The 57,671-nt window shown below is 40.3% G+C and carries 49 protein-coding genes and 1 pseudogene (1 of these 50 running past the window's edge); 20 read left to right on the top strand and 30 right to left on the bottom strand.

From position 1 onward, the window contains the following. Nucleotides 1-261: 261 nt before the first annotated feature. The 12 genes from atpC to AC5JMK_RS27430 form a co-directional block, all read right to left on the bottom strand. On the bottom strand, nucleotides 262-675 hold the full coding sequence (gene atpC, locus AC5JMK_RS27375) for an ATP synthase F1 subunit epsilon (RefSeq protein WP_096677508.1): 414 nt from the start codon (nucleotides 673-675) through the stop codon (nucleotides 262-264). Between the two features lie 106 nt (nucleotides 676-781). Beyond that, nucleotides 782-2,230 (bottom strand): F0F1 ATP synthase subunit beta, encoded by a 1,449-nt coding sequence (gene atpD, locus AC5JMK_RS27380; protein ID WP_096677509.1) that lies wholly within the window; start codon nucleotides 2,228-2,230, stop codon nucleotides 782-784. Nucleotides 2,231-2,532: 302 nt separating this feature from the next. Beyond that, nucleotides 2,533-3,306 (bottom strand): LemA family protein, encoded by a 774-nt coding sequence (locus AC5JMK_RS27385; protein ID WP_495911423.1) that lies wholly within the window; start codon nucleotides 3,304-3,306, stop codon nucleotides 2,533-2,535. A 5-nt stretch (nucleotides 3,307-3,311) separates the two neighbouring features. Then, entirely contained in the window at nucleotides 3,312-4,538 is a 1,227-nt protein-coding gene (locus tag AC5JMK_RS27390; protein WP_495911424.1) for a TPM domain-containing protein, read from the bottom strand. Nucleotides 4,539-4,759: 221 nt separating this feature from the next. After that, nucleotides 4,760-5,704: an NAD(P)-dependent alcohol dehydrogenase gene (locus tag AC5JMK_RS27395; protein ID WP_096677512.1), complete on the bottom strand. Its 945-nt coding sequence runs from the start codon at nucleotides 5,702-5,704 to the stop codon at nucleotides 4,760-4,762. Nucleotides 5,705-6,038: 334 nt separating this feature from the next. Beyond that, a complete protein-coding gene (locus tag AC5JMK_RS27400) occupies nucleotides 6,039-7,163 on the bottom strand; it encodes a mechanosensitive ion channel family protein (protein ID WP_495911425.1) in 1,125 nt (374 codons plus the stop codon). 10 nt (nucleotides 7,164-7,173) lie between these two features. Then, nucleotides 7,174-8,328 (bottom strand): mechanosensitive ion channel family protein, encoded by a 1,155-nt coding sequence (locus AC5JMK_RS27405; RefSeq protein ID WP_495911426.1) that lies wholly within the window; start codon nucleotides 8,326-8,328, stop codon nucleotides 7,174-7,176. A 59-nt stretch (nucleotides 8,329-8,387) separates the two neighbouring features. Next, nucleotides 8,388-8,738 carry an FtsK/SpoIIIE domain-containing protein gene (locus AC5JMK_RS27410; RefSeq protein WP_096679189.1) on the bottom strand — a complete coding sequence of 117 codons (351 nt, stop codon included), beginning with the start codon at nucleotides 8,736-8,738 and terminating at the stop codon, nucleotides 8,388-8,390. Between the two features lie 370 nt (nucleotides 8,739-9,108). Further along, nucleotides 9,109-9,984 (bottom strand): DUF8173 domain-containing protein, encoded by an 876-nt coding sequence (locus AC5JMK_RS27415; protein ID WP_495911427.1) that lies wholly within the window; start codon nucleotides 9,982-9,984, stop codon nucleotides 9,109-9,111. Nucleotides 9,985-9,987: 3 nt separating this feature from the next. Then, on the bottom strand, nucleotides 9,988-11,277 hold the full coding sequence (locus AC5JMK_RS27420) for a DUF389 domain-containing protein (protein ID WP_495911428.1): 1,290 nt from the start codon (nucleotides 11,275-11,277) through the stop codon (nucleotides 9,988-9,990). Between the two features lie 222 nt (nucleotides 11,278-11,499). After that, on the bottom strand, nucleotides 11,500-11,889 hold the full coding sequence (locus AC5JMK_RS27425; protein WP_096677515.1) for an alr0857 family protein: 390 nt from the start codon (nucleotides 11,887-11,889) through the stop codon (nucleotides 11,500-11,502). 16 nt (nucleotides 11,890-11,905) lie between these two features. Then, nucleotides 11,906-12,439: an HNH endonuclease gene (locus AC5JMK_RS27430; RefSeq protein ID WP_495911429.1), complete on the bottom strand. Its 534-nt coding sequence runs from the start codon at nucleotides 12,437-12,439 to the stop codon at nucleotides 11,906-11,908. 386 nt (nucleotides 12,440-12,825) lie between these two features. On the opposite strand from AC5JMK_RS27430, the gene AC5JMK_RS27435 reads away from it, so the two are divergent. Continuing rightward, nucleotides 12,826-13,161, top strand: a complete 336-nt coding sequence (locus AC5JMK_RS27435) for a ribbon-helix-helix domain-containing protein (protein WP_096677517.1) — start codon at nucleotides 12,826-12,828, stop codon at nucleotides 13,159-13,161. 109 nt (nucleotides 13,162-13,270) lie between these two features. Here AC5JMK_RS27435 and AC5JMK_RS27440 read toward each other — a convergent pair whose 3' ends face one another. After that, on the bottom strand, nucleotides 13,271-14,563 hold the full coding sequence (locus AC5JMK_RS27440) for an APC family permease (RefSeq protein WP_096677518.1): 1,293 nt from the start codon (nucleotides 14,561-14,563) through the stop codon (nucleotides 13,271-13,273). A gap of 569 nt (nucleotides 14,564-15,132) precedes the next feature. Between AC5JMK_RS27440 and AC5JMK_RS27445 the strand changes: the two genes are divergently transcribed. The 5 genes from AC5JMK_RS27445 (at nucleotide 15,133) to AC5JMK_RS27465 (ending at nucleotide 18,838) form a co-directional block, all read left to right on the top strand. After that, complete coding sequence (locus tag AC5JMK_RS27445; protein WP_096677519.1) at nucleotides 15,133-15,999, top strand: glycosyltransferase family 2 protein; 867 nt, start codon at nucleotides 15,133-15,135, stop codon at nucleotides 15,997-15,999. Nucleotides 16,000-16,402: 403 nt separating this feature from the next. Next, a complete protein-coding gene (locus AC5JMK_RS27450; RefSeq protein WP_096677520.1) occupies nucleotides 16,403-17,269 on the top strand; it encodes a glycosyltransferase family 2 protein in 867 nt (288 codons plus the stop codon). A gap of 138 nt (nucleotides 17,270-17,407) precedes the next feature. After that, complete coding sequence (locus tag AC5JMK_RS27455; RefSeq protein ID WP_495911430.1) at nucleotides 17,408-18,166, top strand: PIG-L deacetylase family protein; 759 nt, start codon at nucleotides 17,408-17,410, stop codon at nucleotides 18,164-18,166. Between the two features lie 24 nt (nucleotides 18,167-18,190). Further along, nucleotides 18,191-18,349 (top strand): hypothetical protein, encoded by a 159-nt coding sequence (locus tag AC5JMK_RS27460; RefSeq protein WP_495911431.1) that lies wholly within the window; start codon nucleotides 18,191-18,193, stop codon nucleotides 18,347-18,349. A 24-nt stretch (nucleotides 18,350-18,373) separates the two neighbouring features. Continuing rightward, nucleotides 18,374-18,838 (top strand): GNAT family N-acetyltransferase, encoded by a 465-nt coding sequence (locus tag AC5JMK_RS27465; RefSeq protein ID WP_096677522.1) that lies wholly within the window; start codon nucleotides 18,374-18,376, stop codon nucleotides 18,836-18,838. A 479-nt stretch (nucleotides 18,839-19,317) separates the two neighbouring features. On the opposite strand, the gene AC5JMK_RS27470 is transcribed toward AC5JMK_RS27465, so the two are convergent. Continuing rightward, the gene (locus AC5JMK_RS27470; protein ID WP_495911432.1) at nucleotides 19,318-19,479 is read right to left on the bottom strand and encodes a hypothetical protein; all 162 of its coding nucleotides are present in this window, start codon (nucleotides 19,477-19,479) and stop codon (nucleotides 19,318-19,320) included. Nucleotides 19,480-19,785: 306 nt separating this feature from the next. Continuing rightward, entirely contained in the window at nucleotides 19,786-22,137 is a 2,352-nt protein-coding gene (gene pbpC, locus AC5JMK_RS27475) for a penicillin-binding protein 1C (RefSeq protein ID WP_495911433.1), read from the bottom strand. 280 nt (nucleotides 22,138-22,417) lie between these two features. Between pbpC and AC5JMK_RS27480 the strand changes: the two genes are divergently transcribed. Continuing rightward, nucleotides 22,418-28,237 (top strand): alpha-2-macroglobulin family protein, encoded by a 5,820-nt coding sequence (locus AC5JMK_RS27480; protein ID WP_495911434.1) that lies wholly within the window; start codon nucleotides 22,418-22,420, stop codon nucleotides 28,235-28,237. Nucleotides 28,238-28,337: 100 nt separating this feature from the next. Here AC5JMK_RS27480 and AC5JMK_RS27485 read toward each other — a convergent pair whose 3' ends face one another. Together AC5JMK_RS27485 and AC5JMK_RS27490 are read right to left on the bottom strand one after the other, a co-directional pair. Then, nucleotides 28,338-29,093 (bottom strand): RpnC/YadD family protein, encoded by a 756-nt coding sequence (locus AC5JMK_RS27485; RefSeq protein WP_495911435.1) that lies wholly within the window; start codon nucleotides 29,091-29,093, stop codon nucleotides 28,338-28,340. Nucleotides 29,094-29,248: 155 nt separating this feature from the next. After that, the gene (locus AC5JMK_RS27490) at nucleotides 29,249-29,683 is read right to left on the bottom strand and encodes a TM2 domain-containing protein (protein ID WP_096677528.1); all 435 of its coding nucleotides are present in this window, start codon (nucleotides 29,681-29,683) and stop codon (nucleotides 29,249-29,251) included. A 582-nt stretch (nucleotides 29,684-30,265) separates the two neighbouring features. Here AC5JMK_RS27490 and thrS point away from each other — a divergent pair. Both thrS and AC5JMK_RS27500 read left to right on the top strand, forming a co-directional pair. Then, on the top strand, nucleotides 30,266-31,462 hold the full coding sequence (gene thrS / locus AC5JMK_RS27495; RefSeq protein ID WP_495911436.1) for a threonine--tRNA ligase: 1,197 nt from the start codon (nucleotides 30,266-30,268) through the stop codon (nucleotides 31,460-31,462). 739 nt (nucleotides 31,463-32,201) lie between these two features. Further along, a complete protein-coding gene (locus AC5JMK_RS27500) occupies nucleotides 32,202-32,528 on the top strand; it encodes a hypothetical protein (RefSeq protein ID WP_096677530.1) in 327 nt (108 codons plus the stop codon). A gap of 28 nt (nucleotides 32,529-32,556) precedes the next feature. Here the strand turns inward: AC5JMK_RS27500 and trmFO are convergent, their stop codons facing one another. Continuing rightward, nucleotides 32,557-33,879 carry an FADH(2)-oxidizing methylenetetrahydrofolate--tRNA-(uracil(54)-C(5))-methyltransferase TrmFO gene (gene trmFO, locus AC5JMK_RS27505; protein WP_495911437.1) on the bottom strand — a complete coding sequence of 441 codons (1,323 nt, stop codon included), beginning with the start codon at nucleotides 33,877-33,879 and terminating at the stop codon, nucleotides 32,557-32,559. Nucleotides 33,880-34,225: 346 nt separating this feature from the next. Between trmFO and AC5JMK_RS27510 the strand changes: the two genes are divergently transcribed. Together AC5JMK_RS27510 and AC5JMK_RS27515 are read left to right on the top strand one after the other, a co-directional pair. After that, complete coding sequence (locus tag AC5JMK_RS27510) at nucleotides 34,226-34,576, top strand: type II toxin-antitoxin system Phd/YefM family antitoxin (RefSeq protein WP_096677532.1); 351 nt, start codon at nucleotides 34,226-34,228, stop codon at nucleotides 34,574-34,576. Beyond that, nucleotides 34,573-34,863: a type II toxin-antitoxin system RelE/ParE family toxin gene (locus AC5JMK_RS27515; protein WP_096677533.1), complete on the top strand. Its 291-nt coding sequence runs from the start codon at nucleotides 34,573-34,575 to the stop codon at nucleotides 34,861-34,863. The genes AC5JMK_RS27510 and AC5JMK_RS27515 overlap by 4 nt, the downstream gene beginning before the upstream one ends. A gap of 32 nt (nucleotides 34,864-34,895) precedes the next feature. On the opposite strand, the gene AC5JMK_RS27520 is transcribed toward AC5JMK_RS27515, so the two are convergent. Together AC5JMK_RS27520 and AC5JMK_RS27525 are read right to left on the bottom strand one after the other, a co-directional pair. After that, on the bottom strand, nucleotides 34,896-35,561 hold the full coding sequence (locus AC5JMK_RS27520) for a glutathione S-transferase family protein (RefSeq protein ID WP_495911438.1): 666 nt from the start codon (nucleotides 35,559-35,561) through the stop codon (nucleotides 34,896-34,898). A gap of 94 nt (nucleotides 35,562-35,655) precedes the next feature. Then, nucleotides 35,656-36,249: a TetR/AcrR family transcriptional regulator gene (locus AC5JMK_RS27525; RefSeq protein WP_096677535.1), complete on the bottom strand. Its 594-nt coding sequence runs from the start codon at nucleotides 36,247-36,249 to the stop codon at nucleotides 35,656-35,658. A gap of 165 nt (nucleotides 36,250-36,414) precedes the next feature. On the opposite strand from AC5JMK_RS27525, the gene AC5JMK_RS27530 reads away from it, so the two are divergent. The 4 genes from AC5JMK_RS27530 (at nucleotide 36,415) to AC5JMK_RS27545 (ending at nucleotide 40,269) form a co-directional block, all read left to right on the top strand. Beyond that, nucleotides 36,415-36,642 carry a helix-turn-helix domain-containing protein gene (locus tag AC5JMK_RS27530; RefSeq protein WP_096677536.1) on the top strand — a complete coding sequence of 76 codons (228 nt, stop codon included), beginning with the start codon at nucleotides 36,415-36,417 and terminating at the stop codon, nucleotides 36,640-36,642. A 668-nt stretch (nucleotides 36,643-37,310) separates the two neighbouring features. Then, nucleotides 37,311-37,595: an HU family DNA-binding protein gene (locus tag AC5JMK_RS27535; protein WP_096677537.1), complete on the top strand. Its 285-nt coding sequence runs from the start codon at nucleotides 37,311-37,313 to the stop codon at nucleotides 37,593-37,595. Nucleotides 37,596-37,627: 32 nt separating this feature from the next. After that, nucleotides 37,628-38,722: a threonine-phosphate decarboxylase CobD gene (cobD, locus tag AC5JMK_RS27540; RefSeq protein WP_096677538.1), complete on the top strand. Its 1,095-nt coding sequence runs from the start codon at nucleotides 37,628-37,630 to the stop codon at nucleotides 38,720-38,722. Beyond that, nucleotides 38,719-40,269, top strand: coding sequence for a dihydrolipoyl dehydrogenase family protein (locus AC5JMK_RS27545; protein WP_495911439.1), 1,551 nt, complete (start codon nucleotides 38,719-38,721; stop codon nucleotides 40,267-40,269). The genes cobD and AC5JMK_RS27545 overlap by 4 nt, the downstream gene beginning before the upstream one ends. A gap of 225 nt (nucleotides 40,270-40,494) precedes the next feature. Here the strand turns inward: AC5JMK_RS27545 and AC5JMK_RS27550 are convergent, their stop codons facing one another. From AC5JMK_RS27550 to crtH, 4 genes are all read right to left on the bottom strand, one after another. Further along, nucleotides 40,495-42,258 (bottom strand): DUF3685 domain-containing protein, encoded by a 1,764-nt coding sequence (locus AC5JMK_RS27550; protein WP_495911440.1) that lies wholly within the window; start codon nucleotides 42,256-42,258, stop codon nucleotides 40,495-40,497. Between the two features lie 195 nt (nucleotides 42,259-42,453). After that, nucleotides 42,454-43,959 (bottom strand): FAD-dependent oxidoreductase, encoded by a 1,506-nt coding sequence (locus AC5JMK_RS27555; protein WP_096677541.1) that lies wholly within the window; start codon nucleotides 43,957-43,959, stop codon nucleotides 42,454-42,456. A 311-nt stretch (nucleotides 43,960-44,270) separates the two neighbouring features. Then, the gene (locus AC5JMK_RS27560) at nucleotides 44,271-44,708 is read right to left on the bottom strand and encodes a Fur family transcriptional regulator (protein WP_096677542.1); all 438 of its coding nucleotides are present in this window, start codon (nucleotides 44,706-44,708) and stop codon (nucleotides 44,271-44,273) included. Between the two features lie 287 nt (nucleotides 44,709-44,995). Beyond that, nucleotides 44,996-46,585: a carotenoid isomerase gene (crtH, locus tag AC5JMK_RS27565; RefSeq protein WP_495911441.1), complete on the bottom strand. Its 1,590-nt coding sequence runs from the start codon at nucleotides 46,583-46,585 to the stop codon at nucleotides 44,996-44,998. 653 nt (nucleotides 46,586-47,238) lie between these two features. On the opposite strand from crtH, the gene upp reads away from it, so the two are divergent. The 3 genes from upp (at nucleotide 47,239) to AC5JMK_RS27580 (ending at nucleotide 48,808) form a co-directional block, all read left to right on the top strand. Beyond that, complete coding sequence (gene upp, locus AC5JMK_RS27570) at nucleotides 47,239-47,889, top strand: uracil phosphoribosyltransferase (RefSeq protein ID WP_096677543.1); 651 nt, start codon at nucleotides 47,239-47,241, stop codon at nucleotides 47,887-47,889. A gap of 74 nt (nucleotides 47,890-47,963) precedes the next feature. Next, nucleotides 47,964-48,317: a ssl2009 family thylakoid membrane protein gene (locus AC5JMK_RS27575; protein WP_096677544.1), complete on the top strand. Its 354-nt coding sequence runs from the start codon at nucleotides 47,964-47,966 to the stop codon at nucleotides 48,315-48,317. Nucleotides 48,318-48,535: 218 nt separating this feature from the next. Continuing rightward, nucleotides 48,536-48,808, top strand: a complete 273-nt coding sequence (locus AC5JMK_RS27580; RefSeq protein WP_096677545.1) for a YggT family protein — start codon at nucleotides 48,536-48,538, stop codon at nucleotides 48,806-48,808. A 134-nt stretch (nucleotides 48,809-48,942) separates the two neighbouring features. Here AC5JMK_RS27580 and AC5JMK_RS27585 read toward each other — a convergent pair. The 3 genes and pseudogenes from AC5JMK_RS27585 to AC5JMK_RS27595 form a co-directional block, all read right to left on the bottom strand. Continuing rightward, nucleotides 48,943-49,561 (bottom strand): annotated as a pseudogene (locus tag AC5JMK_RS27585) (DUF3611 family protein). Between the two features lie 314 nt (nucleotides 49,562-49,875). Then, the gene (ylqF, locus tag AC5JMK_RS27590; RefSeq protein ID WP_096677546.1) at nucleotides 49,876-50,757 is read right to left on the bottom strand and encodes a ribosome biogenesis GTPase YlqF; all 882 of its coding nucleotides are present in this window, start codon (nucleotides 50,755-50,757) and stop codon (nucleotides 49,876-49,878) included. A gap of 165 nt (nucleotides 50,758-50,922) precedes the next feature. Beyond that, nucleotides 50,923-51,345: a VOC family protein gene (locus AC5JMK_RS27595; RefSeq protein WP_495911442.1), complete on the bottom strand. Its 423-nt coding sequence runs from the start codon at nucleotides 51,343-51,345 to the stop codon at nucleotides 50,923-50,925. A 123-nt stretch (nucleotides 51,346-51,468) separates the two neighbouring features. On the opposite strand from AC5JMK_RS27595, the gene AC5JMK_RS27600 reads away from it, so the two are divergent. Beyond that, entirely contained in the window at nucleotides 51,469-52,146 is a 678-nt protein-coding gene (locus AC5JMK_RS27600) for an ATP-dependent Zn protease (protein ID WP_096677547.1), read from the top strand. Between the two features lie 7 nt (nucleotides 52,147-52,153). Here the strand turns inward: AC5JMK_RS27600 and AC5JMK_RS27605 are convergent, their stop codons facing one another. Further along, nucleotides 52,154-53,161 carry a GGDEF domain-containing response regulator gene (locus AC5JMK_RS27605; RefSeq protein ID WP_096677548.1) on the bottom strand — a complete coding sequence of 336 codons (1,008 nt, stop codon included), beginning with the start codon at nucleotides 53,159-53,161 and terminating at the stop codon, nucleotides 52,154-52,156. Nucleotides 53,162-54,226: 1,065 nt separating this feature from the next. Then, on the bottom strand, nucleotides 54,227-54,430 hold the full coding sequence (locus AC5JMK_RS27610; protein ID WP_096677549.1) for a heavy-metal-associated domain-containing protein: 204 nt from the start codon (nucleotides 54,428-54,430) through the stop codon (nucleotides 54,227-54,229). 330 nt (nucleotides 54,431-54,760) lie between these two features. Between AC5JMK_RS27610 and alaS the strand changes: the two genes are divergently transcribed. Beyond that, nucleotides 54,761-57,424, top strand: a complete 2,664-nt coding sequence (gene alaS / locus AC5JMK_RS27615; protein WP_096677550.1) for an alanine--tRNA ligase — start codon at nucleotides 54,761-54,763, stop codon at nucleotides 57,422-57,424. 177 nt (nucleotides 57,425-57,601) lie between these two features. Here alaS and AC5JMK_RS27620 read toward each other — a convergent pair whose 3' ends face one another. Beyond that, nucleotides 57,602-57,671, bottom strand: the 3' end of a protein-coding gene (locus AC5JMK_RS27620; RefSeq protein WP_096677551.1) for a M20 family metallopeptidase. It continues 1,115 nt past the right edge of the window; only the last 70 of its 1,185 coding nucleotides appear in the window; its start codon lies off the right edge, out of view; its stop codon occupies nucleotides 57,602-57,604.

Below are 57,671 nucleotides of genomic sequence, written 5' to 3' on the forward strand. Positions count from 1 at the left end.
ACTGGTCTCAAATCCTTGCATGTATTGGCTTGTGAGTTTTCGGATGGGTCTAATGTTTCAGTGTCAATCTGACGATCTAGAAAGGCTGCTTGGTAATCTTCCATACTCAAATAAAAATGGCTTTGATTCTTATAGGTATTATGAAATAAGAACCACAGCCATTTAGAATCAGAGTAAAAATTTTACATTGAGCTTACATTAATTATTATAAAATTTAATACTTACTAAAAACCCGGTCTCTTCTAGAAACCGGGTTTTTAATTATACCATACCACCAGCAGCTTGAAAACGAGCGCGGGCGCGTTTAAAGGCTTGGTTAGCTTGGATTTGAGCTTGGCGATCGCCTTCTTTAACTTGACCTAAGCGGGTTTGTGCATCGTTAAAAGCAGCACGAGCTTCCTCAAGGTCAATTTTGTCGCCACGTTCTGCACCATTGACCAGAATGGTCACTTCATCTTCTTCAACTTCGGCAAATCCACCGAGAAGAGCAATGGGTGTCCAGCCTTGATTTTTACTAGGACGTACTCGCATTACACCAGTATCCAAGGCAGTTAATAATGGTGCGTGTCCGGTGAGGATACCTAGCTGACCAGTGGTGCTGGGCAAAATTACTTCTTCAGCAGGAGCATCCCAGATTGTTTTGTCTGGGGAAATTACACGAACGGTTAATGGCATATGTTCAGTTATCAGTTATCAGTTATCAGTTATCTGTCATGAACTATCAGCGAACAGTTATCAAGATGAGAGTGACAACTGTTCACTGATAACTGTTCACTGAAGATTAGCCTTTAAGTTTTTCAGCTTTAGCAACGGCTTCGTCAATGCTACCGACCATGTAGAATGCTTGTTCTGGTAGTTCATCCAACTCACCAGACAGAATCATGTTGAAGCCTTTGATCGTGTCTTCCAACTTCACATATTTACCAGGAGAACCGGTGAATACTTCGGCGACGAAGAACGGCTGAGACAAGAAGCGCTCGATTTTGCGAGCTCGTGCAACAATCAGACGGTCATCTTCAGACAATTCATCCAAACCAAGGATGGCAATAATGTCTTGCAGTTCTTTGTAACGTTGTAGGGTTGATTGGACAGCACGAGCGGTGTTGTAGTGTTCATCACCAACTACATTGGGCTGCAACATGGTGGAAGTGGAACCCAGAGGATCTACCGCCGGATAAATTCCCTTAGCTGCTAAACCACGAGACAATACAGTGGTTCCATCCAAGTGAGCAAAGGTAGTGGCAGGTGCGGGGTCAGTCAAGTCATCCGCAGGTACGTACACAGCTTGGATAGAGGTGATAGAACCTTCGTTGGTGGAGGTGATGCGCTCTTGCAGTTCACCCACATCTGTACCCAATGTCGGCTGATATCCTACCGCAGACGGCATCCGTCCTAACAGCGCTGATACTTCGGAACCAGCTTGTACGAAACGGAAGATATTATCGATAAACAACAGTACGTCTTGCTTGTTCACATCTCGGAAGTATTCTGCCATGGTCAAACCAGACAGACCGACACGCATTCTTGCTCCGGGTGGTTCGTTCATCTGACCGTAAACGAGAGCAATTTTAGATTCGTTGAGGTTTTCTTTGTTGATCACCCCAGATTCGATCATTTCATTGTAGAGGTCATTGCCCTCACGAGTGCGTTCACCCACACCGGCGAATACAGATACACCACCGTGTTGAGTCGCGATGTTGTTAATCAACTCCATCATGATCACGGTTTTGCCGACGCCTGCACCACCGAACAGACCAATCTTACCGCCACGACGGTAGGGAGTCAGCAGGTCAACAACTTTAATCCCAGTTTCAAACACGGAAGGTTTGGTTTCCAGTTCGGTGAGTTTGGGAGCAGCGCGGTGGATGGGTAACTTCTCTTCGCTGTTGACAGGCCCTTGATTATCTACAGGTTCGCCCAGGACGTTGAATATCCGACCCAGGGTGGCTTTACCAACGGGTACACTAATGGGAGCGCCAGTATCAACAGCTTCCATACCACGTACTAAGCCGTCGGTGGAAGTCATCGCCACAGCCCGCACCTGGTTGTCACCAAGCAGTTGCTGTACTTCGCAAGTAATTGCGATTTTCTGTCCAGCCTCGTTAGTACCAGAGACTTGCAAAGCGTTGTAGATTGGTGGCATTTTTCCGCTAGGGAATTTTACGTCTACAACCGGCCCAATGATTTGGGTAATGTAACCAATGTTTGTTTTTTCTGCTGTGGTGACCATGCTGAGTCTATGATTGAAGCTATATTTCAGATCGGGTCGTAAGAGACTTAAAAATTAAGCTATGTCATTTTCAAGAGTAGCACTGAACGACGCCAGAATTTGGCATAAATTCATTATTAAGCTTGGGCTGATCAGTGAGTTAGTCAGGCTAGGATCACAGCAGGGGGGCTTAGGTTAGGGATAAGAGACTAAAATTGGGTATGGGGGTGTAAGGGTATAGGGGTATAGGACGAGTCCTATTTTCATGTTTGGCGGTAAAATTTTTTCACTGGGACTGCCTGATGAAGCTCGTGTATGACGATTTATTCGGTGAGAACGTTGGGAACCTCGGTATTTGTGGCTTGAAAAAATTCTTTTTTCTCAAAACCAAAAGTATTAGCAACCAGTGAGTTGGGAAAACTTTGAACTTTTTGATTATATGTTTGCACCGCTTGGTTGTAGCGCATCCGCTCGACAGCGAGGCGATTTTCAGTACCCGTTAACTCGTACTGAAGATTGGTAAATAATTGGCTTGATTGCAATTGGGGATTAGCAACTGCATAATCACCGAAACGATCAATTGCTTGATTGATTTGTACTGTTGCAGCAGCTTTTTGATTAGGAGTAGTTGCTTGTAAATAAGCCTGACGCGATCGCACCAATAAAGAGACTAACTCTTTTTCCTGTTTAGCATAGGCTTTTGTCACATTCACAAGGTTGGGAATTAGATCAGCACGTCGTTGAAGTTGATTTTCGACTTGCGCCCAAGCTGCATCAACTTTAGTGTTACTGCTTTGAAGTGAGTTGTAAGTCCAGCCATACCAAATAGTCAATGCTGCTACTATTCCCGCACCAGCTAGCAATAGTCTTTGGCGCAGATGCACTAATCGCTTTTGTTCTTCTTGCTGCTTTTTATGCTTTGCTTGCACATCTTGGATAGCTTGCTCAATAAACTCGGCGGGAATATCAGCTTCCTTTCCTGCTGCTACCAATTCTGAAACCGAATAAGTTTGGGTGTGATTGGCGTAGTAACGCGAGGCTAACTCTAGCACCTCCGGCGCAATTTCTTCAGGAATTTTCTTCTGTGGATTGTTCATATTATTCACCAGTTACCACCAGCACCACCACCGCCGCTACTTCCACCACCAAAGCTACCACCACCACCGCCACTGTAATTACCACCACCATAATTAGTGGGAGGAGGGGGTGGAGGAGGGGGTGGTAAGCGAGGAATTATTTCCTCTTTTTCGTAGCGATAAGCACAACTATGGCAGTCATCGATAATTAGTCGTTTGCCAGAATTATATTCTGTAGCTGGTCTAACAGTCGTTTGAGTACGGGTGACAGTCAACTCTTGACAATGAGGACATTTCTGAAATCGAGATGAATGAGATTCTTGGGCAACAATATGGAAGCCATTACCAGTTAGTTTATGGCTACAATTGCCACATCTCCAACCTTCAAATTTGACACTACCAAGTTTTTGTGCTGTTTTTTCTGGTTTGCTGAGAAAGGAATCAACTGTAGTTGCGTCTACTTTTGCCATCGGTTGTTGGCAATCAGCACACAAAAAAATGTAATTTCCCTTACTTTTGCGTGTACGTCCTTCTGGTGCAATTAAGATTTTCCGAGGAATTACCAGAAAAACCCCTGTTCCGACTACCAGTACCATCATTCCACCAATGGCAAGTATTCCCCAAGGAGTATTGCCATCAGAATTTGCTTGTGCATTCGGCGAAGTTTTCTGATTGGGAGTTACGATCTGATTTGGAGTTGTTGTCTGATTCTCAGAGGATGTTCGCTCAGAGTTTAAAACGACTAGTAGCGCTTTTGTTCCCGCCAGTGTTCCACCTTGAAAATCCCCCTTTTTAAATTGTGGGATGATTTGGGTATCGATAATATTGCCGACTTTAGCATCAGGCAAAATTGCTTCAATACCATAACCAGTCTCAATTTCCACGCGGCGATCGCCTACTGAAATCAAAAACAAAACACCATTGTCTTGTCCTTTCTTGCCGATTCCCCAATTGTTAAACAGTTCTGTGGCAAATTTTTTGGGAGTACTTGCAGGTGCAGTTTCTTTCACTGTCACCACTGCCATTTCCGTGCCATTTTTCGCCTCTAATTCCGAAATCATCTGATTGATTTGGATTTCTGTGCGATCGCTGAGAATCCCTGCCATATCAGTTACCCAACCACCATTTTTCTGTCGAGGATTAGGGACTTCTTGGACAGTTATAGCCAGACTAGAAAGCGGAGAAACAAGTATGGCAGAGGAAAATAAACTCACCGAGAAAATGCGTTTTGATTTGAGAAAATTTAATTTCATTGCTTTAGTCTCCAGCAGAAAAATTTCTGGAGTAAGTGTAAAATCAACTTCTGTTATGGGTTGGTTCTATTGAACATTCTTTCTGAAAATAATAATTATTAATTATCTGACTAACTAATTAAATAATTTGTTTCAAAATACTTCTACTTCTATTTTACGTCTAAATAGGTGGTGCGTTAGGCGTTCCACCATAACGCACCCTATTGAATAACTGGTCACTTTTAGATTACAGCGATCGCAATTTTCCCTACAGCATGTTCACTTTCGCTATAAGTATGAGCTGCGGCTAATTCTTGGAGGGAATAGGTGCGATCAATCACAATACGGAGTTTACCCGCTTCTATCAATTCTTTCAGATAAATTAAATCTTGAGCTTTGGGCGATTCCAGCACCAATTTGGCTTTTTTCCCAGGAATAATCATTGTCACAATTCCCGGTAGAATATTTTCCGGGGTGGGTAGCGTAGTAAGGTAAATTCCGTTAGGCTTTAGTACTTTTTTGCAATCAAAAAAAGACTGCTTTCCAACTGCATCAAAAATAATATCGTATTGCACTGGATCTTGAGTAAAATCTTGCTGCGTGTAATCAATGACGCGATCTGCTCCTAAAGATTTGACAAACTCTAGATTTTTCGTACTGCAAACACCACTCACTTCTGCACCCAGTATCTTGGCAATTTGTACCGCGAAAATACCCACACCACCAGAAGCACCATTGATTAAAACAGCTTGTCCTGGTTTAATGTTGCCTTGATCTCGCAGTCCTTGTAAAGCAGTCAGTCCAGCGATGGGTACAGAAGCTGCTTCTGCATAGCTGATGTTTGTGGGTTTGAGAGCAGTACAATTTTCTGGAACTGCTACAAACTCTGCGTAAGCACCTCCATTTGGTGGTTTTAGAGTGCCATAGATTGAATCTCCTATTGTGAAGCGTGTGACATTAGAACCAACTTCCACGACTTCACCTGCTAAATCAAATCCCAGAATCATTGGGAATTTATTACCTGTCACAATTTTCAACATTCCCTTGCGAATTTTCCAATCAGCAGGATTAATACAACTGGCGTGAACTTTCACAAGTAATTCGTCAGCCTTGATTGTTGGTGGTGCTACATCTTCATATTGCAACACATCAGCAGAACCATACCGATGAATGACAACTGCTTTCATCCTCTTTCTCCCGGTATGCTAATTATGAATTGACTGAATTCAGTCTAGTTAATTATTTTTCAGTCAAACAACTTCCTTTAGAGAGGGAATGAGAGGGAGCTTTTGGTAATCGGTAATCGGTAATTGGTGATACTTGGTTATTTTTTGACCATGCTCAATACCTAATTACCAAAAAACAAGGCTATTCGATATTGGATGGATGCACCAAAAGAAGCAAAAATTAATCAGATTGCTTTGAATAATTACTCTACAGCACTGCGTAAAGAGTTTAAGTTTGTAGAAGAATCAAGAGTTTCCTGAATCAACTGATAAGTTCATAAACCAAACTGGATTCTTAGAGTGTCACAGGTGATTCTACATAGATAGTGGGTTCTTGCATCGTAAATTTAATTCCATAATTGAGAAGGTATTTAGTAATTTTATTATTCGCTAATTCTAATAACCGCTTTCTGAGTTGAATTGAATTTTCACTCGAACCCAATATAAAAAATGTTACCCTAGCATGAGTTATCTGATTTTCCGAATCATCTGTCAAAGTAATATTAGTACTTCCTGGGTCAATTCCAAATAAGGAATTAGTACTTTCAGTAATAACTTGCTGCACCAATGCTTTTTCTCGCTCTTCTAAAAGCTTCTGAAATTCGATGTACAGCAAGACCATTACTTTCTTGCCTCTAGTAACGTTTTCAATTTCTAAATTCGCCAAAATAGAATTTGGTACAATAAAAAGAGTACTTTTTGCTGCTGTACGAATCTTGGTAGAGCGTAAACCTATCGATTCAACACGACCAAATAAACCTTCTGAAATTTGTTGAGAACGTTGTAAACGAATATATTCTCCGGGAACAAAGGGGCGATCTAAGTACAATACGATAGTTCCCAACAGTTGCTCTAAAGTTTTTTGAGCAGCAAAAGCAAATGCAACCCCTGCAATTCCTAAGCCAGTTACCAAGCCAATTAAATCGAATCTATTTTTAGCAAAAGCTAGCACAGCAAAGAAGCCAATAATTACATTTGCTAAAGTTTCAAATACTAATAGTAGCTCATCAACTTCCCGACCAAACTTGCGGAGTAAATCTATTCCATAAACCAGGATAAATTGGCGAAATAAACGGGAAGCTAACCAAGCAATACTAATAATGACTGCCAAGTCAATAAAAGGTTTAATAAAATTAAATACTAGTTGATACTCTTTAATCCAATTTAATGAAAAAGAGACTAATATGAAGGTTCCTGCAATTTTAACTAAGTTTCTAATCGGATGAATTAATTTTTCATAAATTGTCGTTAATTGTTGCGGGAAGAATTGCCGCAGAAACAACCTGATAAATAAAGGTGTATATCTTCCTACTACAAAAGACAAAAGTATAAAGAATAGAAATATCCCGATTTGAATAAATACAGGTTGAGCGATTTCTCCAAGCTGAATAATACTGTTAACAGTTTCCGAAATTTTCATAGAATAGGTTTTAAATTGTAATAGGAGAATCAACATAAACAGTTGGTTCTTCAATATCAAATTCTATACCATATTCTTGCAATCGTCGGGTAATACTCTGACTAGCAATATCAAGAAGTTGACGTCGTAATCCCATTGAAACTTCACCAGAACCTAAGATAAAAAAGGTAATCTGTGCTTGTGTTCTTTCTGCTGTTTGTAGATTTGATGGTAAATCTCTAAAACTCACATCAGTACTGCGGGTATCAATTCCAAATATATCAACGGTACTTTCAAGGATAACCTGTCGAATCAAAGCTCGTTCTTCATTCTTGACAGCACGATAGAAGTTTAAATAAGTAATTGCCATTACTTTTTTAGCACCCGTAAAATTTTCAATATTAACTTGGGTGAGTGAACTATTAGGAACAATCATCAGTGTTCCTTTACCGGAAGTCCGAATTTTGGTAGAGCGTAAACCCACTGATTCAACTCGACCAAAAGTTCCATCTGGTAAGCCAATATAATCATCAATCACAAACGGACGATCAAGATAAATAACAATACCACCTAATACCTGTTCTAATATCTTCTGAGCAGCAAAAGCTATTGCTAAACCACCAATTCCTAAACTTGCTACTAATCCAAAAAGATTGATTTGATGAGTTTGAGCAAAAAGCAGCGTCGCTACAACTACAATAGTTACATTCGCAAGTAACTTAGTCAGAATTAATAACTCACTATTAACTTTGCGACCGCTTTTGATTGCTGCATCTAACAGATAAAAATCAAAAAATTGCTTGAAAAGTTGAGAAGCTAACCAACTACCAGTAATTGTTAAAGCTAATCCCACTGGAATTTCGAGCAACCTAGACCAATTAGATTCTGGTAATAAAATAGCAAATATATCAGCAGCTAAAAGAGCAAAGATAATCCCTAGCCATTCCTCATAAGGCTTCAAAATTTTTTGATAAGCACTTCTTTCACGTAGAGAAATCAAACGATTCAGTAGCGGTTGTTTCACAATCACGCTATGCAAACCCGACATAGAGAAAAATAAGCCACCAGTGAGAAAAGACAATAGTACAACTGTGCCAATTTGTAATCTACTATCACTATTTAAGACTTCAAGCAAAGAATCTAACACTAGTAAACTCCATTTTTCGGCTGAGATAAACCATAACATCTCACTATAATTGATCTAAATATTCGGGTTTGCGATCGCTCTTTTTTGGGAAATGAACCCTAAATACGCTCTAAAATCAAGTGGATTCCCACAGCTTTCCCCATTGCACATATCCGTTGACAGGTCGATTCAAATAAGGATTTCTGCTCTTTTTCTCCACTCAAATCAGTACTATTACTGAAAACTATAGCAATGCGATGTATTGGTTCAGACCCTATTTGGTTGTAGTTATCAACATTCAAGACATTCGCACTTTTAAGCCTTGTATAACGCTGATTCATTTCATTTTCTAACAGATAAATAGCTGAGAGGGCTGAACCTACATCTCGGAAATTTGGACGCCACAACCAAGGAGCATCTCTCCCAAATTTTGGCAGAGGATTATAATTATTTTGGCTATTTTTTACCATGAGAGCATTTATCATTAAGCTAAAACTGTACACACACCGAAGAAGAATGATTTCTTCCTGAACCATTCATGATCTGCAACAACTAGCAACTAGTACAACAAGACAGGCGGCAGAAGGTTGATACAGTAAGCATTTTGTCTATTTTGTAGATGCGGAGCTACGCAGAGGTGCAGGGTATATTAGTTTAGCTTCCGCCGTTACGTACTGGTTATATTGTGATGTTGAGTTTAAGCTGCTTAATTGCTACTAATTTGAGGATATCTCTAAAAAGTGGAAAACTGGTGGAGTTAATCACTAAATATTGCCAAAATACTTATGTTGCAAAAACAAGTGTAATTTCTTCCAAAATTTGTGGACATTTACAGCACGATTACGCGTAACGCCTTTTTTTGAACAACCACAACAATAATGTACCAAAACCAAAAATATTCACCACTGACAACACCAATCCTCCCAGTACCGGAACCAAACCGATTAAAGCTAAAATCAGCACACCAATGAGAAATTGTTGCGTGGGCGATCGCTCTGTTCTAGTCAAAATTCTTTGTCCAACCCAAAGAGCAACACCGAGAGTTCCCAGTATAACTGTAACGGCAACTACCAATCCAACTAGGGGTAACAACGGTATTCCAATCAAGCTCACTGCTAGCAGAATGATTAGCACAATCACAGCAAACAAGCCGCCTAAACCCCACAATCCACTTTGCAGAGGATATTGATTGACAGTCGCAGCTAAATTGAGCAAAAAATTTGGTCGCCAAAGTAAAATTAAAATACCAATAATAGTTCCTATTAGAACGTTGAGAAGATGAAAAGCGCTATTTAATAGATAGCGAACAAGAAAGCTACTAATTCCCCTTTTCCTACCATACATCCCCCATCTACCATTCTCTAAGATTGTGCTTGAAGCACCGCCAATAGTAGCTCCTGGCTCTGTGATAATTTCTCCTCCCACTGCATAGACATCTCCGTCAACACGAGCATTTTTTTCTAAAATCACATCTCCGTCAATCGCGATCGCAGTTTCGGTGACTCGCGCTCCCTGTTCAATCGTGACATCACCGCCAATAGCGTGAGCATTTTCCACAACCTGATTAGGAGCAATTGTCACATCACCCCCAACCCGGATGATATTAGTATTATTAATGTTGATATTAGTTTGTGCTAAAGCCGTTGTTGAGATCACAATTGCACTTAAAAATGCAACGAATGCCAAAAAAAATGAGTTTTTTTTTATACTTTCCATGTCTCATTCCTCACTTTGCTGTGGAGCCTCAAGTACGCTAACATCAAGCAGAGGTGTCACATTAAAGCCTTGTTGCAGTAAATGAGTTTGTATCGCTTGAGTCAAACGAGAGCGAATTTCTTCTGAGGATACACTCACACCTGCTCGACGTTGGACGTAAACTATACCCAGTAATGTATTTTGACCTTTGATATTGGCACGGGTAAAGCGAACATTCGCCTCTACCAGTTCAGCCAGAGGATTTTTATTAACTACCTTTTGAATTTCTGCATTAGCTCTTTGAGCAAGAGAAGAGCGCTGCAAATTGGGGGGATTGACAAACTGCCAAGTTAGTAGAACAGCCAGTAATATCACAGTTAACACCAACGCCACAGGAAACACCCAAGGTTTACCCCGTGTATAACGTACCCCTTTTGCAGACACACCAAATAGCCGGAACAACACCGCCGCCGTGAGATTAATTCCTGCTAGTTGCAAAAACAGCAGAAACAAAGCATCAATCGCCAAATCCCATCTACCCATTGCACTCGCCATCCCAACAATTCCGGCGGGAGGAGCCAAGGAAGCAGCAACCAGCATTCCGGTTGCTGCTCCAGACACCAAACTACTGCGATCAGATTGAAGCAAATTGAGTGATCCGGCTGCTCCAGCAGCTAAAGGTAGCAAAACAGCCACAGAGGAAACTTGGCTACTGTCAATCATGAGGCTGGTGGCAATATTCTGCCGCATAATTAAACTTAAGACTCCTGCGACTACTATTGTCACTACCAGCGCCGCAAAATAACGAATTATGCTACGCCCAAGTAATTTGCGATCGCCTCTTGCTGTTGCAATTGCTACATTCATGGCGGGGCCTGCAAATGGCGCAATTAGCATTGCTGCTACCAAAAGATAACTTGTGTTTGTATACAAGCCAATCCAGACAACAAAACCTGCTACTGCTGCATATCCCAGAAAACCCTGCCAAGAACCAACACTTTGTAATCCAGAGAGAAATACTTCTACGGGGCTGCGTTCTTCGACATTCTTTACCTGCTGAGGTGCTTCCCTATCTGGAGGATGCAGAGTTATAACTCCAGTCGGTAGCAACGTGATGTGTACGTTCGGTAAATCTTCGAGTTTTGCGAACAGCTGCTCTACTTGCCGATTGGAAACGTGAACCAGCACTAAGTCAGTCAATTCCTCGCTACCTTTTGCCTCAAACTGAGCCAGGTTTACTCCATTCACAGACTTAGCAATGTCAAGAACTTCTTTTCCTTTTCCGCGTGGTATCTGGACAATCAGTTGGCGCATAATATCCTCCTGATGCTAACCATCTTGCATTGCAAAAAGTTTTGTCTCTAGCTAGAGGAAGAAATTTTGAGTTGTTTTTTCAAATTCAGTCAGACAAATCAGAACAACAGGATTGTCTGTGATCGCTGATCGCCTGCAACTAACAACTTCTTAGGGCGTAGAGGCGAGCTGCGCGGCTTCAAGTCAAACAGAGTAGGCCGTTCGCCCCTACTACTAACAGAACTATTCACTGATTACAGAGGTACAGACTTGAGCTGCAACCCAGAGTTTGTGCAGTAAAAACTCAGTGCGATCGCTTATTGTGGTGACAAACACACCTTGTGCGTTTTCAGAACCATCCGATAGCCAAGAACCGCTAAGAGTGACTTCAACATACTCAGAATCAGATGCACATAAAGCGATAATTTTTCTTTCATCCCATCGCACTTGCACCTTGAGTTGTTCTAGTCCTGGTAAATTCATAGGAAGCAAAAAGGAAGCAGTGCTAGGTTCAATTGATAGACTTTGACCGACTCGCAGTGCCAAAATCACTCGTTGCGCTACCCATTCCTCAACAGACAGAGTTAGACGCTCTAGGTGAAAACTCATTTCGGTGTAAGTTAATTTCAGCATTCCTCATGCTCTCCTGTTATTCCAGGTTTATTTGCACGTCCATCCAAAACTGTTCCGCAAAAGCAATTGTTGGATGGACTGGTGCTTTTGGTTTAGTACGCAGGCGCATACCCGTTTCTTGGGGGGTTTTATCTCCTTTTTTGGAGTTGCACCGTTCGCAAGCAGCAACCACGTTATCCCAGGTATGCTGTCCACCACGAGAACGGGGAAGCACGTGATCTAGTGTCAGATGTTTGCTGCTACCGCAATATTGACAACTGTGATGGTCTCGTCGTAAAACTTCTCGTCTATTTACTGGCGGGACTTTCCAAATCCGTTCACGAGAAGCAATTATCAAGCGAATTTGTTTTGGTACATCGATAACTAAGCTAGGAGAGTGAATTTGCCAGCCGCTATTAGTATTAATATGTAGCGGTTCCGCTTTGTTTGTGATTAAAAGTACGATGGCTCGCTTGATGTTTACTCGACACAGTGGTAAGTAATTTTGAGAAAACACCACCACAGATTGATCTAAAACTTGCGTTGCGATCGTCACGGTTTGACTCCTCATTAAAAAACCCCCACTTTTTTCTTTGTGAAAGCGGGGGTTGAGAATTGACCTTAAAAGTCTTTGATTCTTATATCGGTACAGCATCTTGGTGTCTGTACCTCCCGCTTTTGTGTTTTAGTTGTGATGCTCGATTAAGTACACCGATCCTGGCATATTTAGAATCATGATTACCCTCTGTAAATTTGCCCAGTTTCAGGCAAATTAACCCCATAAATAAATACTCCACTCCCATAGGCGCCGATTCCCAACTGATTTGGGACTGGTTAGCACATAAAGAAGTAGAGATGGGGTAAATAGATATCACAGAAAATTTCACCTGTTGAACATTCCTTTAAACATACTACACTTGTATTACTATCCTGTCTATAGTTTTAGGAGAAAAACTGATGCATACGATTACCCGCACCTCTACCACCGATATGGAAGTCACCAGCATCCGTCTTGAGCGCGAATTAAAAGATAAACTTAAAGATCTAGCAGGCAATCAGGGATATCAAGCTCTCATCCGCGATATCCTATGGAATTATGTTCAGCAAAAATCAGGAGAGTGGAAACCTCGATTTTCAAGATCTGACATTCGAGCCAGTATAGCTGCTACAGCTCAACAGGAAGAACGTTGTGTACTCACAGGTCAATTAATTCAGCCACAACAACCGATGTTGTTAGGACTGACGAGAACGGGCGATATGGTTCCTCTAAGTGTCGAAAGTTTAGTCGGTTAAATTTGGATTCAAGTGAATGCAGCTTAGTTAATCTTGTTCAAGCAAAACTAAGCTGTATTCACTATGATCCTAACGAGTTAGCTTTATTTGTACAGACTTACTTGTGCCACTAAGTACTACCAATCCCTCGCCTCACTTGATGCCAAATTAACCCAGCAACAATCAATCCTAAACCTAGTTGCCAGATTGAAGATTCTACCCAAAAAGCTAAGAATAGGCAAGATAAAAGACCCAGAACAGCTATCCATCTGGGATATAGTCGTTCTTGGGGACTCAATTGTAAAGCAGCAAAGTTAGTGATTGCATAGTAAATTAGGACGCTAAAAGCACTAAAAGACCATGTTGTCTTAACATTACCGACTAGTACCAAAAGAGCGATCGCAACTCCTATGATGATTACAGACCAATAGGGAGTAGTTTGTTGTTGATTTAAACGTGCTAAAAATCTGGGTGCGTCGTGGCGACGTCCCATCGCTAGCAATACACGGGATAAGCCCAAAATCAAGTTCAGCAGTACACCTAACATCGCTGTCATCGCCCCAATGGCTAGTACGAAAGCACCGCCAACGCCAGTAATATTTCGGGCTACCACTTCCAAAGGTGCAGCTTTTGTTTGCTGGACAGCATCAGCTAAAACATCTACCCCAGAAGCTCCAATCGTAACTGTCGCTACTGCTATATAAAGCAGCATCGTCAGCAACAAACAAACTATCATGGCTTTGGGAATTGTTTGTCTTGGCGATCGCGCTTCTTCTCCTAAAGTCGCAATCCGACCATAACCTGTATAAGCAACAAACATCAATGCGCTAGCATGAAGAACATCTGCTAAAGAACCTCTAAAAAAAGGTGTAAAGTTCTCAACACTTCCTTGGATAGCACTGGGAAGACAAGCCAGAATCAAAAACACCAAAGACAAAAGAGTCACAGATACGATCGCGATGTTGGCAAAATTTGAGCGACGGATACCATTTAAGACTATCAGTGTCATGACTACTACAGCCAAAATAGCGATCGCAACAACCCAGCGAGAATTTACACTCACAATATTTAATAAGTAGCCAGCAAAACCCAAAGCAGCAGTAGCAGCAGAAGCTGTTTTAGCTACCAAAAACATCCACCCAGCAGTAAAACCAAAAGCTGGAGTCAAATATTTATAACCATATTCATAACTACCACCACTCAAGGGGTGATTCGCAGCTAGTTGGGCGCTGCTGAGTCCATTAAAAGTAGCAACAACCGCCCCGATTGCTACAGCTAAAATTACCGCCGGCCCAGCAATTCCAGCTGCAATCCCAATACTCACAAATACACCTGTACCAACAATCGAACCTAGTCCCATGAGAGTAGCACCAAACACCCCTAACTCTCGTTTTAATTGTGGTTGTGGATTACTTACAGACATAGTTTTTTCTATCCCCTTGTCCAGATCAGGTGACTACAGGAACGCTGGTATTTATTTATATATAACAAGATCCCAGACTTCTTAAAGAAGTTGGGAATCTTGCTCTGCAATTTTTACTTAAATAAATGTCACTCTTAACTAAAACATAATTTTTTACTGTTAGAATTATCAATTTTAATTATGATTTTGAAAAATCGGAAAATTAAAACTATTGATACTCATTAAGAGGATGTTTGAAAACCCCCTTTGTAAGCGGGAAACGGAATCAAAGTCCCCCTTTGCAAGGGGGATCTAGAACGTTTTGCTACCGACAAGAGGACTTTTCAAACATCCTCTAAAACTTCACAGCACAAAATGTACCAAAATTATTTTTACATGTGTAAATTTTTGGTATTGGTTGCTCTAAATTATTTGCCAAAATAATTTATTTACTAGTTCTTGATGTTCAATTAGTTTTTTATAGACTTTGTAAAATTTACCTAGATGACGATTTTTGGTTGATCCGTTACGGGCAATTACTTATATATTTTTAATTAGCGATATTTACTTACATTTGTATTTTTTAATTTATGAAGATAAGCGTAATTATACCGTGTTTAAACGCTGCGGATACTATAGCTGTTCAACTTGAGGCACTGGCTCATCAAACATGGTCACAGTCGTGGGAGGTGATTATTGCTGATAACGGTTCCACTGACAATACGCTATCTATAGTAGAACAGTATCAAGCATCATTACCAAATCTCCGCATCATTGATGCATCTGATCGCAAAGGAGCAGCCAACGCTCGCAACTTAGCCGCAGAAGTTGCCAAAGGTGAATCACTGGTATTTATTGATGCAGACGATGAAGTTGCGCCTGGATGGTTAGCAGCGATGGGTGAAGCACTTTCCCAATACGATTTCGTCACCGGGAGACATGAATACAAAAAGCTGAATGACCTGGAAGTCAGACAATGGTATCAAGTAGAAGACTGGTCATCAGGAATTGTACCAAATCCGTACTTACCATTTGCAGGTGGTGGTAATTTGGGAATTAAGCGTTCACTTCATCATGCGATCAATGGGTTTGATACAACACTGCTGCAAGTAGAAGATGTTGATTACTGTTGGAGAGTGCAACAAGCAGGAGCAAAACTTCATTACGCACCAGAGGCGATCGCTCATATCCGTCTACGCACTAACCTCAAAGCTTTATATAAAAGAGCTTGGACGATGGGTACTTGTGAGGCATTACTATATAAAAAGCATAGAAAATTGGGTATGCCACAATTAATGCCTTGGAAAGTGTTTCTGAAAACTCCAGTGATTTTGGTTTTGCAACTTTTGTCTCTAAAAATCCGTACTAAAGAAAGTTTCGCTAGATGGTTGATGAGTTTTGCTTGGCGTGGAGGACAGCTACGTGGTTGTATCAAGTATAAATATCTGCCTATCTAGGCATTTTTAAACCAAGGCTATTTTCTTCTAGATATAAACCGCTCTGAACTAAAGTTCAGAGCTAATAGTTTAAGTCTGTTAAAACGGACTTAAATACCACAAAACAGTCGATTGAAACCGACTTTTACTCTTAGCCTGTGATTGAAATCGCAGGCATTTTTGAACATTTGTGATACTCCCATTCATATTTTTTAGATTCATTGAAATCTGACTTTAGAAAGATGCATTCCCAAAAAAAGTTTTAGATGACAATGTGCTTATTTGAACCGTATTAATTAGGACTCTTTTATTGTTCACGTCATACATAAATTTATCCGATAAATTGAAACTTTTTTGTTTAACTAGGGAGTATTAATTATATATTTTTATGTATAGATGTGAATTCAAGAGAGCACTACTTGTTATGAAGGTAAGTGTCGTTATACCGTGTTTAAATGCTGAGAAAACTATAGCTGTTCAACTTGAAGCACTTACTCATCAACAATGGTCACAAGCATGGGAAGTGATCATTTCTGATAATGGTTCGAGTGACAGCACATTATCAATTGTAGAAAAATATCAGATGATTATACCTAATTTGCGTATCGTCGATGCATCTGATCGTATAGGTGCATCACATGCTCGCAATGTTGGTGCAAAAGCAGCAGAGGGTGAAGCTATATTATTCATTGATGCTGATGATGAAGTTGCGCCTGGATGGTTAGCAGCAATGGGGGAAGCACTTTCCAAATACGACTTTGTTGCTGGCCATGATGATTACAACAAGTTAAATAATTCCTGGGTAGTAAAGTCTTATCAACTTGAAAATGGTAGTGGAGTGATGGAAAATACATACTACCTACCATTTGCAGGTAGCGGCAATTTAGGCATCAAACGTGCCATTCATGAAAAAATTGGTGGTTTTGATGAAACGCTATATCAAAGCGAAGATGTAGACTATTGCTGGAGAGTAAGTTATGTAGGAACTAAACTTCACTACGTACCAGATGCGATCGCTCATATTCGATTGCGTAATAGTTTAGCCAGCATATATCACCGTAGTTGGATTGTGGGCAAAGGTGGAATCTTAGTGTATAAAAAACATCGACCTCTTGGTATGCCGCAACTGGTGACATGGAAAACTTTGTTAAAAACATCAGTAATACTGACTTTTCAAATGTTATTTTTGCAAATACGTGACAAAGAAAGTTTCACCAAATGGTTAATCAGTTTGGCTTGGCGTGGAGGGCAATTATGGGGTTGTATTAAGTATCAATATTTACCGCTTTAATTGTTTCTGAAAATGTAATATTGCCAAACAGAAATTTTTACTGTCTCAAGCTCGATTGCGGCAATATTGAGTAGAGGTTTAGAGATACTAAACCTCTGCTACGACTTCCTGAATACTAATCTTTTTATAATCTGTAACATGTTAACAAAGATAACTTCTCAAATATTAGGAAAGCTTTCAAATACTTTGCAATTTATTGAAGTAGAAATATTATTTGATTGGATTTTACCGAAAAAAAGTCAAACGCTAACAGTGACTGAGAAATCAACATTAGTGTTTGCTCCTCATCAAGATGATGAAACTTTAGGTTGTGGTGGTTTAATTGCGCTCAAACGTGAACTTGGAGTTCCAGTCAAAGTTGCTTTTCTGACTGATGGACATAAATCCTATTTGCACATCAAACCAGAAGATATTGTTCAAGTTCGCAAACAAGAAGCTCAAGAAGCACTAAATATATTGGGTGTTGCAGCATCAGATGTATATTTTATCGACCAACCTGATGGTGAATTAAAGCAATTGTCTCATGAACAGAAACTGCATACTATCAATCAGTTAATTCAACTATTGCAGTCCTTTCAACCGGAGGAAGTCTATGTTCCCCATCACAAAGATCAGCATCCAGATCATGAAGCTACTTATGATTTAGTGAAAGATGCATTGAGCAAATCTGGAATTAAAGCTCAACTTTTTCAATATCAAGTCTGGTTATTTTGGGGAAGGCCAGTGCTTTTTCAAATAGATCTACAAAAGTTAGGTCAGTCTTATATCTTACCTATAAAGTCTGTGATTGAAAAAAAACGACAAGCTATCCAAGTCTATCGTTCCCAACATCACATCTTTCCTCGTACCTTTATCAAACGATTTTTTAAATCTAAGGAAATATATTTTCAAAGCTAATTTGCAAACTTAAGAGTAAGTTCAATGACACCAGCTTTATTGCTTGGTGTCCTTTATTATACGCCGTTTAAGTTAAATCAGGTTCCACGCCAAGCGATCGCAATTGTGCTATCAACCTTTGTGTTCGTTGTTTTGATACATCGTCAAGCATTGCTGATGATGGGGCTTTTAGTTCTATTATGACGTTGGCTTAGTTAATAAATTTTTATGAATATCAGAAAATTTCATCATCAAGATACGCAAGAAATTATGCAGTTATTTTATGATACTGTCCACAATATTAATATTCGAGATTATACCCCAGAGCAAGTAGATGCATGGGCGCCTCAATACATGGATTATCGAAGATGGAATAAACATTTAAATTCCAAGATGAGTTATGTCGCAGAATTAGATGAAAAAATTATTGGGTTTGCTCAACTAGAACCTGATGGACATATAGATTGTTTTTATTGCCATAAGGATTTTCAACGGATGGGGGTAGGGAGTAAACTTTTAGATACTCTACAAACCCAGGCAGAAGAACTAGGAATAAAAAGACTATTTGCAGAAGTAAGTATTACTGCTAAAGCTTTTTTTGAGCATAAAGGATTTCAAGTTATAAATCAACAAACAGTAGAACGTCGGGGTGTAAAGTTGATTAATTATCGTATGGATAAAAATATCAGTTGATAAAACAGCGATGAACATCACAAAAATCGTCTTATTCATAGAGAACATCGCGACATTTGTGATCAACGTCGTGATGTTGTTTATGAATGGGAAGCCATTCACCACAAACGTGAAGGCGATGCTGCAAAGCAGCCGCTACGCGATCGCAAATAACGATTAAATTTACATACTATATGTAAATATATTAAATATTTTTACTTAAGCTTTACTTTAGATTTTGCTCGATTCAATTTTAATAGAAAATATAAATATACAAGTTTGAAAGAGTTCAGATCTACACTACAAACTCTTCAAAGCTATGGGCAGGAAAGGGGGTAGAAATTATGTACGATATTCCCATACCAGAAAACATCATTTACCTAGTTGTCAAAATCAGTCTGCTAATTTTAGTGTTAAGTCTTTGGTTAGCGATGACTGCAACACCTGCATATTAATTAGCTGTTAGTGGGTGAGAAAATTGAAAAAATGACCAAAATATATTAACTAGCATGTGACCAGTCACTGAGTGCTTCGTATTCTTGCTTTTTCTGGCGTTGACGTACTGGTTTTAAAGGAGTACCAATATCCACATTGCGAAAAGACTGTTTTCTCTTTGTGGATTTGGGTGCTTTTTTGTTTAAGTCAATTTGTGTAGTTGTCATTGTACTCACCTTGGGTTTTTTAGATAGAACAGTAATTTTAACGAAATAAATCTCAAAATCAATAGTAAATACTCTGCTTAAGTTACCGCATCTGTCTTAGCTATGGATATTGAGGCGGATTATGGTATTACTCTGTCTAGCAACAGGATTATACCTACAGATGTGGATGAACTTAAAATCTTCATCCTTAATGTATATCATCCGTTTCTTAATGTCTGTTTCCGGAAAAACGATTAAATAAGCTTGAGATTGTAAGGATAATAACGTTTTTCTGGTATATAAAATTATGGATTATTGGCGATCGCCCTATCTTTGAGAATTAACGACAGAAAAACCTCGACGTGGGGGTGTTGTCTTAGCTAACTCAACTTGAAAAGTTACGCTGTCAGTTAAATCGCCACTTTTAACTGACAAAGTCCAGTTACCGGGATGTAGACGCCAAAACAAAGACTGAGTTGAATTTGTCGTCAGTTTTTCACCATTCAACCACCACTCTACAGACTCAGATGAGGTTCCTGCTAACTTGAACTCTAATTTTTGTTGTCCTTCTTCACCAGGAGACAGCAAGAATAAATCGTCATTACGAGGAGACAAGATTTTCAGTTTGTCAGAACCAAAGTTAGACTGTGGTTGTTTGGCTAACCAATCATTATACTGGCTAGATAAAGTGAAATTAGTTTGATGTTTATAAGCGCTAATATCTTCTGGATAAAAATATTCCTCAACTACTGATACACAATCTGGTGTTGGTTTTAACCCAGAAAATGCACAAATTGGTAATTGTACTAACCCTTCTGGAACTGGAAATTTAGCGGGTTGGTGATGTTCGTGTAAGTGCAACATCATCCGATTCCATAGAGGTGCGGCTCCGGTAACACCTGATACTTGCCGCATCGGCTCGCCGTTGAAATTACCTATCCAGGTAGCAACTGTGTAATCACCAGTAAAGCCAACTGTCCAAGTATCGCGAAAATTAGAAGAAGTGCCTGTTTTGACAGCTGCTGGAAAAGGCAAATTTAACACCGAGTCTACACCAAAAGCTGTGGCACGGGCATGGTTATCACTCAGCATATCAGTGATTAATTGCCATGTCTTCTGATGGCGGGAACTCTTAATGGAGATCGGGGAAGGGGAAATTGTGGTTACTAATGGTGTGGGTTGTCCTTGACGTGCCATTGTGAGGTAAGCTTGGGCTAGTTCCCATAAACTGACTTCGCCACTACCCAAAGTTAAACCGAGTCCATAGTATTCTGGGGTTTGATTTAAATGTGCAAATCCTAATTCATGTAAACGACTTAAAAAAGTCTCAACGCTTACCTTTTCTAACACCCTGACTGCTGGGATATTGAGAGAATTCGCCAACGCGATTCGTACTCGCACAGGACCGAGAAAACTTTCATTATAATCTGTGGGATTGTAAACTTTTGCACCAGGAATCGCATAGTATGCAGGTACATCTGCCAAAATAGTATTTGGGCGAATTACACCTTTTTCTAAAGCTAATTCATACAAAAAAGGTTTGAGGGTAGATCCTGGTTGACGTAGCGCCTGTACTCCATCATTGCGCCCCAACTTTGCTTCATCAAAATAATTCGGTGAACCGACATAGGCTAAAACTTCGCCTGTGTGGTTGTCTATGACTAAAGCTGCTGCGTGGTGAACGTTATTCGCAGCGAGGGAGGAAAGTACTTGCTGTACCTGTGCTTCGACAAATTGTTGTAAAGGTTTATTTATTGTTGTACGGATGGGAGAGGAACCCCACCCCGCTTGCGGGGAGGGGTGTCCAATCGGACGGGGTGGGGTGGTTTGCTGAGTTGCTAACCAAAACAAAAAGTGTGGTGCAGCAAAAATTCCTTTTTGGCGCGACTGAAAAGCAACTTCTTCATTATATGCACGTTGAGCGATCGCACTATCTTTAATATACCCATCCTGTATCATCCGATTGAGAACATATTTTTGGCGTTGTTTGAGACGTTCTCGATGTTGCAGTGGGTCAAAATAAGTGGGATTATTAGGAATAGCAGCTAAAAGACTGGCTTGAGCAAGATTAAGATCACTCGCTGGTATGGAAAAATAGGTACGAGCAGCAGCTTCCACACCATAAACATTACCACCCATTGGTAGACGATTGATATAAGCAGCGAGAATTTCATCTTTACTCATTCCTGCTGCTAATCGCCAAGCTAACCAAACTTCCTGAATTTTACCTGACAGGTTACGCGGAGGGTTATCTAGCATCCGCGCTAGTTGCATGGTAATTGTAGAAGCACCGGAAACAATTTTTTTGGTTTGAATTGCATCTTTGACAGCGCGGGCAACTGCCTTTAGATCCAGCGCCCCATGATGATAAAATTGGCTATCTTCAGCAGCTAAGATTGCTTGGATAAACTGGGGAGAAACTTGATTGAGTGGTACTACTGCTGTATGCTCTTGATCACGGGTGAGGATTGTTCCTAATGGTAATCCATTGCGATCGCTAAACTCTAATGCCAGTTGTGTTTGTAAAATATCATTGGCACGGATTGGGACTAAATAAGGTATTAAACGGATAAGAAAACAGATTAATAGTAAAGTTAGGATAATTTTGCTTGTTTTGCGGTTGAGTTGATGCAAAATTTTCTGCTTGATTGGGATTAGCAATCTCTTCGCTTTTTTCATCAGTCAATTCTTTATCTGGGAAAAACTTATATTAATTTTTGCGTAGGATTTTTAGTTCCATCGGGAAATGTTTGCAGGTTTTAAAAATTCCCAAAATTAAATAATACTTAACTTTGCAAAATTTGTGATGACTTTCTGGAACAAATTGTCTTGTTAGTGTTATCAATGTAAAGCATAACAATTTTACTTGCTGTCTTGCTGTATTGGTGGTTAATAAAATTTCTTATTGAACCACTAAGACACAAAGACACCAAGAAAACTATATATTAATTACTGAGATATGCTCATCAGAGTTTTAATAAAATTCTTGCTATTCTTCACTTTGAGTATCACAATAGCAGGGTGTAATATATTTGGGATTAATGCTGGTAAAGAAAGATTACCAGAGGTGGCGGCTTTACCTTTACCGCAATTACCAGCATGGATTGAACAAATTAGTCCGGTTGGAGAAGCTGCACCTTTGAATCAAGTTCGGATTCGATTTAAAGAAGCTTTAATTCCAATTGAGAGTTTGGATAGTCCAGAACAGCAGAATTTATTACAAAAGTTTGCGCTTGAGCCGCCTTTACCGGGACAGTTTCGGTTTTTAACGCCGCGTATGGTAGGATTTCAAATGGATAAGGCTTTGCCAAAAGCGACGAGATTTCAAGTTACTCTCAAGGCTGGTTTGACTGATTTAAAAAATCATCGCTTAGAGAAAGATTTAGCTTGGACTTTTAATACAGAACCGATTAAACTAACTAATTTACCTGGAAAAAATCCGGTAGAAAAATCTGAGGCGGAACCGATTGATTTACAGCCGAAGTTACAAGTTACTTCTAATGTAGAATTGGATTTAGCTTCCGTAAAAGAGCATGTACAGTTAATTCCCGATGGTAAAAATAAAGGTGTAGGTTTCAAAGTCGAATTAGCAAAAGAAGATAAACCAGGAGAAAGTCAAGATCCTCTAGAAAAATTCGACCCTTCAGCCAAAAATTGGATTTATAATCTTGTACCACAGCAAAGTTTAGAAAAAGCTACTAATTACCGCTTAGAATTTGCTCAGGGTATCCGTCCAGCTTATGGGAATTTAGCGAGTGATAAATCCTTTGTGAGCAAGGTGAGTACCTATGCACCTTTGGCGTTTCAGGGAATTAAATTTTATGGACAACCAGATGCTGCGGGTGCTTACGGTAGGTTTGTCAAAGGTAGTCCACAGTTAGAGTTTAACAATGGCTTGGTTGCAGATACGGCTATTGAAAATATTCAAATTAATCCAGCACCGAAGTCAATTCCGCGTTTGATTCAAGCTAATGATAAAAACAAGATTATCAGTATCAATCCTTATGCTTTAGAACCAACTACTAATTATACAATTACGATTGGTGGTAATCTCAAAGACCAATTTGGACAAACTTTAGGTAAACCAGTTACGGTCAAGTATAACACTGGAGATTTAGCAGGAGATATTTGGGTTCCTGATGGTTTAAATATTTTCCCTGCGGGTAAAGATTTACAACTCAATATCGCGACGGTGAATCTTCCTGAAGCAAAGTATAAAGCTGCTTATCGGGTAGTGAAACCAACAGATTTAGTTTACTTTAATTCTGCTTATCCCAAAGGTGATAGTAATGATTTATTACCAAAACTTTCTGATTGGCAGAGTTTTAAGGTAGCAAGTAAGAAAAATCAGTCACTTGAGGTAAATGTACCTTTACGAGAAAAGCTAAAATCTGTCACTGGGATGTTAGCTTATGGAGTGCAGGCGCGTACTAATAAATATCAGGAAAATGGTAAGAATGTGTGGCGAGAACCCACTACTTATGGTTTGGTACAGTTAACGAATTTGGGTGTGTTTAGTCAGTGGTTTCCTGATGCGGGTTTGATTAGAGTACATCATCTTGCTGATGGTTCGCCTGTGAAAGCTGCTGATATTCAAATTTATCCATCAAAGTTAGAGGCGAAATCTCGCCCTCAACCTGTATCTTGTGCGTCAGGTAAAACTGATGAAAATGGAAGTTTGAGGTTACAAAAGGAAGATTTACAGCAATGTTTCGATAGTCAGCAAAGTTTTGTGACTCCACCACAATTGTTAGTCATTGCACGGGAAAATCAAGATTGGGCTTTTGCAAGAACGGAAGAATATAGTGGTGCTTATGGTTATGGTATTTATGCAGATTGGAATGATGGGAAACCAGTATCACGCGGAGTAATATTTTCTGATCGACAACTTTATCAACCAGGGGAAAAAGCTTGGTTAACTGGTTTTGCTGATTATTTACAAAATGGTGTCATCCAACAGGATAAAAATTCTGCTTACCAATTAACTCTGGTAAATTCAAATGGACAAAAAACAGATTTAGGTACGAAAACGACAAATGAATTTGGGACTTTCTCTGTTGAATTACCCATCAACAAAACTCAGCCTTTGGGATACTATACAATTGAAGCTAAAGGTCAGAATGGGAAAGAAATTACAGGAGAGTTTCGTGTAGCTGAGTTTAAGCCACCAAATTTTAAAGTCGAACTCAATTTAGATCAAGAATTTGCTTTAATTAATCAGAAAGTAGAAGCTAACGCTACGAGTAACTATCTATTTGGTGCGCCAACCCAAGGAGGTAAAGCTAAATATTTTGTAACTCGCCAACAAGCTAATTTTGTTCCTAAAGGTTGGGAAGAATTTAGTTTTGGTAAACAATGGTTTTGGCCGGAAGAACCTCCATCAATCACAAGTGATGTTCTGCAAACTAATACTCAACTTGATGCGAATGGTAAAACCAGTCAAACGATAACAGTGGCGAAAGATTTACCTTATCCGATGACTTACCGTGTGGATGTGGAAGTTACAGATGTTTCTAATCTTGCTGTCGCTAATTCTAAAACATTTACAGCTTTGCCGAGCGATCGCCTAATCGGATTAAAAAGTAATTTTGTCGCGGAAGCTGATAAAGCTTTCCCCATTGAAGTCATTGTAACCGACCCCACAGGCAAACCTCTATCAGGTCAACGGGTGCGTCTAGAACTCCAACAAATGAAATACAATAGCGTTACTCAGGTAGTGGAAGGTAGTCGGACGCCAAAAAACCAAGTTGAATATAAAACAGTCGGACAAACAGAAGTTACATCTGCAAACAATCCCCAATCTGTGAGTTTGACACCAACTGAATCTGGTTCCTACCGAATTCGAGCAAATTTCAGCGATTGTAGAGACGTTACATGTAACCTCTCCACCGATTTACAAATTTGGGCAACCGGAGAAAACCCGGTATACTGGGGTTCACAAGAACGTGACCATATCGAAGTTAAACTCGACAAACAAGAATTTAAACCTGGTGAAACTGCTACCGCTTTAATTCAATCTCCCTATCCCGAAGGTGAGTTATACTTTGCTGTCATCAAAGACAAACCCCTTTATCAACAAGTTATCAAAATTAAAGGCGGCGCACCACAAATTCAGTTTCCCGTTACTCCAGATATGTTACCAAATGCAGCCGTCGAAGTTGTGTTGGTGAGACAAGGTAAACCTCTTAATCAAGTCGAACCAGGTAGTATAGATAAACTTGTAAAAATTGGCTTTGCACCTTTTAAAGTCAACTTACAAGACAAGTATTTAAAGGTGGAAGTTACACCACAACTCACAACGATCGCACCAGGTACAGAACAAACTCTGCAACTAGAACTCCAAGACAACCAAGGAAACCCCGCCAAAGGACAACTTACAATTATGGCGGTGAATGAAGCAGTACTGCAACTTTCTGGTTATCGTCCACCGGATCTTGTCAATACAGTATATGCCGAACAGGCGATCGCAACTCGTTTTAGTGATAATCGTCCCCAAGTCGTCGTAGAACAAGCTTCTTTAGCTGAACCCAAAGGTTGGGGATACGGTGGTGGGCTATCTGCTGGTACTGCAAATACGCGCATCCGTAAAGATTTTCAAGCACTTGCTTACTACAACGGTTCTGTGATTACAGATGATGATGGGACAGCCCAAGTTACCTTTAAACTACCAGATGACTTAACTACGTGGCGAGTCATGGTTGTCGCTACCGACGGAAATCTGCGCTTTGGTAATGGCGAAAGTACTTTTGTGACGACAAAACCATTATTAACTAACGCCATCCTACCACAATTTGCCCGTCCCGGCGATAACTTCCAAGCAGGTTTAACCGTGACAAACAACACTGGTAAGACCGGAAATCTCAATATTAATGGTGAAGTTAGCGGTACAGTCCAGTTTACTGGCAAGAAATCTAATTGTAGAGACGTTACATGTAACGTCTCTACAACCACAAATTTGCAAACCCAAGCTTACCGCTTCCCCATAGTTGCAACTAATGTCGGAGAAAGTCAGATTCGCTTTACCACTCAGTTAAATAATACCGCCGTCGATGCCTTTGAAGTACCTTTGGAAATTCAGCCATTGACGATTACAGAACAAGTTGTAGAAACAGGCGTAACCAACAAACAAATCAAAATTCCTCTAAATGTCGAGAAAAATACCGTTCCGCAAGAAGGTGGTTTAGATATTCAATTAGCCAGTACCCTCATACCAGAAATTAAAGCACCAGCGCAGGAAGTTTGGCAGGATAACGACTTACCATTTGCAGAACCTGCGGCGAGTCAGTTGCTAATTGCTGCTAATCTGCAAACTCTCTCGGAAGAATGGGGAGCGGGGAAAGGGGAAAGGGGAAAGGGGAAAAGGGACAAGGGGAACAATTTCTCCGTTAATATTTATCCCAATCCTCAATCCCCGATCCTCGATCCCCAAATCCGCCAAGCTGTTGAAAAATTACAAAAACTCCAACTTAGCGATGGTGGTTTTGCTGCTTTCCCAGGACAAGAAAAATCCGATCCTTGGATTTCTGCTTACACAGCAGAATCTTTAGCGACAGCAAATCAAGTCTTCCCTAATTTTATCGATACCACGATGGTGTCTCGCCTCAAAGGATATTTGCAAAAAATCCTGGCGAACCCCGGAAAATACGAGTTTTGCAAACAGCAACCCTGCAAAAGCCAAATGCAACTCAACGCTTTAATCGCTTTATCAGAATTAGGAGACAAACGCAATACTTTCGTTACAGATATTTATCAACAGCGCCAAGCTTTGGATACAGTTACCCTGATTAAACTAGCGCGGTATTTATCCCAGTTGAGCGAATGGCAAGACGAGTCTCAGCTACTTTTAAAGCAGCTACAACAATATATATATGAAACTGGTCGCACCGCAACTGTCAGTTTACCCCGCAGTTGGGGATGGATGAGTTCACCAACAACAGCGCAAGCGCAAGCTTTACGGTTGTTTATTTCCCAACAGGCTAAACCAGAAATCATCGATAGACTCTTGCAAAGTCTACTCTCACTGCGACGGGATGGCACGTGGCAAACTAGTTATGATAACGCTCAAGCGCTAACCGCTTTGGTAGAATACGCTCAACTAGAACCGACATCGCCGAATTTTGTTGCTACTGTGCAATTAGCTGGAAGGAAATTGGGAGAAGCAAAATTTACACGCGGTAGTAATCCTAGTGCAGAGATCAAAGTGCCTATGGATAGATTACCCCGTGGACGTCATGATTTGCAACTGCAAAAATCCGGTCAAGGGAATTTGCATTATCTCGTCGCCTACCGCTATCGCTTACAAGGAAATCAACCAGGTAGGTATAATGGGTTACGAGTGTCGCGGGCAATTCGCGGTATTGATGAGCAAAAAATCCTGCAAAAAACCAATATTTACGCTCTTGATAAACCATTGTCTTTAAAAACAGGTCAAGTTTTTGACATTGGTTTAGAAATCATTGCTGATCATCCTGTAGAGCATGTGGTGATTACAGATCCCCTCCCAGCAGGATTTGAGGCGGTAGATGAAAGTTTTCAAACAGCCAACTCTGCATTACAAACCCCTACCGATAGTTGGGAACTTGGGTATAAAACAATCTATCGCGATCGCATTGTTGCTTATGCAGATCACTTGGAACCCGGAGTTTACAACCTTAATTACTTAGTGCGTTCTGTGACACCTGGCACTTTCAGCTATCCCGGTGCAGAAGCACACCTGCAATACGCGCCAGAAGAATTTGGACGGGCGGCGGAGTCTAAATTGATACTGGAGGAGAAATAGTTAAAAGAGCGATTCTCCAAAGGAGACGCTACGCGAACGCTTGATTGTTGAACAATACCAGATGTGAACAGAGCTATGGCACTTTTGCAATTTATATGTGTTAGTTCTTTGAACGTCGAAACCGATTCACCAACTCTTCTTGCGACAATTGCAACAGCAAACGAGTATATTCCTCCGGTGGTAACTCTAGCAAAGCTGGGATAATCGCAACAAGCTGATCATTGAGTTCACCAAAACGCGCCTTGAGCAAATTTTCCACTACAAGGCGTTGTCCCTGCTCAATCCCCTGCTCAATCCCCTGCTCAATCCCCTGCTCAATCCCTCGGCGTTCTGTCTGTTCTTCCCATTTTAAATAAGCTTGTGATAATGTCATAATCAACTCCCGATCTTCTTCATCTTGATCTGTGCTTATCTCTATGTTAATCTTCCAGTTTGCCAGTAGCCTTAATGCTGTGGAACGCCAAGGATCATCGTTAGGTAAAGCAATTACCTCATCAATTGCTTGTTTCTGTACAGCACCTTTACCCAAAATTCTCAACCAGAGTGTTTCCTGATTACGGGGTAACTGGTTGATGGCGATAATCGCTGTCTTCAAATAATCTGGTAAAAAGTAGACTCCTTCTAACCAAGAATCACGTACTTTGCCACCAAATCCGTTAATCATGGAATCTGAGGCTGAAGATGCAAGAATCCACAATTGCGGAAGTTCAGTTTCAGGAATGTTACGTTGTTCTTCTCGTTTGGCTTTGCGCTGAGAGTCAGCGTGTACCAGAAATAATTTCAGTAAGCAATTTCGTATTTCTGTTGGCGTGGGTTGGTTGCGGAACGGTTCGATAAAACAGGGAGTAGTAGCCATTCTACCCAGTAAACCCAAGTCTACAGGATTAGTTGCCTCGTAACATCATTTGAGAATCCCTGCGGCTTTAGTCCAGGGAGTACGTCAATAAAGTATTAAGCCGAGATGCTTTCCAAGTGCTATGGCTACTACTGGTATGGGAAACAATATTATTTTTACCAACAAGATGAAAATGGTTCTCTACTTTTTCTCAAAATACCTTTAAATTCTTCGTCAGAAATAACAAGATAGTGAACACCAAAGACTAATGCCACAATTGCAGGGATGTATGTCCAACAGAACAGTATGGAAATTAATCCCCATCCCCATGCACCAAGATAGAAATAGTGAACACCAAATCCACCTAGCAGAATTGCTAGAAGACCTGCTGAAACTCGGGATTTTGGTGTTTTGATTTGTTGAGATGCCGTAGGATCTGAATAGATTGCTAAAGCTTTACTACCATCTGTATCAAAATCAACTCTAATACCCTGCTCAGGAACAGTTGACAACTTCCAATCTGAGCCGCTGAATTCATATCTTTTTCCATCATCACCAGAAATCACACCCTGGTTGGTCTGGATAGAGAAGTTTAAAATTGTACCTCGCATATAGACATACCTCGTTTCTACATTTTTTGCTTAAGTTTAGAAAGTGGCTATATGTAAAAAATATAACCAAAGCAAACCTTGGATAACCAAGTATTATAATTAATACTTTTAATATTGGCATCACCGTAGTTGGGTAGCAGAACTAGATGGTATCGAGCTATGGTATGGAGCCGAGATGCTACAAAGCTTGACACTCAGCAGAGATTTGTTTTAATGGAATTAAGTGGGCAATATTTAAAGTTTTTAAATCACCATGCAAGTAAACGTCCGCCGAACAACTACCACCACTACTACCAACTCAGGAGAGTTGTGAGGCGATCGCGTTGACTTGAAATTCGATAGCATCAAATCAACCCTCCAGATAGTATCTCGGAGGGTTTTGAGTTTTTACGGTCATCCAAATTAGGAAAAAACATATGTTTATTTGTCGGTTTGTTCACCTCACTACCACTACCACCACAATCGCGCCTGGAGGGACGTGAGGATAGATGCTGTGTGCAATCGAGACTCAATCGCCCCTCTAGGTCAAATCTAGAGGGGTTTTTTATTAGTAAAAAACATTGATTTACAGGAGATACAACCATGTCTGATCATCGAGAACTAGCAAGAGTAATGGATCTATTTCACTTTGAAGAACATAGTCCGGGGATGATTTTTTGGCATCCCATTGGGTTAAAGTTGTTGCGGCTGATTGAAGACTTTATGCGAAAGGTTTACCAAGACCATAATTTTGCAGAAGTGCGATCGCCAGTAGCATTGAATCGGTCACTTTGGGAACTTTCCGGACACTGGCAAAAGTTCCGTAAAAACATGTTTATTGTAGGTAGTTCGGATGCAGAAGAAGAACCAGATTATGCATTGAAACCCATGTCCTGTCCAGCACACATCGCGATTTACAAATCCCACAAACGCAGTTATCGAGAAATACCAATGCGATTTATGGAATTTGGTATGGCTCATCGCAACGAACCTTCCGGGACGCTATCTGGTTGTATGCGTCTGCGCCAGTTTGTCCAGGATGATGCTCATATCTTTTGTCGGGAAGGCGATATTAGAAATGAGATTGGCAATTTTCTGAGCATGGTCAAACAGGTTTATGCAGCCTTTGGATATAATCACTTTTCAATTCGGATTGCTCTGCGACCAGAACAACGTCTTGGCTCAGATGAACAATGGGATCGGGCTGAGTCTGCATTGATTGAAGCAGTCCAAGCACTGGGTTACGCCTATGAACTCGCGCCTGGTGAAGGATCTTTCTACAGTCCCAAAATTGAAATCAGTATGCAAGATCATCTGGGAAGATTGTGGCAATGTGGTACGATTCAAGTCGATTTTAACTTTCCTCAACCTTTTGATTTGTCCTTTGTCAATCAAAAAGGAGATTTAGAGCAAGTAGTGATCTTGCATCAAGCAATTCTGGGTTCTTTGGAACGCTGGATTGGGATCTTGTTGGAAAACCATAATGGAGTTTTACCACTGTGGGTTGCTCCTGTGCAAATTGCCGTGGCTTCAGTTTCTGAAAAATCTGCGGATTGGGCAGAAGTGATTTTCAAAAGGCTAAAACAGATCGGGGTGAGAGTAGAATTGCATGTGAGCGATCGCACGATTGCCAAAAAGATTCGAGAACTATCTGCACGTAAAATTCCACTGATTGCTGTGGTTGGCGAAAAAGAAGCAATGAATCAATCTCTCAACTTGCGTCGTTTGGGAATTTCTGGACAGCAGGAAATTCAGCTTGCTAAGTTAGAAGCAGAATTGATCCCAATACTGTTCGGATAAGCGGTACTTTAGGAATGACCAAAATTTGTTCGCTACACACTGAAGCAAAATTCCAGCTATGTCAGCATTAATTTAAAGATGAGTAACTAGACGCAAATAAACACAACTACTTTGACTGGGTGTATCAGGATGGGGGTAAGCGATTAAATCTGCCTCTGTACCTCACACCCAGCCTTCTTCAGTCAGCTTTATTAGAAGCTCTAGTTCTCATATCGTTATCTCTTCCTTGTCTTCAAGATAGTCAATCACGGGAAAATCCCATAACCTGTGCATGATAAATATGACTTTTCCTACACCTCTACACCCTATTTTCAAGCTATCCCCTCAAGGAAAAATCACACCGGGATGAAAATCTATTCCCCAATCCCCAATCCCTGATCCTTGATCCCTAACCCTACTTACAAGATAAGACCTCTTGCAAAAATATTTTTACCCCACCCTAACCCTCCCCGTTTACGGGGCTGCGGTGTACACAGAAGTCTTATAAAGTTGCCTAGTAGCGTTTTGATCCCCCCTAACCCCCCTTAAAAAAGGGGGAACTAGAATCAAAGTCCCCCTTTTTTCTAGCGTAGCGGCGCGCCAGCGCGGGGATTTAGGGGGATCAGAGGATTTATGTGTACACCGCAGGTTTACGGGGAGGGAACTAAATCTTCCCCCCGTGAACGGGGGGATTGAGGGGGGTTCATTCGACTTTTGCAAGAGGTCTATAGAGGATTTCTCAAGTTAATACGAGGTTTCTATGAGTATAGGCAGAGCCATTCTTTTAATTGCTCTGGTTTTTCCAGGCTTAATGGTAGTAGCAACATCGATCTACGCGTACAATACTGATTATGCAACGATGGAAAGAACCGAAAGGTATGTCGAACAATTAGCAAGGCAAAGAAGGGGAAATGCAAATGATAGACAATTAGAATTAGCCTATCATCGGAGTATGGTTCATCGCATGAACGCTTTTACCAATGGTACTTGGGGTTTTATCGGCGCGACGATCGCAGCCATTGGTATACATGGATTAGCAATTACCAAAGAGGAATCTATTCAAGACCAAAAAAGATCAGGTAATTAGTATTTGTAGTTGGTGGTTGGTAGTTGCACTAACCACTAACCATTAACTTTATAAAACTTTTGAGGTCAGACAAGGCGCGATCGCGATAACGTCCGTATCGCTCTTGTTTATTTTTGATTTTTTCTCCTAATTCGGGCAAAATACCAAAGTTGGGTGGCATGGGTTGAAAATGTTTAGGTGAAGCTGAACTGATAAACTCAAACAGCGCCCCCATCATTGTTGTTGGTGGTAGGGTTAAGGCTTCTTTTCCTAACGCGATACGTGCGGCGTTTGTACCAGCTAACCATCCATCAGCAGCAGCAGCAGTGTAGCCTTCAGTACCAATTAACTGTCCAGCACCCAATAAAGTTGGACGATTTTTGAATTGTAAGCTAGATAGCATCAGCTGGGGAGCATTAATAAAGGTGTTACGGTGCATGACCCCCAACCGTACAAATTCGGCATTTTCTAAGCCGGGAATCATGCGAAAGACACGTTTTTGTTCACCCCAGCGCAGGTTAGTTTGGAATCCAACCATATTCCAAAGTTGTCCGGCTTTGTCTTCTTGTCGTAGTTGCACTACAGCATAGGATCGTTCACCTGTGCGAGTATCTGACAATCCTACTGGCTTTAAAGGCCCGTAGCGCATTGTATCTTCTCCTCGGTGTGCCTGTTCTTCAATGGGCAGACAAGCTTCAAAAAATTTCGCTGTTTCTCGCTCAAAGTCCTTTAATTCTGTTTGTTCGGCGTTACGCAGTTCTTGCCAAAACTGGAGATATTGCTCTTTGTTCATCGGACAGTTGAGATAAGCTGCTTCGCCTTTGTCGTAGCGAGAGGCGAGAAAAGCGATGTCATGGTTGATGGTTTCACCCACAACAATCGGACTCGCAGCATCAAAAAAGCTGAGATATTCCATCCCCGTGAAGCGGCGCAAGTCTTCGGCTAAGTCGGGACTGGTTAAAGGGCCTGTTGCTAAAACAACAATTCCTTCCGGGATAGCACGTAGTTCTTCCCGACGCAACTCAATTAAAGGATGTTGAGCAAGAGTTTGTGTCAAATCTTGGCTAAATTGTCCCCGATCAACTGCTAGCGCCCCTCCAGCAGGAACTTGGTGTTCATCAGCTTTGCTAATTACAATCGATTTTAATTGTCGTAGTTCTTCATGTAATAAACCAGTCGCGCGATCGCTTGCCATTGCGCCAAAAGAATTGCTACAAACTAATTCCGCTAAGTGTTCCGTGTGGTGAGCAGGACTAAAGCGTTGCGGACGCATTTCATACAAAATTACTGGTATTCCCGCTTGGGCGATTTGCCAAGCTGCTTCCGTTCCAGCGAGTCCACCTCCTATGACTGTGATCGGTTGCTTTTCCATAGTTAAATTTTTGAATTCTAGTTTCGTTAAAGATAATTTACTGGGAATTTTGTATATCAACAATCATAGATGATTCGCTGTCATCAGGTAGGCGTGATGGCTATCTTGTCTATTTAATTAACATTGATAAAATTTAGTGCGTCACCTTGAAAACTTTTTAATATTTGTATAATTTACAACTAAACATACCGTGTCAGTGTATGTCTATCAAATATTTGTGTAAACTAGCAAATACAGTTGATACGAGTGTGATTCATAGTTGGATCAGTGCGATCGCACTGAGGAAGTATTCATCTAAAATATAATTAGGATTGAATTTAGTATTTAATTTGGTGCTGAAGCTCCTATGATCAACCTAGAGAATATTCACTCGCTCACAGATTTCAAGCGCAATGTCAAACAGTTTCTAGAACGTATCAAAGCAACGAAATCTCCCCTCATTCTGACTGTTAATGGTAAAGCAGAAATTGTTGTCCAGGATGCTAGTGCATTTCAAGAAATGACAGATAGGCTTCAACATGTAGAAGAAGAACTACGAAAGCTAAAGCTAGAAGCGTTGCAGCGTGATATTGCGATTGGAGCCGAGCAACTGAAGAATGGTCAGTACACCGAATATGATGATGAGTCGTTACCTAGTTTGCTGGAAACCATCAAAGCACGAGGACAGCGCCAGCTGCTTCAGGAACAATCAGAATGAATCGCTACAGACTTTCTCAACAAGCCGAACAAGACTTGGAAGATATTTGGATTTACCTCGCTCAACAAAATCAACTTGCAGCCGATAAACAGATTGCTCAAATTCTTGACCGCTTTCCCATGCTGGCCCAATTCCCTGATATGGGTATAAAGCGAGATGATTTGCTAGAGGGACTCAGAAACTTTCCTGTCAAACCCTACATTGTGTTTTATACAAAAATTTCTGACAGCATAGAAATTGTGAGAATATTGCATAAATCAAGAAATATTGAAAGTCAGTTTTCCTAGTCTTTAGTATTTATTCTTGACATATTTATTCTCTATTGTGCATGATTGGCACGAGCAATTTCACGTTGTCTTAACTTCATCAGAACCCGCTTAAATTGTTCAAAATCTTCTTGGCTCAATTCTGTTTTTTGCCATGCTGGACGTTGCATTAAGCGTTCAAACCAATCATTTAAATTAGGATAATTACTAAAATTCATTCCTAATTTAGGAAATAAAGATATATCTGTACCGAGAACAATATCTGCCAAGCTTAACTGCTCACCACCAAAAAAAGAGTTATTACCTAGAGTTGTCATCAAAAATTTGAATACAGTATCTAGATGCTGCTTTGCTTGGATAAATTTTGGTGAATCTTCTGTTTCAAAAATTAAAGCAACCATTTTTGGCAATAGTTCATTTGTAGATACCATTTGCACCATTCTGACAGTTGCTACTGCTTCAGCATTTTTTGGTAATAATCTCGGTTGAGGATATTTTGTTTCTAAATAATCTAAAATAGCCAGTGATTCTAACATCCGAAAATTATCATCAACGATAACAGGAATGTGATGAAATGGATTTAGTTCTAAATAATCTGGTTGTAATTGATCACCATCTAATTTCATTAAAATTGGCTCAAAAGCGATTTCTTTTTCTAGCAGAGTTCGCCATACACGACGAGCCATTGGCGATCGCGGATTATAGTAAAATTTGAGCATGTTCATTTCCTCCTATAAAAGATATAGCAATATAGCTTAAGACCGTCCGGTCTGCAAAAATACAAAAAAATATATTTGATAAATTCAAAACAACTTAAGTTTGTAAATTGTCGTTCATATAATCATTTAAATGTTTGATTGCTCTATCTAAATGAATCTCATCTCCGTATAATTTACTCATCATTACGGCTCCTTCGAGCATGGCAATCATAATAGTTGCAAATTCATCAGCGTTAACCGTGGGACGCACCTCTCCTCTTTCAATTCCCTTTTCAATAATTAAACAAATCAGTTCGCGCCAAGAATCCATTGCTTGTTGAGCGCGTTTCCGTAACGCTGGATGTGTATCATCACTTTCAATCGCAGTGTTCAACAATGGACATCCTCCCTTGATGGGTGAATGGTTTATGTATCTGTGAAATACACCCATGATTGCTTGCAAACGCTCGATCGCATGATGCTTACTTCGCCAAGCATCTCTGTAAAGCTTTTTAATTTGAGCGATCGCATAATCAAAAGCCTGTAGCGCTAATTCATCTTTGCTGCTGAAATGATTATATATACCTCCTTTTTGCAAACCTGTTACCCGCATTATGTCTGATATAGACGAACCAGCATACCCCTGTTGATTAAACAGTTCGGCTGCTTGTTGGAGAATTTTTGCTTTTGTTTCTTCGCCTTTAGACATTAAATATTTTCAGACCCATTAGTCTGATTAAAAATAGCATGATAAATGATTTTCGGTCAAGCATTGTTTCATAGAGGCGTTAAAGATATACGCCTCTAATTTATTTGTACCGACTTACTTAGACTACTATAAGTAAGTTATACTATTAGTTGGTAAACTGACTATATGCCTGTAAAGATCAAACTCAAACAGCTAAGAGAAGACAAAGGCTTGTCTCAGAATGCGTTAGCACGACAGCTAGAGATGTCACTTGCGAATATTCAAAAAATCGAATACGGCAAAGCAAAATCTATTCCGCTTGATACCTTAGAGAAAATTTGCCTGGCGCTCGATTGTGAAATAGGTGATTTATTAGTAATTGTTAAATCACCACTTAGCCAAGACGAGCATTAAAGCTTTATGTCATACTTTTCTGACATTTCATTAATCGTTATACGTGAATAATGAAGATATTAGACATATTAAAATATATGGAGGGTTTTACCTCTCGACATAAAATCAGCATAAAACCCTCAATTTTTGCGGTATTATCCCACTTAGCAATAAATTGATTGCTTATCTCATCGCTGATGTTCGTTAATACGTAATGAAATCAAAATAGAACGCCACAGGCAATCACGCCCAAAACGAAGGGATGAAAAATCGACCATTATGCAAAACGATAAACACAGATTAGATAAGGGACAGTTATATTTCCAATCCCCAATCTCTAATTTTTAATTTTTGATTTTTAATTTTTAATTGTTTTCTCCCCCTGTTTCCCTGACAACAGGGGTTTTCGCTAAGTATTTCTTCCTACTTTTAGCAGTGTTTTTAGTGAAACAAACGCTTTTTTCCCAGAACAAATCCTGAAATCCATATAAATTAATGGTTTCATCTATCCACTTCTGGCTTGAACACTTTAGAATGATTCATTGAAAAGTTGAGCCTATGAGAGTTACAGGAATTTTAAGCAAAAATACTCTTACAGGTCGCTTTTGTAAATCTCAAAACAGGGATTTAGGTAGAGATGCGTCAAATGCATCTGTACGAAATCTCAAGTAAACCTCAAGGAGTTTGACATGAATAAAGGTGAATTAGTTGATGCAGTATCTGAAAAGGCTAGCGTGACCAAAAAACAAGCGGATGCTGTCTTGACTGCTGCTTTGGAAACTATCATTGAAGCAGTTTCCTCTGGCGATAAAGTGACCCTAGTAGGATTTGGTTCTTTTGAATCACGGGAACGCAAAGCCCGCGAAGGACGTAACCCCAAAACCAACGAAAAGATGGAAATTCCTGCGACAAAGGTTCCTGCCTTCTCGGCAGGTAAGCTGTTTAGAGAGAAAGTTGCACCCCCAAAATCTTAGTCAATGATGTTTTTGTAGGGAAATCTTTTTTGATGCGGCAAATGGCACATGGGGGAAATTTAGCTTGGGCAGCAGCAATAGCTGGCTGTTCCCCTAGTGCTATTGTTGATTTTTCTGCCAGTATCAGTCCTTTGGGACCTCCAAGCAGTGCATTAGTTGCTATTGAGTCTCAACTGGTCAATCTTCGGCACTATCCAGAACCAGATTATTTTGAACTGAGGCTGGCTCTAAGTGAGTTTCATCAACTGCCGCCAGAGTGGATTCTGCCGGGTAACGGCTCGGCAGAATTACTAACTCTGGCGGGGAAGGAATTGGCAGAATTAGCCGCAACAGCTTTTATGACTCCAGCCTTTGGCGATTACAACCGATCGCTAGCGGCATACAACGCTAAAGTGCTGGAATTTCCTCTTTCCTCAGTCATTGATCAAGAGTCATTTTTTGTGAGTGATTTGTCATCTATTCTTGACACAGAGCAAATCACACAGGACAAAGGACTTCTTCTCAATAACCCCCATAATCCAACAGGAAAGTTATTCGCAAAACAAGCCATTCTGCCTTATCTAGAGAAATTTGCTTTAGTCGTGGTGGATGAAGCATTTATGGATTTTCTACCTCCAGATCAGCAACAAAGCATAATTGGAGAAGTAGAAAAATACCCCAATTTAGTCATTTTGCGATCGCTCACTAAGTTCTATAGTCTCCCTGGACTAAGGTTAGGTTATGCGATCGCTCACCCTGATCGTTTGCGACGTTGGCAGTCTTGGCGCGACCCCTGGCCTGTCAACATTCTTGCTCAAGCCGCAGCAGTTGCTGTAGTTAGTGATCGAGACTTTCAGGAGCAAACTTGGACGTGGCTAGAACCAACACGAAACCATCTGTTTAAAGATTTAGCTCAAATTCCAGGTTTGCAACCCCTGCCCAGTGCTGCTAACTTTTTATTAGTGAAATCACAGTACTCTAGTCTGGAATTGCAGCAACAACTACTCAAGCATCATCGAATTTTTATTCGCGACTGCTTGAGTTTTCCTGAACTTGGCGATCGCTATTTCCGGGTTGCTGTCCGCTTATCCTCAGAAAATCAGCGTTTATTAGACGCGATCGCTTTAGTCAAAGGACAAACAACGTGACTGTTGACTACGATGTCGTAATTATTGGTGGTAGCTTTGCAGGGCGTTCTGCTGCCTTAATGGCCACCCAACTTAAAGCTAAAGTTGCTTTAGTAGAACCTAAAATAGATTACGGATTTATTCATCACCAGGTTTTGAGCGAAGTCGGCAGACTTTCCCAAGGCTTAAGTTATGCTGCTCAATTGGGAATTGGTGTTTCCAAGCCTCCAGATATTTTTTATCCTACAGGTGTTTACAACGGCACAATTAATAGTTCAACGGAAAAAACAGAGGAATTTTCCCAGCAAGATCCTTTCACGAATATATCTTTAGGAAAATCTCAAACATCTGTAGAGTGGTCAGAAGCATTACTTTATGCTCGTGGTATTAGTTCTAATTTAGAAGAACAAAATTCACCTGCTGTATTGGCAGCTCAAGGTGTTGATGTCATTATTGGCAAAGGGCAATTTCAAGCTTCACCAGATTTAGTATTTGTTGTTAATAATCGTTCACTACGCGCACGTATCTATTTATTAGCTAGTGGTTCAGTTCCTGTAATTCCAGATATTGAAGGTTTGCAAAAAACTGGTTTTCTTACTCTCTCGGAAATTTGGCAATCTCTGGCGAGTTCTACACCACCTAAGAATTGGGCAATTATTGGTGGTATTCCCCAAAGCATTGAGGTAGCACAAACTTTGGTGCGCTTGGGTTGCAGTGTCACATTAGTAACTCATCATCCTTCGATCATTCGTCATACTGATCCTGAAGTTGCTCAAATTCTCCAAGCACAGTTAGAAGCGGAAGGTGTGCATGTCCTGACAAACACAACAGTCACTCAGGTACGGTTGATAGAAGATAAAAAATGGCTACAAGCAGGAAACAAAGCCATTGAAACCGATGAAATTTTAGTGGCGATCGCACAGCAACCGAATATTGAATCCCTCAACTTAGCAGCTGTGGGTGTGAAATGGCGTCACCAGCACTTGGTAGTAAATGAAAAACTACAAACAACTAACCATCAAATTTATGCCTGTGGTGATGTCATCGGTGGTTATGAATTTCCTCACATTGCTAATTATGAAGCAAGAATTGCCTTAAAAAATGCTTTGTTTTTACCTTTGTCTAAAGTTAATTATTATTGCGTTCCCTGGGGAGTATTTTCTCACCCAAGACTGGCACAAGTTGGTTGGACAGAGACACAAGCAAAACGCCAGTATGGTAAAAACGAAATTATCGTGTTACGACAGTATTTTAAAACCGTGACAGCAGCTCAAATTCAGCAAGAAATCACGGGTATTTGTAAATTAATTGTTCGACGTCATGGAGAAATTTTAGGGGCTGTGGTATTGGGAGTAACAGCAAATGAATTAATTAATATTATTGCTTTAGCGATCACTCAAAAAATTAAAATTAATCAGATAGCAAATTTAGCTCCCATATTTCCCAGTTTTTCAGAAATTTTAGAACAAACCGCCAGACAGTGGCATCAGCAAAAATTACAAAATAATACAAAATTGCAAGATTTATTAGAAAGTTTCTTCCACTTTCGGCGTGATTGGAAAATATGAGATCACTTAAGAACAATTTCATACAGGAATTAAGAGCTATTGACGAAAAAGATTTTTGAGGATTTATCATCCCTGAATTAGGTTATTTTGCGAGTCACAAAAGCTAGTTTACGAGTCGCAAAAGTTTAGTTTGCGAGTTGCAAAAGCTAGTTTACAATCATCGGTAACTCTGATCAAAGCACCAATTTGTGAACACTAGACTGATAACTCACTAACAACTAACCACTAATTTTTTTTATTCTTTCCTTCTGATATTGAAATACTACCAATACCTTGTAAAATACCACGAACAACTAAACCCAAACCTCGACCGACTATTTTTGTGAGTAAAAACACAACTCCACTTCCTAAGAAAGATAATAATGATTTTAAAGGCGGAGCGATCGCATCATTAAATTCTAGTCCTAATGTGACTCCTAAAGGAATACCCGAAAGTTCTTCTAACTCTTGGCGACGAGGAGCGTAAATAGATGTTTTGGCGATACCACGTGGAGCAAATACAAATAGTTCATAGCGACTTTCAAAAATTGCTTTGGGTTCGGTAACTAAGTTTCTGACGCGGTATTTCCAAGATAAACTATTTCTAAAGCGTTCAATGTCTCGTGTGGGAATAAACTTACGGTCATAAAAATTCAGTTTAATATCTTCTATATCTCCCAAATAATTCAGTAGAGGTTGGATGACAGCATTTCCTACTTGAATTAGCAAGTTTTCTAATAACATCTCTGCATTTTGATTAGCTTCAAAACTTCCCGCAGAAAGATTAGTATTATTAATGGTTAAATCTGTTTGAAATAGTAAGTAAGAAAATAAATCAACCAACAAGGGAATTTTATTCATAATTCCTGTTTGTACTACTCCCGAAGTTTGGGAAATCACACTGACAATTTCGACTTGGTTATTACCAACTTTGACACGAGAAAATTTACCAAAAAAATCCGTGACAACTTCCTTCCATAATTCATATAAAATTGCATTTTTTATTTCTGGTAATTGATGAATTTCAATTTGGGAACTACGTAATTCATCCAGAGTATCAGCAACTTTTTGCAAAATCAGATACAGTAATTCTCGTTTTTTATCTGAGCGTAATATATCTATTTCTAAAGACTCATCTGTAATATTTTGCAAAGGAAATTGCAGTTTATTTATACAAGATGTAAATAAAGTTGCTTGTAATGCTCTGGGGCTAAGTAGAGAGGGGGTATATGGGATAATGGTGCGATCGCTTGGAATATTTTCTACTGGTGGTGGTAATTGCTCAACACCTTGAGATTCAGTTTGGTCATTTATTTGCTCAGACTGCGATGTTGATGTTGTCAATAAATGATTAATCAACCAACGAGCAGCTAATAACTCTCGTTGTTGTCCAGCTAGTACTGCTCTTTCTAATATCGACTGTCCAGGAACCAGCAATTTTGTTGTTATTGCCGCTAAGTTAGCATTTATTTGAGCATTTCCTGACAAACGCCAGTTTTCTAATAGCCGAGTCAGAAAACGGTGGGGAGATGGGGAGGTGGGGAGATTGGGAGATGGCGGTGATTCTTCTGTTGTGTCATTTAACCCATACCAATAAGTATCACCATTTGCAACTGTTTGCATAATGGCAACTAGGTCAGTAACAGGCGTACCTTTAGGACAGTAACCGTCTATACCAATCGCCTTGGCTGCTAATAGTAGCCCTTGGTCTTGCAAGGAACTCAATAACAATACAGGTAAATTTGGATACTGGGCTTTGAGTTGCCGACATAGTTGTAAACCCAGTTGTTGACTGTTGATCGAGCGATTATTACCTAGTTCTAAGACAACTAAATTTATACTTGTCGGGTCTTGTTGGGCAAACTCTGCGAGAATCTGCAAGACAGCAGTATTTGTTTGTGCCTCTGATACTATTTGTAAGTTGGAAAATTCTTCTAGAGCAACTCGTAACCCTAGCCGGAAGATGGGGTCTTGGTCAACTAGCAATAATTTCAGAGGGCGATCGCTCATAATTCAAAATATAGTGTAACGCTGTTTTTTGAAATTACAGCTTCGATACTTAAATCATTTTCCCCTTTGTCGCCCAAACATTTGTGAATTCAGAGCAAAAACTTTGAATTGTTAACTACGCTAACAATCCCACCCTTTGAAGGAGTGGGATTGTTAGTTAACCAACGTCAATTTTCACACGAGAGTAAAACCGTTCTAGAACTTCTTTAAATCTTTCACCGTTGGGCCGTGTAGGACTTCCCCATTGCAACTGAAACGTGAACCGTGACAGGGACAGTCCCAACTTTTCTCAGCGCTGTTCCAAGCAACAACACAACCCAAGTGAGGACACACCGCAGAAACAGCGTGTATTTTTCCTGTTTCATCTCGATAAGCAGCTACCTTCTCACCATCGACAGTGACTAATTCTCCTTCACCAATCGCCACATCTGCCAAAGATTTATTCAATCCCTTGAGGCGATCGCCTACCCAATGAGTACCAACTTCCAAGTTTTGCTTTATACCTTGGGGACTGACAAAAGGAGTGGCGCGGGTTGCATCGTACAAATCAGCCGCAGGATTTTTAATACCTAAAATATTGTCTGCAAGTATCATTCCAGATAGAGTTCCTTGAGTCATACCCCACAGACTAAACCCAGTTGCTACAAAGGTATGCTTGCTTAAAGGAGTTAGTTTTCCTACGTAAGGTATTCTATCAAAAGATACAAAATCCTGGGTAGACCAACGATAATCAATTGATTCAACATCAAAGCGAGAACGGGCATAATTTTCTAAATCGAGATATTTTTCTTCGGTATTTTTCACTGTTCCCACTTTATGACCGCCGCCACCAACAAGCAACAATAAGCCATCCTTGTCAGGAGTGGTACGAATAGAGTAGTATTTTTCCCCGGTTCCTATATATATTCCATGAGGTGCTTTATGCTCCGCGATACGCGCACCAATAATGTAAGAACGTTTGGGGTAAGTTTTCGCGAAAAATAATCCCTCATCGGTAATAGGGATATTAGTTGCAACTATGACATCCTGTGCCTGAATAATTCCTTTATCGGTAATAACTTGGCAAAAATTATTTTCCTCTACTTTCTGTACTCTTGTATTTTCAAATACATAACTCCCATCACCAGGAATCTGCTTGATCAGATGTAACAGGTATTTGCGAGAGTGAAATTGCGCTTGGTTGTCAAACTTAACAGCACCAGCAATAGGAAAAGGTAGGGAAGTTTCCAGAACAAATGTTGCGGGTAGTCCTAATTTTAATGCTGCTTCTACTTCTTTTTCAATGTCCTTGAGATTATCTTTGGTTTCTGCAAATGTATAGGCACTTTGGCGACTAAAGTCACAGTCAATTTGTTCTTCGCTAACCATTTTAGCAACGAATTCTAGTGCTGCTTGGTTTGACTGTGCATATATTCGTGCCTTTTCTTCACCATGATTTTTAATCAAATCTGCATAAATCAATTGGTGAAGCGAAGTAAGTTTGGCTGTAGTATGACCACTAACACCAGTAGATATTTGTTGCGATTCAATTACCGCAACAGTTTTACCTGCGCGTTTCAGTAATGTTGCAGCAGTGATTCCCGCAATACCTGCGCCAACAATTGCAACATCTACAGATAGATTATTGCTAAGTGGTGAAAAATTAGCTGTAGGTGTCGAGTCAATCCAGTAAGATATGTGTTTTCCTGATAGATTAGACATATTTTTTCGAGATAGGGTTGAAAAGATGCAACAATTTGATGATGGATTTGCTCTTTTTTAACAGGAATTAAACAGCTAATGGTCTGTCAAAATACGATTTACATAAATAATCATCATATTTAAGTTAGACGTTTTGATATGGTAAATAAAACTATCTTACGGATAAGCTTTATTCACTAATAGGAATATGTATATTGGTCTTAAGGTATAGAGCAACAATAAATTACCCACACTGTCCGTTAGGCCAGTGTGGGTTTTCAATGCTCATCACAAATTCCCAATTTCTAATCCCTAATCCCCAATCCCTCATTTCACGAATTACGGTAGCCGTAAAAGTTAATACTATAGTCTGTAACTTTCACTCCAGTTTGTTCTTCAACCAAACGAATAATGTCTTCTGGTAATGTGATGTGAACGTCCATAATTTGGTTTGTATCCAAACAGTTAACATGGCTGTGGGAATCACTTATGTTGCCATACAGACGTCCGTCACAGCGTTCAATACATTCAATAATCCCACCAGAAGACAAGGCTTCTAAATTTTGATATACAGAAGTGTGACCGATCGCCTTACCTTGATGATTGAGGCGATCGTAAATTTCTCTCGCAGAAAGATGCTCTTTTGCTTGCCAAAGCAACTCGAGAATAAAGCGACGTTGGCGACTAACACGCATACCCTGTACTTGACACTGCTCTAGTGCATCTTCTAAAGAACGAATGGGTTTTGTAGATATCGTCGGTTTTTGCATATTGATGCTTGTTAATTGTTCTACTAAATTTTTCTTTTCAATGTTTATTGTTATTTATATATCTAACGCTTATTGACCTCCCTAGTCAGCCTGAAACTGTGTTGTGACTTGTAATTGCTGCGGAAATCACAGATCGGCGAGAGGAATTTTTATGTTTCTTGACAATTGTGCAGTCACACCTAAACCTAAAACAAACTCATTACAACTTTAGCTTAAAATTGCTGTAAACGTCTAGTTTAATGGTGTTAAGGATAGCAAGAGCGATCGCACCCAATACCCTTACCTTCCTAATTCATCCCCAAATCTACTGCTATCCGATGGGCGCAAGCAAAACCAGAAAACGCTACTGCATTCAAACCCTGTCCAGGAAAAGTACTATCTCCCACACAATAAAGCCCTGGTATTGCAGTTCTATTAAACGGCATTGCTAGCAACCCTCGCAATTTACGTCGGGGAATCGGCCCGTAAGTACCATCCGCACGACCTAAAAAGCGACGATGAGTGCGTGGTGTTCCCACTTCCAGGTAATCTAACCCTGCATTTATATCTGGAAAAATTTTCTCTAACCGTTTAATAATTCGCCTAGCAGCCTTTGCTTTTTTTGCTTCATAATCCTTTACAGACAGACCTTGCCAATCATCTATCCAATGTGGTGTAAAAGCGTGAATGATATGATGACCAACTGGTGATAAATCTGGGTCAAGCAACGTAGGAATTGACACAAAAATCGTACCTTCAGGATCTGCCATTTTCTCCCAGTCTTCCAAGAAAATGTGATGACATTCTGTCTTGGCAGGTAAACTAGAAGCCTTGATGCCGATATGCAAACTCAAAAAACTAGGTGATTTCTCATAATTTTGCTGCCATTTTTTCTCATTAGCTAAAATTTTATCTTGCGGAACTAATTTATCAAAAGTATCCCAACGCGTAGCATTAGAAACAATGCGTTTGGCACGGTAGATTTGGCCATTAGCTAATTTTACACCTATGGCTCGTCCCTTTTCTGTGAGTATTTGCGTGACTCTAGCTTGGTATTTAATATTACTGCCCGTTTGAATCAGTCCTTCTACAAGCTTTTGAGCGATTTGACCCACACCACCCTTGGGATAATTTACACCACCATAATGCCTGTCGGAAAACACCATTCCCGCGTTGATCATCGGTGTCATATCGGCTGGTACTACCGACCAGCAATAGCATTCCATATCGATAAATTTCAACAATAGGGGATCTTTAATATGGCGTCGCGCGACATCCCCCACATTTTGTGGCAAATACTTTAACAAACCTAAACAAGCCCAAGGATGCTGAAAAAACATCCGCATCAAATAGCGTGGCTCTTCTAAAGATAAAAGCTCCATGCTATTTAAGCAATTAAATACTTGCCAACATTCGTCATAAAACTGATGAATACCCTTTGCTTCGTGGGGAAAATAAGCAATGAGGTTTTGTAAAAAATTTTCGTAAGTCCGCTCAACTTTCAGATTAAGACCATTGGGTAGATGATAATGAATCTGTACAGAATCGGGAATTACTTCTAAACTGACATTTACGGCATCTAAAGCACGGGTGAGTAAATTGGTTGTGCCACGTTGTCCAAACCCAAAAATCATGGAAGCGCCAACATCGAAGCGATAACCTTGGCGTTCAAAATACCCCGCACTACCACCCGGAATAAGATAGCGTTCTAAAACAAGTACTTTAGCTCCTTTTACAGCCAATTGAGTTGCTGTCACCAGACCACCAATTCCAGAACCAATAATGATTGCGTCGTAATAGGGATCAGGGGTAAGGGATCGGGAATCGGGGATTGGGGAAGGTGAGGTCTCGTCTGGGGATAAGGAGTCATGGGGATCGGTGAAGAGATTTTCATGCATGGTGGTGAAATTTTTTCAACTCGTAAATCAGGTTTTCAACTCGTAAATCAAGTTTTGGACTCGTAAATCAAGTTTTCAACTCGTAAATCAAGTTTTCAACTCGTAAATCAGGTTTTCAACTCATAAATCAAGTTTTCAACTCGTAAATCAAGTTTTGGACTCGTAAATCAAGTTTTGGACTCGTAAATCAAGTTTTGGACTCGTAAATCAGGTTTTGGACTCGTAAATCAGGTTTTGGACTCGTAAATCAAGTTCTGGATTTTCCTGTAAGAGGTTGAATTGAAAATGAGTGTAAAGGTGTTAGGACGTAGGAGTTTATGAAAGGATGATTATTCCATTAGTTTTACAGTCATCACTCATTTCTTTATTAAAAACCCAAATCTTTCAGAGTCTCACCTTCCCCAATCCTTAATCCTCAATCCCCAAAAAAAGAGGGACAAGCCTGCAACTGCTGGCCAATCCCGTCTGCCGATCCTTAAAGAGAGGAGAACACTGACTGTTAATATAACTTTGATTGAGAATAACTGTCAACGGTTAATGAAAAATATTATCAATAGTTTTTGACGAGTTTCGATTTTAGCTGATAGCCGGATATCAAAAAGGATTATGATGTTTCAGTTGTTATACAATATGCAGAACGCCTAATTTCGGCTATGACGCTACAATTGCGTGTTTATGTTCCACCACATCCCTTAATCAAGCACTGGTTAGCAGTTGCTCGTGATGCTGCCACGCCTTCAGTATTATTTCGTAGTGCAATGACAGAATTGGGACGTTGGCTTACTTATGAAGCCGCTCGAGAATGGTTGCCAACTCAAGATACAACAGTACAGAGTCCTTTAGCTACCTGTCCCGCAACCTTGATTAATCCACAAGTTCCAATGGCAGTGGTGCCAATTTTACGAGCGGGGTTAGGATTGCTAGAAGGAGCGCAAACACTACTACCCTTGGCATCAATTTATCATCTTGGTTTAGTGCGGGACGAAACCACTCTACAACCATCTTCTTACTTGAACAAACTTCCAGAAAAATTCCATCCTCAAACACGGGTACTAATTACCGATCCGATGTTAGCCACAGGTGGATCGATTATGAGGGCAATGGAAGAATTGACACAACGGGGAGTTGACCCATCTTTGACTAGAATCGTTTGTGTAGTTGCAGCTCCTCCAGCCTTACAAAAATTAAGTGCAGCTTATCCAGGTTTAATAATTTACACTGCGACCATAGATGAGCAACTAAATGACCGGGGATTTATTGTTCCAGGTTTAGGAGATGCAGGCGATCGCACCTTTGGGACTTAAGCTAGTATGCAGCTAGAACTGGAAAGTAACCAAACAATCCAAAAGTGCAGCTTTTATTATTGGCGGTAATAAATATGAGTCAGCGTGATGGTTTTGCAAGTGGTTTTTTCTTCGGCGCGATCTTTGGTAGTGTAGTTGGCGGTATTCTAGGCGCAGTTGTTGTTTCCAGGAACGATAGTGAACTAGAAGCCGAATCAGAAGAGCAACTTTCTCCAAACCAAACAGAAGCCAAAAAATTATCCCTGCGGCGGCGTCATATGAAAGCCTCTGAAACCGACAGCATGGAGATGGAAACAGCACGGCGATCGCTAGAAGATAAAATAGCCCAGTTAAATGCCACAATAGATGAAGTGCGGCAGCAGCTAGGCAGCGTTAATAGCAATTCAGGTCAGGTGATTAATGAAAGACCCCTCACCAAAGATACTTGAAGTTGACACACAAGGAAGACAAGGAAGACAAGGGAGACAAGGGGGACAAGGAAGACAAGGAAGACAAGGGGGACAAAAAGAATAATTAATATTTTATGCCCAATGCCCAATTGACTTCTCCCTTCTGGTGAAAACACACACCATGACCTGAGCTACCTTAAAATCTAAAATATAAGACCAAAATAGACATTTACGCAGGAAAGGAAACTGACCCATCCATGTACTTACTGATTTCCACATTGGCTACTTTCATTCAGATTTATAGTACCCTCCTAATTATTAGGGTTCTATTGACTTGGTTCCCCAACATCAACTGGTACAACCAACCATTTGCTGCTTTGAGCCAAATTACTGATCCCTATTTGAACATTTTCCGTAATATTATTCCCCCTTTAGGCGGAATAGATTTTTCTCCAATATTGGCGTTTCTAGTACTCAATATCGTTAGTTCTTTGTTGGTACAGGGTGGATACTCTTTGGCAAACATGTAATCATTTGGGTAAATGCAAAGCAAAAAATATATAACTTTGTTTGTAGAGACGTTGATTATGTATCGTCTCTACAATTCATAATATTTTTGCTCATCCATAAATTTTGCCAAATTGGAAGATTTGCTTACTTGATATTACAGTTCAGGATGTAGCCAATTAAAAAGTCCTAAAGAAGCAACGGTTCCAACAAAGTGAGCAGTAATACCACTCATACTTGCCATAGCAACAAAAATATCAAGTGAGCGAATCACACGATTCGGGTCATATATTGCTACCCCTTGGGGTTGGGCGATAGATTTTGAGAGTAGAACACCCAAACCTGACCCTGTTCCTAGAATTGTTAACAACATTCCTACAAAGCCTGCAATCACAGCAATCCGTAGTACTTTCATTACCTCTGCTTTAGGTGGATGCAAAGCGGGATTGGGATTGCAGAGTCGTTTGGCAAAACGAGTAAGGCGAAAAGCTAGGTAAAGAGTAAATAATAGAGCTAAGATCCCACAAATTCCCCAAAAGATGCTGATACCAATTCCAGGGGTTGTAGCTTGAGTGTAGGTTCTAACTGGTACTCCTGGAGCAGGTGCTACTGCTTGACTGAAACTACGACCAGAGATAGCAAATATCAACAATTAGTGCGGAAGTTGCTCCCAACCCAAGCTGTAACCACAAGCTAACCCAACCAACAAGGCGTAAAATGTTAGCAATTCTTTCCATTTTGGGATTAAGAGTGTGTACTTCCGATTGAGTTTGCATAGTCATGGTTGTTTGATGGGAGTAGAAGAGGAAAAAGTCTTTTCTATTTCAACCATAGGTATGTTCTTAAAAAATAACGACCTTCTCAAGTAAGAATGTCGTCAAATTCATACTTATACTAAAAACGGCTTAAAACTGTCATTCTCAACGAAGTGAAGAATCTCCGAGATACTTCGCTACACTACGTTTCGCTCAGTATGACATCAGTCCAAGTTTTACCTGTTTGCAGGATATCGAAGAAAGGAACTCTTAACAGGGAACGGAGGACTGTTTTCTGTTTTATAAAAAATATAAAAATGTGAGCGAATTTCCCATCAATCTGGTGGAAGTTCCAAGGGAATTGTACCCAACAACCCCTTACGAAAATCGGTTAAAATTTTGCGTGCTGTTCGTTCAACATCACCTGTATGACGCAACTCTGCCAATTCGTGCAAATATGATTCGCCCGTGGAGTATGTCGGATCGAGACCGTAGCGCGATCGCAAGGGATTTTCTGGTAACAAAGCGGGTGCGATCGCATAAAGCTCATTCACTAAATCTATAAATGCTGCTGCTATTAATTGATTATCGTAGGCTGCTTCCCCAATATCATCACAAACAGCCAATTTCAATCCCGCTTCTTGGTCTTCTAACTTAGCAGGAATTACACCAGGAGCATCAAGTAATTCCAAATCTTGAGAAATTCGCACCCAACGCAATTGGCGAGTGACACCAGGACGGGCTGCACTTTCCACCACTCGCCGTCCTACCAAACGGTTAATTAAAGCTGATTTGCCAACATTTGGGAAACCAATCACCACAGCTCGGACTGATCGGGGTAACATACCGCGATCGCGTCTTCTTTGATTGAGTTCCACACCAGCTGCTTGTGCTGCTTTTGATACCGCCGTGACTCCTTGACCATGTTGGGCGTTGGTAAAAAAAACTTGTTCCCCTTGACCTTTAAGCCAATCCATCCACAACTGGCGCACTTGGTCAGGAATCATATCTAAGCGGTTCAACACCAACAGCCGTTTTTTACTTCCCACCCATTGTGGTATCTGGGGATGGAAGGTTGCTAGAGGAATGCGCGCATCTCGTACTTCTAGTACCACATCTACAAGCTTGAGTTGTTCTTTGAGGTTCTTTTCAGCTTTGGCAATGTGACCGGGATACCACTGAATCAAATTTAATTTATAGTTTTGTGTTATACCCATTTTTTTATTAGTTTTAGATATTTAGTAATTAATGATTTTGTGATGATTGCTATATGGTAGCAGCCAGTTATGATTGCAAATTTTCTTCTTAGTGTTTTTGTGGTGAAAAAAATAATTTTTGAAACACAAAGACACTAAGACACCAAGAAAAGTTTATTTATCAGGCTACCCCATACCCTTATCCATTTTCATCGGGGACTGATGTAAAATCAAACGGTTGCCATCAGGATCATAGGCGTAAATTTCTCTGCCGTGGGATGCGGTGATGATTTTTCCTGGTGGGGGATAGCCTAAGACACTCAAGTGAGCGATCGCATGTTCTAAGTTATTTACCTCTAAACACAAACTGATTTTGCTTTTAGTAGAATGCTCAAATTCTAAATAATGACTTTGTTTTGGTTTAAATATTCCTAGTTTTAAACTAGGCAATTGAAACTCAGCATAGACATTAAAAATCATAGCTTCTGGTTTTTGATTAAAAAATTTAGTATAAAAACTAACTAATCTTTCAAACTCAAAAGATGCTAAAGTCACAAGTGCGTCAGTACATTGAAATAGCATAAAACGCCAACTACGAACTGGTTGCATTGTAAGATTGTTTTTAGAGTTTGACAGTACCTCTGGGGGTACTCCGGTAATTTTGATTCACACTTGCTGCGATCGCTTCATAATTAAATTAAGAAATATAAAGCAGCTAGATAGTAATTAAGCATGAGTAAAACAGCCCTGAATTTAGTCGCAATTTTTATCTTTCTTATGACCCTCTCTACTCTGCTGGGGTCAATGTTTAATTTATCGCCCACTGTACCAGCACTTGCTACCTTCACCATTTTGGGGATAGCTACTTTCGATTCTTTCGGCTTGCAAGGTAAAGGGGGAACTATATTTTTAGATTGGGTAGCGGGGTTTTCTCCTGAACACAGAGAACGCATTATTCATCATGAAGCTGGACACTTTTTGGTTGCGTATCTTTTAGGGATTCCGGTTATTGGCTATACCCTCAGTGCTTGGGAAGCCTGGAAGCAAAAACAACCAGGACAAGGTGGTGTGAGTTTTGATGATGCTGAGTTGGCTTCTCAATTAGAACGGGGTAGTCTGAGCGCCCAAATGGTAGATCGCTACTGTACCGTATGGATGGCGGGTATTACTGCTGAAACTTTGGTGTATGAAAATGCTGAAGGTGGGGCTGATGATAAAAGCAAACTAGCAGCAGTTCTCAAGAGTTTGGGTTTTTCTGCGTCTGCTTGCGAACAAAAACAACGGTTTTGTGTGTTGCAAGCCAAAACCTTGCTGCAAGAAAATTGGTCAGCTTATCAAGCTTTGGTAGATGCGATGCGACAGAAGACTACAGTCTCAGAATGCGTAAAAATAATTGATGAGAAATTATGAAATTTTTTCACGAAGAAGCTACCCGCAGATGGGAGGTATGGTGAGACAAGTAATTCTCACAGTTCATTACACAGTTACGTCCAGCCGCTTTTGCTTGTAATAGACATTGATCAGCACGGTTCAACAGACTGATTCCATTAACATCATCTTCTATTCGTAGACAAGCTGCTCCCAAACTAATGGTGAGGTTGATTGAAAGTTGATTGTTGATGGCGAATGGCTGTTCGCTGACTATGCGATTAAGACGACGCGCCACTACGACTGCTTCATCACAGCTTGTGTGGCTGAGAATGATCACAAATTCTTCTCCACCATAACGAAAAGGAGTATCTTGATACCGGAGATTTTGTCGCAGTCGGTTAGACAATAACTGCAATAGGCGATCGCCAACTAAATGTCCGTAGGTATCGTTAACTCTTTTAAAATAATCAACATCTAAAATAATCAAACTCAAAGGAGTACCGTTAGTACGGGCTTTTTGGATTTGTCGGGGTAAATCCCACTCTAAGGCCCGACGATTACTCAATTGTGTCAGTGAATCAGCTAAAGCGATCGCCGACAATAAATCATTTGTGCGGATTAAATCACGATATTTCTGTGCTTTTCGCAAAGCAACAGTTAATTGTGCTAGCAATAGGTTTTGACTACTACTTAATTCTGTTGGAGACTGCCATATATAAGCATCAGCCCCTTCTTGAAGTGCGATGGAAGTCATTTCTAATTCCCAGTCCCTACCATACTTACTTCTATCCAGAAGTAATTGAGAGCGATCCTCCAAAAGAATACAGTAGATCCAAGATAATTTTGTCTGTTCTTTTAACCAATGACAGAGTTCTAGAGAGCCGTCACAACTCGCTTGGAGAATTAATATATCGGGTGGTGTGGTTTGAATGCAAGATATCGCCTGATTAAGATTGGTGATTACTTCTAAATTAAAAGAATTTGCATCACAGATCTGATCTGGAAGTCTGGCGATAAAATTATCACTTCCAAAGATCAGAATAGATATCTTCATTGTTCTGCTTTATGCCCCATTTCAACTTTGAGGGAATAACTCTAGTCAAACCTATTCAGGTTTAGTGTTTCTACTATATATACCTACATATCCAGTTAGGAGTATAACCCCTAATTCTATTGTTTATCTGTGTAAACTACAAGTAATTTTCAATGTTCTTCTCCTTAATATACTAATCTTTATTACAATGTCTACTGTTAATATTTCTGTTACCTAATTTCTGTCGAGATAACCTTAATTTAAAACAGTAGAAATACTGAATAATATTTTTAAGTATAAAACTATTACTGTAATTTCCAGGATTAAATTATTTAAAATTTTCAGAAGATAAAACTATTGCCTTAATTATTTCCCGCAAAAACTAAATTTACTTCTCCGTATAACTTTCAGGTATTTACGTACTGGCATCAACTTCATGAATAATTTGATTTAAATATCCGTGATCACCGTTACGTACTGAAATACCCCAAAAAACGGTATAACTATTACCTCAGTGTTATAGGCAATTTTTAAGCATTCATTCAAACTGTGAATTTAAAATTGGGCATTTGAAAATATTACCCCACGACGCTCAGTCAGAGGAAAAAATCAAATATTACAATAGACCTCTTGCAAAAATATTTTTACCCCACCCTAACCCTAAGCGTAAACGGGGAGGGAACTAAATCTTCACCCCGTGAACGGGGGGATTGAGGGGGGTTCATTCGACTTTTGCAAGAGATCTAATCCTCAATGAATTATAAAAATTTAGAATCATATCCTCAGCTTCTCAAAGAAGTCGGGGATCTTGTTGTTCACGAATAATTTAGGAATTCTGTATACGAAAAATTTTTCGTGATTATTTAAGTAAAGGATAAGGTTAAGGAATAGGGTTATTTTTCCCCTTTAACCTTTAAACCTTTCCTGTAATACTGCAAAATCACTTTTGCAAATTAAGTAAGTCTGCAACGATAAACACAACGTGAATTACGAAATATAAGCATCATTGAAACCCTTACCAATGCGAAACCCTTACCAATGCTCAATGACATATCCGAATCGTAACTTTTAGTGTTGAAAGGATAATTATTGATAGCCTTCAATAGTATATCCAGCAGCAACAATTGCTTGCTTAATGGACTCTTCCGATGCTGCGGATTCTACGGTTACAGTTTTAGCTTTGACATCGACTGCGACTTTTGCATCAGGTTCCATTGTATGAATAGATTGCTTAATTGTACTGGCACAATCTTCACACGCTATATTTGGAACTGTTAATTTTAGCGCCATAAAAGACCTCTATAGATGAAAATACTACGATTTTGAGACTTTCATTTTATTCAACCTAAGTTAATCTCCTCATCCTACTAAAGTCTGGGAATTGTGCCGCTATATAAAGCTGCACATCAGACAGCGACTTTGTCAAAAGTTATTCACGCAATTAAACTGAAAAAGTAATCCCCCTTGAGAAGTATTACAGAATTGGTGGTACAGAAGCCATATTCTGCGGCATACTTTTTCTGTAAGAGATACTAGTTAGTGGTTAGTGGTTAGTGGTTGTTCTAAATCACAACCAACAACTAACAGTCCCCCAATTCCCTAGTCTTCATGTAAAAACCCATGTCTTTTCATCCCCAGTACCTTGGCGGTAACGAAATACGCACCTTATTCCTTGACTTCTACAGTCAACGGGGACACCAGATACTCCCAAGTGCTTCCCTTGTTCCAGAAGATCCGACAGTACTGCTGACGATCGCGGGGATGGTACCATTTAAACCCATCTTTTTGGGACAGCGCACACCAGAATTCAAACGGGCGACAACTTCCCAAAAATGCATCCGCACCAACGATATCGAAAATGTCGGCCGCACCAAACGCCATCAAACCTTCTTTGAAATGCTGGGTAACTTCAGCTTTGGTGACTATTTTAAAGAACAGGCGATCGCTTGGGGTTGGGAAATTTCGACAACTGTGTTTAAATTACCCCCAAAACGCCTCGTTGTCAGCGTCTACGAAGAAGATGACGAAGCTTACGCAATTTGGCGGGATAAAATCGGTGTCTCAGAAAAGCGCATCAAGCGCATGGGTGCAGATGATAACTTTTGGGCTATGGGTGTGACTGGCCCTTGTGGTCCCTGTTCAGAGATATACTACGATTTTCATCCAGAACAAGGCGACGACAATATTGATTTAGAAGATGACACCCGGTTCATCGAGTTTTACAACCTCGTTTTCATGCAATACAACCGGGATGCAGAAGGGAATTTAACACCACTTGCTAACAAGAATATCGATACTGGGATGGGTTTGGAGAGGATGGCGCAGATTCTCCAAGACGTTCCCAACAACTACGAAACCGATTTAATTTTCCCGATTATTAAAAAAGCCACAGAAATCGCTGGTATCGACTACACCGAAAGTAGCGAAAAAACCCAAGTCTCTTTAAAAGTCATTGGCGATCACGTGCGTGCTGTTGTACATATGATCGCTGATGAAATTCGCGCTTCCAACGTCGGACGTGGTTATGTACTGCGGCGGTTAATTCGGCGGGTGGTGCGTCACGGGCGTTTAATTGGTATTTATCGTAGAGACGTTACAGGTAACATCTTTACACCCCAAGTTGCGGAAGTTGCGATTTCCCTAGCCGAAGATGCTTATCCCAATCTCCGTCAACGGGAAAATAATATTAAAGCAGAATTGCAACGAGAAGAATCTCGCTTTCTGCAAACTTTGGAAAGAGGCGAAAAGCTACTTGAGGAAATTATTGCTCAGGTGAAGCAAAAAGGTCAAACCCAAATTAGCGGTGAAGATGCTTTTACTTTGTTTGATACTTACGGTTTCCCCTTAGAACTAACTCAAGAAATTGCTGAGGAAAACAACCTCACAGTTGATGTTGCTGGCTTCGATGTGGAAATGGAAAAGCAGAGACAACGCGCCAGAGAAGCCCACGAAACTATCGATTTAACTGTGCAAGGTTCTCTCGACAAACTTGCAGAACACATTCACGCTACGGAATTTTTAGGTTACACAGAACCAACAGCAACCGCAAAAGTCGAAGCGATACTTGTAAATGGGATTGCTGAAGAAGAAGCAGAAGCAGGAACAGATGTGCAAATCGTCCTTGACAAAACGCCATTTTATGCAGAGTCGGGGGGACAAATTGGCGATCAAGGTTATCTGAGTGGTGAAGGTGTCGTCGTTACTATTAATGATGTCAAGAAAGAATCGGATTTTTATGTCCACTTCGGACGCATCGAACGCGGTACGCTGAGAGTCGGTGATGCTGTTTCCGCCCAAATTGATCGAGCTTGTCGGCGTCGCGCCCAAGCTAACCACACCGCCACTCACTTACTGCAAGCAGCGTTAAAGAATATTGTCGATGATACAATCTCGCAAGCGGGTTCTTTGGTAGACTTCGACAGATTGCGCTTTGACTTTAATTGTCCTCGTGCTTTGACTGCTGAAGAAATCCAGCAAATTGAAGAACAGGTAAATACTTGGATTGCGGAGGCGCACTCAGCGAAAGTAGCAATTTTACCCATCGCCGAAGCAAAAGCCAAAGGTGCGATCGCCATGTTTGGGGAAAAATATGGCGATGAAGTCCGCGTGATTGATTTTCCTGGCGTGTCAATGGAATTATGCGGCGGAACTCATGTAAGTAATACTGCTGAGATTGGTGTATTTAAAATTATCTCGGAAGCTGGGGTTGCTTCTGGAGTCAGACGGATTGAAGCTGTATCTGGACCAGCAATTCTAGATTACTTGCATGTCCGCGACTCAGTAGTCAAAGATTTAAGCGACAGATTCAAAGTTAAGCCAGAAGAGTTACCAGACAGAATCACAATTCTGCAAAACGAACTCAAAAACAGCCAAAAGGAATTAGAAAACCTCAAATCACAGTTAGCGATTGTCAAATCTGATCAACTCCTGCAAACAGTGAAAACTGTAGGCGATTATAAAATTATTGTCGCCCAGTTGGAAGAGGTTGACGCAGAATCTTTGAAAACTGCGGCGGAACGCTTACAGCAAAAACTTGGTGTAGGTGCGGCGGTGGTGCTGGGTTCTGTTCCCGAAGCTGGGAAAGTTAGCTTAGTTGCTGCTTTTTCGCCAGAAGTCAATAAGAAGGGACTGCAAGCTGGTAAATTTATCGGTGCGATCGCCAAAATTTGTGGCGGTGGCGGCGGTGGAAGACCAAATTTGGCCCAAGCTGGCGGACGCGATGCGAGTAAGTTACCAGAGGCGTTGGAGAAGGCGCGGGGTGAGTTGAACTCAGCGTTGGGTTAATTGTTTTTTGTAGGGTTTTCAGCCCGCCTTCCTTGTAAATTTATAGGATTATTAAATCATTCAGGAGAGACAAAATCCCCGATAATTCCTGCGAAGTCGGGGATTTGGGCTTTGCGATTCTTACAAATCATATAGGATTGCTATATAAATTAATTGCATGTTATTGAATTGACAATCCTAAGTAGCCTGCTGCCAATACTTATAGGCTGTATATACCATCGTCACAACTCCAGTGACGATCGCTGAT

It is taken from the genome of Pelatocladus sp., assembly GCF_059505505.1.

Coding starts and splice junctions, on each gene's coding strand:
- cobD (WP_096677538.1), top strand. CDS start 37,628: ATGCGGCAAATGGCACATGGGGGAAATTTAGCTTGGGCAGCAGCAATA.
- atpC (WP_096677508.1), bottom strand. CDS start 675: ATGCCATTAACCGTTCGTGTAATTTCCCCAGACAAAACAATCTGGGAT.
- AC5JMK_RS27535 (WP_096677537.1), top strand. CDS start 37,311: ATGAATAAAGGTGAATTAGTTGATGCAGTATCTGAAAAGGCTAGCGTG.
- AC5JMK_RS27525 (WP_096677535.1), bottom strand. CDS start 36,249: ATGTCTAAAGGCGAAGAAACAAAAGCAAAAATTCTCCAACAAGCAGCC.
- AC5JMK_RS27445 (WP_096677519.1), top strand. CDS start 15,133: ATGAAGATAAGCGTAATTATACCGTGTTTAAACGCTGCGGATACTATA.
- AC5JMK_RS27500 (WP_096677530.1), top strand. CDS start 32,202: ATGAGTATAGGCAGAGCCATTCTTTTAATTGCTCTGGTTTTTCCAGGC.
- AC5JMK_RS27425 (WP_096677515.1), bottom strand. CDS start 11,889: ATGCTGAAATTAACTTACACCGAAATGAGTTTTCACCTAGAGCGTCTA.
- AC5JMK_RS27390 (WP_495911424.1), bottom strand. CDS start 4,538: ATGAAATTAAATTTTCTCAAATCAAAACGCATTTTCTCGGTGAGTTTA.
- AC5JMK_RS27450 (WP_096677520.1), top strand. CDS start 16,403: ATGAAGGTAAGTGTCGTTATACCGTGTTTAAATGCTGAGAAAACTATA.
- AC5JMK_RS27575 (WP_096677544.1), top strand. CDS start 47,964: ATGAGTCAGCGTGATGGTTTTGCAAGTGGTTTTTTCTTCGGCGCGATC.
- upp (WP_096677543.1), top strand. CDS start 47,239: ATGACGCTACAATTGCGTGTTTATGTTCCACCACATCCCTTAATCAAG.
- AC5JMK_RS27610 (WP_096677549.1), bottom strand. CDS start 54,430: ATGGCGCTAAAATTAACAGTTCCAAATATAGCGTGTGAAGATTGTGCC.
- AC5JMK_RS27555 (WP_096677541.1), bottom strand. CDS start 43,959: ATGTCTAATCTATCAGGAAAACACATATCTTACTGGATTGACTCGACA.
- crtH (WP_495911441.1), bottom strand. CDS start 46,585: ATGCATGAAAATCTCTTCACCGATCCCCATGACTCCTTATCCCCAGAC.
- atpD (WP_096677509.1), bottom strand. CDS start 2,230: ATGGTCACCACAGCAGAAAAAACAAACATTGGTTACATTACCCAAATC.
- AC5JMK_RS27480 (WP_495911434.1), top strand. CDS start 22,418: ATGCTCATCAGAGTTTTAATAAAATTCTTGCTATTCTTCACTTTGAGT.
- AC5JMK_RS27580 (WP_096677545.1), top strand. CDS start 48,536: ATGTACTTACTGATTTCCACATTGGCTACTTTCATTCAGATTTATAGT.
- AC5JMK_RS27465 (WP_096677522.1), top strand. CDS start 18,374: ATGAATATCAGAAAATTTCATCATCAAGATACGCAAGAAATTATGCAG.
- AC5JMK_RS27550 (WP_495911440.1), bottom strand. CDS start 42,258: ATGAGCGATCGCCCTCTGAAATTATTGCTAGTTGACCAAGACCCCATC.
- AC5JMK_RS27385 (WP_495911423.1), bottom strand. CDS start 3,306: ATGAACAATCCACAGAAGAAAATTCCTGAAGAAATTGCGCCGGAGGTG.
- AC5JMK_RS27400 (WP_495911425.1), bottom strand. CDS start 7,163: ATGAAAATTTCGGAAACTGTTAACAGTATTATTCAGCTTGGAGAAATC.
- AC5JMK_RS27440 (WP_096677518.1), bottom strand. CDS start 14,563: ATGTCTGTAAGTAATCCACAACCACAATTAAAACGAGAGTTAGGGGTG.
- AC5JMK_RS27605 (WP_096677548.1), bottom strand. CDS start 53,161: ATGAAGATATCTATTCTGATCTTTGGAAGTGATAATTTTATCGCCAGA.
- AC5JMK_RS27405 (WP_495911426.1), bottom strand. CDS start 8,328: ATGTTATGGTTTATCTCAGCCGAAAAATGGAGTTTACTAGTGTTAGAT.
- AC5JMK_RS27435 (WP_096677517.1), top strand. CDS start 12,826: ATGCATACGATTACCCGCACCTCTACCACCGATATGGAAGTCACCAGC.
- ylqF (WP_096677546.1), bottom strand. CDS start 50,757: ATGGGTATAACACAAAACTATAAATTAAATTTGATTCAGTGGTATCCC.
- alaS (WP_096677550.1), top strand. CDS start 54,761: ATGTCTTTTCATCCCCAGTACCTTGGCGGTAACGAAATACGCACCTTA.
- AC5JMK_RS27460 (WP_495911431.1), top strand. CDS start 18,191: ATGACACCAGCTTTATTGCTTGGTGTCCTTTATTATACGCCGTTTAAG.
- AC5JMK_RS27415 (WP_495911427.1), bottom strand. CDS start 9,984: ATGGAAAGTATAAAAAAAAACTCATTTTTTTTGGCATTCGTTGCATTT.
- AC5JMK_RS27515 (WP_096677533.1), top strand. CDS start 34,573: ATGAATCGCTACAGACTTTCTCAACAAGCCGAACAAGACTTGGAAGAT.
- AC5JMK_RS27430 (WP_495911429.1), bottom strand. CDS start 12,439: ATGAGGAGTCAAACCGTGACGATCGCAACGCAAGTTTTAGATCAATCT.
- AC5JMK_RS27510 (WP_096677532.1), top strand. CDS start 34,226: ATGATCAACCTAGAGAATATTCACTCGCTCACAGATTTCAAGCGCAAT.
- AC5JMK_RS27410 (WP_096679189.1), bottom strand. CDS start 8,738: ATGGTAAAAAATAGCCAAAATAATTATAATCCTCTGCCAAAATTTGGG.
- AC5JMK_RS27395 (WP_096677512.1), bottom strand. CDS start 5,704: ATGAAAGCAGTTGTCATTCATCGGTATGGTTCTGCTGATGTGTTGCAA.
- AC5JMK_RS27530 (WP_096677536.1), top strand. CDS start 36,415: ATGCCTGTAAAGATCAAACTCAAACAGCTAAGAGAAGACAAAGGCTTG.
- AC5JMK_RS27490 (WP_096677528.1), bottom strand. CDS start 29,683: ATGCGAGGTACAATTTTAAACTTCTCTATCCAGACCAACCAGGGTGTG.
- trmFO (WP_495911437.1), bottom strand. CDS start 33,879: ATGGAAAAGCAACCGATCACAGTCATAGGAGGTGGACTCGCTGGAACG.
- AC5JMK_RS27560 (WP_096677542.1), bottom strand. CDS start 44,708: ATGCAAAAACCGACGATATCTACAAAACCCATTCGTTCTTTAGAAGAT.
- thrS (WP_495911436.1), top strand. CDS start 30,266: ATGTCTGATCATCGAGAACTAGCAAGAGTAATGGATCTATTTCACTTT.
- AC5JMK_RS27520 (WP_495911438.1), bottom strand. CDS start 35,561: ATGCTCAAATTTTACTATAATCCGCGATCGCCAATGGCTCGTCGTGTA.
- AC5JMK_RS27600 (WP_096677547.1), top strand. CDS start 51,469: ATGAGTAAAACAGCCCTGAATTTAGTCGCAATTTTTATCTTTCTTATG.
- pbpC (WP_495911433.1), bottom strand. CDS start 22,137: ATGAAAAAAGCGAAGAGATTGCTAATCCCAATCAAGCAGAAAATTTTG.
- AC5JMK_RS27595 (WP_495911442.1), bottom strand. CDS start 51,345: ATGCAACCAGTTCGTAGTTGGCGTTTTATGCTATTTCAATGTACTGAC.
- AC5JMK_RS27485 (WP_495911435.1), bottom strand. CDS start 29,093: ATGGCTACTACTCCCTGTTTTATCGAACCGTTCCGCAACCAACCCACG.
- AC5JMK_RS27420 (WP_495911428.1), bottom strand. CDS start 11,277: ATGCGCCAACTGATTGTCCAGATACCACGCGGAAAAGGAAAAGAAGTT.
- AC5JMK_RS27455 (WP_495911430.1), top strand. CDS start 17,408: ATGTTAACAAAGATAACTTCTCAAATATTAGGAAAGCTTTCAAATACT.
- AC5JMK_RS27470 (WP_495911432.1), bottom strand. CDS start 19,479: ATGACAACTACACAAATTGACTTAAACAAAAAAGCACCCAAATCCACA.